At 64.4% G+C, this 55376-nt stretch carries 58 protein-coding genes (2 of these 58 cut by a window edge); 33 read left to right on the top strand and 25 right to left on the bottom strand.

What is annotated here, in order from left to right; translation table 11 throughout:
* Together ACEN42_RS08005 and ACEN42_RS08000 are read left to right on the top strand one after the other, a co-directional pair.
* Positions 1 to 1097: the 3' portion of a YeaH/YhbH family protein gene (locus ACEN42_RS08005; RefSeq protein WP_187604742.1), read on the top strand. 169 nt of this gene lie to the left of the window's left edge; only the last 1097 of its 1266 coding nucleotides appear in the window; the start codon falls outside the window, past its left edge; the stop codon is at positions 1095 to 1097.
* Complete coding sequence (locus ACEN42_RS08000) at positions 1094 to 2758, top strand: SpoVR family protein (RefSeq protein WP_035498631.1); 1665 nt, start codon at positions 1094 to 1096, stop codon at positions 2756 to 2758. The genes ACEN42_RS08005 and ACEN42_RS08000 overlap by 4 nt, the downstream gene beginning before the upstream one ends.
* A gap of 45 nt (positions 2759 to 2803) precedes the next feature.
* Here ACEN42_RS08000 and ACEN42_RS07995 read toward each other — a convergent pair whose 3' ends face one another.
* Entirely contained in the window at positions 2804 to 3859 is a 1056-nt protein-coding gene (locus ACEN42_RS07995; protein ID WP_029672478.1) for an AI-2E family transporter, read from the bottom strand.
* 281 nt (positions 3860 to 4140) lie between these two features.
* Here ACEN42_RS07995 and rarD point away from each other — a divergent pair, with 281 nt between their 5' ends.
* Complete coding sequence (gene rarD / locus ACEN42_RS07990; protein WP_029672479.1) at positions 4141 to 5016, top strand: EamA family transporter RarD; 876 nt, start codon at positions 4141 to 4143, stop codon at positions 5014 to 5016.
* Between the two features lie 7 nt (positions 5017 to 5023).
* Here the strand turns inward: rarD and ACEN42_RS07985 are convergent, their stop codons facing one another.
* Complete coding sequence (locus tag ACEN42_RS07985; RefSeq protein ID WP_371879656.1) at positions 5024 to 6019, bottom strand: aldo/keto reductase; 996 nt, start codon at positions 6017 to 6019, stop codon at positions 5024 to 5026.
* A 54-nt stretch (positions 6020 to 6073) separates the two neighbouring features.
* Positions 6074 to 7459 carry a DHA2 family efflux MFS transporter permease subunit gene (locus tag ACEN42_RS07980; RefSeq protein ID WP_029672481.1) on the bottom strand — a complete coding sequence of 462 codons (1386 nt, stop codon included), beginning with the start codon at positions 7457 to 7459 and terminating at the stop codon, positions 6074 to 6076.
* 152 nt (positions 7460 to 7611) lie between these two features.
* Between ACEN42_RS07980 and ACEN42_RS07975 the strand changes: the two genes are divergently transcribed.
* The gene (locus tag ACEN42_RS07975; RefSeq protein WP_371879655.1) at positions 7612 to 8472 is read left to right on the top strand and encodes a LysR family transcriptional regulator; all 861 of its coding nucleotides are present in this window, start codon (positions 7612 to 7614) and stop codon (positions 8470 to 8472) included.
* Between the two features lie 128 nt (positions 8473 to 8600).
* Positions 8601 to 10259 carry a tannase/feruloyl esterase family alpha/beta hydrolase gene (locus ACEN42_RS07970; protein WP_029672483.1) on the top strand — a complete coding sequence of 553 codons (1659 nt, stop codon included), beginning with the start codon at positions 8601 to 8603 and terminating at the stop codon, positions 10257 to 10259.
* 12 nt (positions 10260 to 10271) lie between these two features.
* Here the strand turns inward: ACEN42_RS07970 and ACEN42_RS07965 are convergent, their stop codons facing one another.
* The gene (locus ACEN42_RS07965) at positions 10272 to 10670 is read right to left on the bottom strand and encodes a DUF2917 domain-containing protein (RefSeq protein WP_371879654.1); all 399 of its coding nucleotides are present in this window, start codon (positions 10668 to 10670) and stop codon (positions 10272 to 10274) included.
* 334 nt (positions 10671 to 11004) lie between these two features.
* Here ACEN42_RS07965 and ACEN42_RS07960 point away from each other — a divergent pair, with 334 nt between their 5' ends.
* The 3 genes from ACEN42_RS07960 (at position 11005) to ACEN42_RS07950 (ending at position 13134) form a co-directional block, all read left to right on the top strand.
* Complete coding sequence (locus tag ACEN42_RS07960; RefSeq protein ID WP_035498620.1) at positions 11005 to 11358, top strand: YciI family protein; 354 nt, start codon at positions 11005 to 11007, stop codon at positions 11356 to 11358.
* Between the two features lie 76 nt (positions 11359 to 11434).
* Positions 11435 to 11833: a VOC family protein gene (locus ACEN42_RS07955; RefSeq protein ID WP_371879653.1), complete on the top strand. Its 399-nt coding sequence runs from the start codon at positions 11435 to 11437 to the stop codon at positions 11831 to 11833.
* The gene (locus ACEN42_RS07950; RefSeq protein WP_371879652.1) at positions 11830 to 13134 is read left to right on the top strand and encodes an RNA polymerase sigma factor; all 1305 of its coding nucleotides are present in this window, start codon (positions 11830 to 11832) and stop codon (positions 13132 to 13134) included. Before ACEN42_RS07955 ends, ACEN42_RS07950 begins: the two co-directional genes overlap by 4 nt.
* Before the next feature lie 182 nt (positions 13135 to 13316).
* Here ACEN42_RS07950 and ACEN42_RS07945 read toward each other — a convergent pair whose 3' ends face one another.
* A complete protein-coding gene (locus ACEN42_RS07945) occupies positions 13317 to 13709 on the bottom strand; it encodes a hypothetical protein (protein WP_371879651.1) in 393 nt (130 codons plus the stop codon).
* A 159-nt stretch (positions 13710 to 13868) separates the two neighbouring features.
* Positions 13869 to 14690 (bottom strand): SDR family oxidoreductase, encoded by an 822-nt coding sequence (locus ACEN42_RS07940; RefSeq protein WP_371879650.1) that lies wholly within the window; start codon positions 14688 to 14690, stop codon positions 13869 to 13871.
* An 881-nt stretch (positions 14691 to 15571) separates the two neighbouring features.
* On the opposite strand from ACEN42_RS07940, the gene ACEN42_RS07935 reads away from it, so the two are divergent.
* Entirely contained in the window at positions 15572 to 16957 is a 1386-nt protein-coding gene (locus ACEN42_RS07935; protein WP_371879649.1) for a glycosyltransferase family 9 protein, read from the top strand.
* 20 nt (positions 16958 to 16977) lie between these two features.
* Here the strand turns inward: ACEN42_RS07935 and ACEN42_RS07930 are convergent, their stop codons facing one another.
* Positions 16978 to 17484: a CBS domain-containing protein gene (locus ACEN42_RS07930; protein ID WP_049815742.1), complete on the bottom strand. Its 507-nt coding sequence runs from the start codon at positions 17482 to 17484 to the stop codon at positions 16978 to 16980.
* 68 nt (positions 17485 to 17552) lie between these two features.
* Positions 17553 to 17864, bottom strand: a complete 312-nt coding sequence (locus ACEN42_RS07925) for a zf-TFIIB domain-containing protein (protein ID WP_371879648.1) — start codon at positions 17862 to 17864, stop codon at positions 17553 to 17555.
* 287 nt (positions 17865 to 18151) lie between these two features.
* On the opposite strand from ACEN42_RS07925, the gene ACEN42_RS07920 reads away from it, so the two are divergent.
* Positions 18152 to 18832: a carbonic anhydrase gene (locus tag ACEN42_RS07920; RefSeq protein WP_238217790.1), complete on the top strand. Its 681-nt coding sequence runs from the start codon at positions 18152 to 18154 to the stop codon at positions 18830 to 18832.
* Between the two features lie 43 nt (positions 18833 to 18875).
* Here ACEN42_RS07920 and ACEN42_RS07915 read toward each other — a convergent pair whose 3' ends face one another.
* Positions 18876 to 19421, bottom strand: a complete 546-nt coding sequence (locus ACEN42_RS07915) for a DUF4142 domain-containing protein (RefSeq protein ID WP_371879647.1) — start codon at positions 19419 to 19421, stop codon at positions 18876 to 18878.
* 130 nt (positions 19422 to 19551) lie between these two features.
* Here ACEN42_RS07915 and ACEN42_RS07910 point away from each other — a divergent pair, with 130 nt between their 5' ends.
* Complete coding sequence (locus ACEN42_RS07910; RefSeq protein ID WP_371879646.1) at positions 19552 to 19776, top strand: zinc ribbon domain-containing protein; 225 nt, start codon at positions 19552 to 19554, stop codon at positions 19774 to 19776.
* A 208-nt stretch (positions 19777 to 19984) separates the two neighbouring features.
* Positions 19985 to 20260 (top strand): DUF1488 domain-containing protein, encoded by a 276-nt coding sequence (locus tag ACEN42_RS07905; protein WP_029672455.1) that lies wholly within the window; start codon positions 19985 to 19987, stop codon positions 20258 to 20260.
* A gap of 41 nt (positions 20261 to 20301) precedes the next feature.
* On the opposite strand, the gene ACEN42_RS07900 is transcribed toward ACEN42_RS07905, so the two are convergent.
* Both ACEN42_RS07900 and ACEN42_RS07895 read right to left on the bottom strand, forming a co-directional pair.
* Positions 20302 to 20757, bottom strand: a complete 456-nt coding sequence (locus ACEN42_RS07900; RefSeq protein ID WP_187604729.1) for a response regulator — start codon at positions 20755 to 20757, stop codon at positions 20302 to 20304.
* A gap of 102 nt (positions 20758 to 20859) precedes the next feature.
* Positions 20860 to 21324, bottom strand: a complete 465-nt coding sequence (locus ACEN42_RS07895; RefSeq protein ID WP_371879645.1) for a YqjD family protein — start codon at positions 21322 to 21324, stop codon at positions 20860 to 20862.
* Positions 21325 to 21679: 355 nt separating this feature from the next.
* Between ACEN42_RS07895 and ACEN42_RS07890 the strand changes: the two genes are divergently transcribed.
* Positions 21680 to 22630 (top strand): DMT family transporter, encoded by a 951-nt coding sequence (locus tag ACEN42_RS07890; protein ID WP_250483611.1) that lies wholly within the window; start codon positions 21680 to 21682, stop codon positions 22628 to 22630.
* 5 nt (positions 22631 to 22635) lie between these two features.
* On the opposite strand, the gene ACEN42_RS07885 is transcribed toward ACEN42_RS07890, so the two are convergent.
* From ACEN42_RS07885 to ACEN42_RS07875, 3 genes are all read right to left on the bottom strand, one after another.
* The gene (locus ACEN42_RS07885) at positions 22636 to 23169 is read right to left on the bottom strand and encodes a cupin (protein ID WP_371879644.1); all 534 of its coding nucleotides are present in this window, start codon (positions 23167 to 23169) and stop codon (positions 22636 to 22638) included.
* 70 nt (positions 23170 to 23239) lie between these two features.
* The gene (locus ACEN42_RS07880) at positions 23240 to 23476 is read right to left on the bottom strand and encodes a hypothetical protein (RefSeq protein WP_222946454.1); all 237 of its coding nucleotides are present in this window, start codon (positions 23474 to 23476) and stop codon (positions 23240 to 23242) included.
* Between the two features lie 30 nt (positions 23477 to 23506).
* Positions 23507 to 23842, bottom strand: a complete 336-nt coding sequence (locus tag ACEN42_RS07875; protein WP_187604725.1) for a hypothetical protein — start codon at positions 23840 to 23842, stop codon at positions 23507 to 23509.
* 233 nt (positions 23843 to 24075) lie between these two features.
* Here ACEN42_RS07875 and ACEN42_RS07870 point away from each other — a divergent pair, with 233 nt between their 5' ends.
* From ACEN42_RS07870 to ACEN42_RS07840, 7 genes are all read left to right on the top strand, one after another.
* Positions 24076 to 24993, top strand: a complete 918-nt coding sequence (locus ACEN42_RS07870) for a LysR family transcriptional regulator (protein WP_238217781.1) — start codon at positions 24076 to 24078, stop codon at positions 24991 to 24993.
* Between the two features lie 190 nt (positions 24994 to 25183).
* Positions 25184 to 27499, top strand: a complete 2316-nt coding sequence (locus tag ACEN42_RS07865) for a filamentous hemagglutinin N-terminal domain-containing protein (RefSeq protein WP_371879643.1) — start codon at positions 25184 to 25186, stop codon at positions 27497 to 27499.
* The gene (locus ACEN42_RS07860; protein ID WP_371879642.1) at positions 27472 to 29238 is read left to right on the top strand and encodes a ShlB/FhaC/HecB family hemolysin secretion/activation protein; all 1767 of its coding nucleotides are present in this window, start codon (positions 27472 to 27474) and stop codon (positions 29236 to 29238) included. Before ACEN42_RS07865 ends, ACEN42_RS07860 begins: the two co-directional genes overlap by 28 nt.
* An 8-nt stretch (positions 29239 to 29246) precedes the next feature.
* Positions 29247 to 29894 carry a FecR domain-containing protein gene (locus ACEN42_RS07855; protein WP_371879641.1) on the top strand — a complete coding sequence of 216 codons (648 nt, stop codon included), beginning with the start codon at positions 29247 to 29249 and terminating at the stop codon, positions 29892 to 29894.
* 11 nt (positions 29895 to 29905) lie between these two features.
* Positions 29906 to 32164, top strand: a complete 2259-nt coding sequence (locus tag ACEN42_RS07850) for an SLC26A/SulP transporter family protein (RefSeq protein WP_371879640.1) — start codon at positions 29906 to 29908, stop codon at positions 32162 to 32164.
* A complete protein-coding gene (locus tag ACEN42_RS07845; protein WP_371879639.1) occupies positions 32161 to 34389 on the top strand; it encodes a CHASE2 domain-containing protein in 2229 nt (742 codons plus the stop codon). The genes ACEN42_RS07850 and ACEN42_RS07845 overlap by 4 nt, the downstream gene beginning before the upstream one ends.
* Positions 34386 to 35195 carry a 3',5'-cyclic-nucleotide phosphodiesterase gene (locus ACEN42_RS07840; protein ID WP_371879638.1) on the top strand — a complete coding sequence of 270 codons (810 nt, stop codon included), beginning with the start codon at positions 34386 to 34388 and terminating at the stop codon, positions 35193 to 35195. The genes ACEN42_RS07845 and ACEN42_RS07840 overlap by 4 nt, the downstream gene beginning before the upstream one ends.
* 23 nt (positions 35196 to 35218) lie before the next feature.
* On the opposite strand, the gene tehA is transcribed toward ACEN42_RS07840, so the two are convergent.
* Positions 35219 to 36250, bottom strand: coding sequence for a dicarboxylate transporter/tellurite-resistance protein TehA (tehA, locus tag ACEN42_RS07835; RefSeq protein WP_371879637.1), 1032 nt, complete (start codon positions 36248 to 36250; stop codon positions 35219 to 35221).
* Between the two features lie 127 nt (positions 36251 to 36377).
* Positions 36378 to 36647 carry a hypothetical protein gene (locus ACEN42_RS07830; RefSeq protein ID WP_187604718.1) on the bottom strand — a complete coding sequence of 90 codons (270 nt, stop codon included), beginning with the start codon at positions 36645 to 36647 and terminating at the stop codon, positions 36378 to 36380.
* A 165-nt stretch (positions 36648 to 36812) separates the two neighbouring features.
* On the opposite strand from ACEN42_RS07830, the gene ACEN42_RS07825 reads away from it, so the two are divergent.
* A complete protein-coding gene (locus tag ACEN42_RS07825) occupies positions 36813 to 37244 on the top strand; it encodes a diacylglycerol kinase (RefSeq protein ID WP_371879636.1) in 432 nt (143 codons plus the stop codon).
* Between the two features lie 46 nt (positions 37245 to 37290).
* On the opposite strand, the gene ACEN42_RS07820 is transcribed toward ACEN42_RS07825, so the two are convergent.
* The 4 genes from ACEN42_RS07820 to ACEN42_RS07805 all read right to left on the bottom strand — a co-directional run bounded on the left by ACEN42_RS07820 (position 37291) and on the right by ACEN42_RS07805 (position 41689).
* On the bottom strand, positions 37291 to 38448 hold the full coding sequence (locus ACEN42_RS07820) for a galactosyl transferase GMA12/MNN10 domain protein (RefSeq protein ID WP_371879635.1): 1158 nt from the start codon (positions 38446 to 38448) through the stop codon (positions 37291 to 37293).
* Between the two features lie 111 nt (positions 38449 to 38559).
* Positions 38560 to 40302 carry an IS1634 family transposase gene (locus ACEN42_RS07815; protein WP_371879634.1) on the bottom strand — a complete coding sequence of 581 codons (1743 nt, stop codon included), beginning with the start codon at positions 40300 to 40302 and terminating at the stop codon, positions 38560 to 38562.
* Between the two features lie 71 nt (positions 40303 to 40373).
* Positions 40374 to 40598, bottom strand: coding sequence for a hypothetical protein (locus ACEN42_RS07810; RefSeq protein WP_371879633.1), 225 nt, complete (start codon positions 40596 to 40598; stop codon positions 40374 to 40376).
* A 110-nt stretch (positions 40599 to 40708) separates the two neighbouring features.
* Positions 40709 to 41689: an alpha/beta fold hydrolase gene (locus tag ACEN42_RS07805; RefSeq protein WP_371879632.1), complete on the bottom strand. Its 981-nt coding sequence runs from the start codon at positions 41687 to 41689 to the stop codon at positions 40709 to 40711.
* A gap of 110 nt (positions 41690 to 41799) precedes the next feature.
* Here ACEN42_RS07805 and ACEN42_RS07800 point away from each other — a divergent pair, with 110 nt between their 5' ends.
* Positions 41800 to 42123, top strand: coding sequence for a hypothetical protein (locus ACEN42_RS07800; protein ID WP_187604714.1), 324 nt, complete (start codon positions 41800 to 41802; stop codon positions 42121 to 42123).
* 7 nt (positions 42124 to 42130) lie between these two features.
* On the opposite strand, the gene ACEN42_RS07795 is transcribed toward ACEN42_RS07800, so the two are convergent.
* Positions 42131 to 43606, bottom strand: coding sequence for an NCS1 family nucleobase:cation symporter-1 (locus ACEN42_RS07795; protein ID WP_371879631.1), 1476 nt, complete (start codon positions 43604 to 43606; stop codon positions 42131 to 42133).
* A 165-nt stretch (positions 43607 to 43771) separates the two neighbouring features.
* Here ACEN42_RS07795 and ACEN42_RS07790 point away from each other — a divergent pair, with 165 nt between their 5' ends.
* The 5 genes from ACEN42_RS07790 to ACEN42_RS07770 all read left to right on the top strand — a co-directional run bounded on the left by ACEN42_RS07790 (position 43772) and on the right by ACEN42_RS07770 (position 48232).
* A complete protein-coding gene (locus ACEN42_RS07790; RefSeq protein ID WP_187604713.1) occupies positions 43772 to 43942 on the top strand; it encodes a hypothetical protein in 171 nt (56 codons plus the stop codon).
* A 94-nt stretch (positions 43943 to 44036) separates the two neighbouring features.
* Complete coding sequence (locus ACEN42_RS07785; RefSeq protein WP_187604712.1) at positions 44037 to 44948, top strand: YihY/virulence factor BrkB family protein; 912 nt, start codon at positions 44037 to 44039, stop codon at positions 44946 to 44948.
* Between the two features lie 44 nt (positions 44949 to 44992).
* Complete coding sequence (locus tag ACEN42_RS07780) at positions 44993 to 45883, top strand: DMT family transporter (protein ID WP_371879630.1); 891 nt, start codon at positions 44993 to 44995, stop codon at positions 45881 to 45883.
* Positions 45884 to 46377: 494 nt separating this feature from the next.
* Positions 46378 to 47127, top strand: coding sequence for a hypothetical protein (locus tag ACEN42_RS07775; RefSeq protein WP_371879629.1), 750 nt, complete (start codon positions 46378 to 46380; stop codon positions 47125 to 47127).
* Positions 47128 to 47167: 40 nt separating this feature from the next.
* Entirely contained in the window at positions 47168 to 48232 is a 1065-nt protein-coding gene (locus tag ACEN42_RS07770; RefSeq protein ID WP_371881090.1) for a diguanylate cyclase domain-containing protein, read from the top strand.
* 9 nt (positions 48233 to 48241) lie between these two features.
* On the opposite strand, the gene ACEN42_RS07765 is transcribed toward ACEN42_RS07770, so the two are convergent.
* Positions 48242 to 49153, bottom strand: a complete 912-nt coding sequence (locus ACEN42_RS07765) for a recombination-associated protein RdgC (RefSeq protein ID WP_371881089.1) — start codon at positions 49151 to 49153, stop codon at positions 48242 to 48244.
* A 118-nt stretch (positions 49154 to 49271) separates the two neighbouring features.
* Between ACEN42_RS07765 and ACEN42_RS07760 the strand changes: the two genes are divergently transcribed.
* Together ACEN42_RS07760 and ACEN42_RS07755 are read left to right on the top strand one after the other, a co-directional pair.
* Complete coding sequence (locus ACEN42_RS07760; RefSeq protein WP_371881088.1) at positions 49272 to 49586, top strand: transcriptional regulator; 315 nt, start codon at positions 49272 to 49274, stop codon at positions 49584 to 49586.
* A complete protein-coding gene (locus ACEN42_RS07755; protein ID WP_371879628.1) occupies positions 49579 to 49866 on the top strand; it encodes a helix-turn-helix domain-containing protein in 288 nt (95 codons plus the stop codon). Before ACEN42_RS07760 ends, ACEN42_RS07755 begins: the two co-directional genes overlap by 8 nt.
* Positions 49867 to 49878: 12 nt before the next feature.
* Here the strand turns inward: ACEN42_RS07755 and ACEN42_RS07750 are convergent, their stop codons facing one another.
* Entirely contained in the window at positions 49879 to 50811 is a 933-nt protein-coding gene (locus ACEN42_RS07750; RefSeq protein ID WP_371879627.1) for a DMT family transporter, read from the bottom strand.
* A gap of 111 nt (positions 50812 to 50922) precedes the next feature.
* Between ACEN42_RS07750 and ACEN42_RS07745 the strand changes: the two genes are divergently transcribed.
* Positions 50923 to 51393 (top strand): Lrp/AsnC family transcriptional regulator, encoded by a 471-nt coding sequence (locus tag ACEN42_RS07745; protein WP_371879626.1) that lies wholly within the window; start codon positions 50923 to 50925, stop codon positions 51391 to 51393.
* Positions 51394 to 51480: 87 nt separating this feature from the next.
* The gene (locus tag ACEN42_RS07740) at positions 51481 to 51801 is read left to right on the top strand and encodes a hypothetical protein (RefSeq protein WP_187604708.1); all 321 of its coding nucleotides are present in this window, start codon (positions 51481 to 51483) and stop codon (positions 51799 to 51801) included.
* Between the two features lie 76 nt (positions 51802 to 51877).
* Here ACEN42_RS07740 and ACEN42_RS07735 read toward each other — a convergent pair whose 3' ends face one another.
* Entirely contained in the window at positions 51878 to 52033 is a 156-nt protein-coding gene (locus ACEN42_RS07735) for a hypothetical protein (RefSeq protein WP_187604707.1), read from the bottom strand.
* Positions 52034 to 52225: 192 nt separating this feature from the next.
* On the opposite strand from ACEN42_RS07735, the gene ACEN42_RS07730 reads away from it, so the two are divergent.
* Positions 52226 to 53620: a selenium-binding family protein gene (locus tag ACEN42_RS07730; protein ID WP_250483625.1), complete on the top strand. Its 1395-nt coding sequence runs from the start codon at positions 52226 to 52228 to the stop codon at positions 53618 to 53620.
* A 20-nt stretch (positions 53621 to 53640) separates the two neighbouring features.
* On the top strand, positions 53641 to 54264 hold the full coding sequence (locus tag ACEN42_RS07725) for a hypothetical protein (RefSeq protein WP_187604705.1): 624 nt from the start codon (positions 53641 to 53643) through the stop codon (positions 54262 to 54264).
* Between the two features lie 94 nt (positions 54265 to 54358).
* On the opposite strand, the gene ACEN42_RS07720 is transcribed toward ACEN42_RS07725, so the two are convergent.
* Positions 54359 to 55376: the 3' portion of an efflux transporter outer membrane subunit gene (locus ACEN42_RS07720; protein WP_371881087.1), read on the bottom strand. Its footprint extends 494 nt past the window's final position; only the last 1018 of its 1512 coding nucleotides appear in the window; its start codon lies off the right edge, out of view; its stop codon occupies positions 54359 to 54361.

Below are 55376 nucleotides of genomic sequence, written 5' to 3'. Positions count from 1 at the left end.
AGAAGGACATCTCCGAGCCCTCGTTCCGTCACGGACCGGGCGGCAAGCGCGAGTACGTCCATCCGGGCAACGCCGATTACATTCGCGGCGACAAGATTCCGCGTCCGCCGGGCGGTTCGGGCGGCGGCGGCAAGAGCGCCAGCAACGAGGGCGAAGGGCAGGACGATTTCGTCTTCGAACTGTCCCGCGAAGAATTCATGCAGTACTTCTTCGACGACCTCGAACTGCCGCGCCTCGTCAAGACTCAGCTGCTCGCCGTACCGACCTGGAAGAATGTGCGCGCGGGCTGGGCGGCGGAAGGCACCCCGAATAACATCGATGTGGTCAGGTCGCTGCGCAGCGCACTCGGACGGCGCATCGCGCTCGGCTGGCCGCTCGCGTCGCAACTGCGCGAGATGGAGCGCCAGCTCGAGCAGTTGAAGGAAGAGAACGCCGACGAGGAAGAGATCGCGCGCCTCGAAGCGGATATCGTCGTCATGCAGGGCCGGATCACGCGCATCCCGTTCATCGATCCGTTCGATCTGCGCTATATCAACCGCGTGAAGCAGCCGACGCCATCGAGCAAGGCCGTGATGTTCTGCCTGATGGACGTCTCCGGCTCCATGGACGAGCAGCGCAAAGATTTGTCCAAGCGCTTCTTCATCCTGCTGTATCTGTTTCTGCAAAGGAACTACGAGAAGATCGAAGTCGTGTTCATCCGGCACCATACGCGCGCCGAGGAAGTGGATGAAGACACGTTCTTCCATTCGACCGAAAGCGGCGGCACTGTCGTGTCGAGCGCGCTCGAACTCATGAAGAAGATCATGGACGAGCGTTATTCGCCGACTGAATGGAACATTTACGGCGCGCAGGCATCGGACGGCGACAACTGGACCGACGATTCCCCGAAGTGCCGCAGGCTGCTGGCCGAAGACATCCTGCCGAAGGTCCGGTATTTTGCCTATATTCAAGTTGCGCCGGAGGAGCAGAACCTCTGGTTGGAGTATGCTCAGCTTGCGATGGGCGCGCCCGAACTGGCCATGAAAAAAGTCGATTCGGCTGCGGACATCTATCCGGTGTTCCGCGAGCTGTTCGAAAAACAGCAGGCGGCCGCATGACGACGCGGCATTGGCACAACGAGACGCGCGGGTATCAACTGGACAGCACGGACGATCGTGCGGCTTCCAGGCTGGGACCCGAGGCAGAGCAACGCAAGGCGTCCGCAGAGACAGACGAGGCGCACGAGGAAGGCAGAATGAATGTATCGGAGAAGCGGCGACCGCTGCCGTGCCCGTCGGACTGGAGCGTCGAGCTGATCGAAGAGTATGACGCCGAGATTTCGCGCGTCGCGAACGGTTACGGTCTCGACACTTATCCCATTCAGCTCGAGATCATCAGCTCCGAGCAGATGATGGATGCGTATGCGTCCGTCGGCATGCCCGTGAACTATCGGCACTGGTCGTTCGGCAAGCACTTTCTCGCAACGGAGAAGGGCTATCGGCGCGGGCAAATGGGTCTCGCGTACGAAATCGTCATCAATTCGAATCCCTGCATCGCGTATCTCATGGAAGAAAACACCATGACGATGCAGGCGCTCGTGATCGCTCACGCGGCATACGGGCACAACTCGTTTTTCAAGGGCAACTATCTCTTCCGTCTCTGGACGGACGCGCACGCGATCATCGATTACCTCGTCTACGCGAAGAATTACATCGCGGAATGCGAGGAGCGGCATGGACTGGATCGCGTCGAGGAACTGCTCGATTCGTGCCACGCGCTGATGAACTACGGCGTCGATCGCTACAAGCGGCCGCAGAAACTTTCGCTCGCGAAGGAAGCGGCGATGCGGCGCGAGCGTGAAGCGTATCTGCAATCGCAGGTCAACGAATTGTGGCGCACGCTGCCGAAGGGAAAGGACCCATCGCCGGAGGAAATCGAGAGCCGCTATCCGCCGGAGCCGCAGGAGAATCTGCTGTACTTCGCGGAGAAGAACGCGCCCTTGCTGGAGCCGTGGGAGCGGGAAGTCATTCGCATCGTGCGCAAGATCGGCCAGTATTTTTATCCGCAGCGGCAGACGCAGGTCATGAACGAAGGCTGGGCGACCTTCTGGCACTACACGCTGCTGAACACGCTCTACAACGAAGGCCGTCTCGAAGACAGCTTCATGATGGAGTTTCTGCATTCGCATTCGAACGTCGTATATCAGCCGCCGGTGACGAAGCCGTATTACAGCGGCATCAATCCGTACGCGCTCGGCTTTTCGATGATGAGCGATATCCGCCGCATCTGCGAGAACCCGACGGACGAAGATCGCGAGTGGTTCCCGGAACTCGCGGGCAGCAACTGGCTGGACTCCTTGCATTACGCGATGCGCAATTTCAAGGACGAAAGCTTTATCGCGCAGTATTTGTCGCCGCATCTGATTCGTGAGATGCGTCTGTTCTCGATTCTCGACGACGACATGCGCGATGCGCTCGAAGTGTCGGCAATCCATGACGACAGCGGATATCGCTATGTGCGTCAGGCGTTGTCGCGACAGTACGATATTCATCATCGCGAGCCGAACATTCAGGTGTATTCGGTGAATACGCGCGGCGATCGCAGTCTGACGCTGCGTCACTTCATGACCGACAACCGCCATCTCTCGAACGACAGCGATGAAGTGCTCAAGCACATGGCGCGCTTGTGGCAGTTCGATGTCTATCTGGAAAGCGTCGACGAGAACGGGACGGTGAGGAAGCGCTTCGACTGCCGGTACGTGCCGCCGAATACGCGTTGAACTCCGTGAAAACCGGCGCTCGATAGCGCCGGTTTTTCGTTGTGGTTACTGCTTGCTTGCCTCGTCCTGCGAAAACAGATCCCAGCTCGCCATGAACAGCGCCGCCACCAGCGGCCCGATCACGAATCCGTTGATGCCGAAGAGCGCCATCCCGCCGAGCGTCGAGATCAGCACGACCCAGTCGGGCATCTTCGTATCCTTGCCGACGAGAATCGGGCGCAGCACGTTATCCACGAGTCCGATCACCACGACGCAGAACACGACGAGAATCAGTCCCTTGATGATCTGCCCCGTCATGAAGAAATAGAGCGCGGCGGGCACCCAGATGATCGCAGCGCCTACCGCGGGCAGCAGGGAAAGGAAGGCCATCAGCACGCCCCACAGCAGCGAGCCGCCGATGCCCAGGATCCAGAAAATCAGCCCGCCGAGCAAGCCTTGCACGGCCGCGACCGCGATATTGCCCTTGACCGTCGCGCGCACGACCGTGGTGAACTTCGCGATCAGATGCTGCTTGGGCTCCGGGTCCAGCGGAATCGCGCGCCGGATGCGCCGGCCGATCTCGCCGCCGTCGCGCAGCAGAAAGAACACGAGATACAGCATCACGCCGAAGCTTACGACGAACTGGAACGTGTTCTGCCCGATCGACAGCGCCTGCGCCGCGGCGAACTGACTGATCTGCGACGCGCCTTCCATCAGCTTCTGCTGCACGCCGACGATATCGTCGAGCCCGAACCGCCCGAGCAGTTGCTGCGCCGATACCGGCAATGCATGCAGCACATGCTGGAAATACAGCCCGAAATTCAGATCGCCGCTCTTGATCCGCGCATAGACGAGGCCGACTTCCTGAACGAGCGTCACCGCGACGACCGCCAGCGGAATGATGACGATGAGAATCGCGGCGGCCAGCGTCGTCAGCGCAGCGAGATTGCGGCGCTTGCCGAAGCGCGCGGCGAGATAGCGCTGCATCGGCTGGAACAGGATCGCGAGAATCGCGCCCCAGAAGATCGCGCCGAAAAACGGCAGCAGCACCCACGCCAGCGCGAGCGTCACGGCGCACAGCAGGATATGGAAAAAATTTTGATGGACAGATTGGTTATTCATTAGCGACCAGTAGGGCAGGCGAGAGGGCGAACGCAATCGCGCGGGCGGCCATGCTAGCACGGCCCTTCCGACGGCTTTCGCGCTCAGGGTTCGAGCAGGAATCCGGCCAGGGGTTCGCCTTAAATCTGTCATCGTTTGATTGCCGCTGGAGCCAAACCCCGTGCGTCGACTAAAATCCGGCTTCCAATCCTTGCGGATCGCTTTCCTGCCGGACGGCCAGGCGAACGCGGGCGAACGAGCCGATCGTTCGTGCGCGGCCACTCCGCTCTACGCATCGAACAATGAATCCAGGCGTCATCTACGCATTCTCGGCCTTCGCCATCTGGGGCCTTTTCCCGATCTACTTCAAGGCCTTGCACTCGATCGGCGCGGTCGAGATGCTCGCGCACCGCATGGCGTGGTCGATGCTCTTCCTGTTGATCGTCATGACCGTGCGCCGCCAGTGGAAGTGGCTCGGCCCCGTTTTGAGCGACCGGCGCCTGCTTGCGCGCTTCGCCGCGAGCGCGGTGCTGCTGTCGGCGAACTGGGGCATCTATATCTGGGCGGTGAACGATGGCCGCATCGTCGAGGCGAGCCTCGGCTACTTCATCAATCCGCTCGTCAACGTGCTGTTCGGGATGGCGTTCCTGCACGAGCGGCTGCGGCCGGTGCAATGGATCGCGGTGACGATCGCCGCGCTCGGCGTGCTGTGGCTGACGTGGGTGAACGGCGCGCCGCCGTGGATCAGCTTAGCGCTCGCGCTGACGTTCGGCGGCTACGGGCTCCTGCGCAAGACCGCGTCGCTCGGCGCGCTCGAAGGGCTCACGCTCGAAACGATGCTGCTGTGTCCCGTCGCGCTGCTCTATCTCTTCTTCCTGAGTTCGCACGGCGGCAGCGGCTTCGCGCACGCGTCGCCCGGCGTGAAGCTGCTGCTCGCGGCGGCCGGGCCAGTGACCGCGGTGCCGCTCTTGCTGTTCGCGGCGGGCGCGCGGCGCATTCCGCTATCGATGCTCGGGCTCATTCAGTACATTACGCCGACGCTGCAATTGCTGATCGGCGTCGTGATCTATCAGGAATTCTTCGGGCACGATCAACTGCTCGGCTACGGCGCGATCTGGGCCGCGCTCGCGATTTACTCGCTCGAAGGCGTGTATCGCGCGCGCGCGGCCCGCGTCTGAACGAGGATCAGCGCAACGCGTCGCCGAAACGATATTCGACCGTCGCTTCGTCGAGCTTCGCTTTGACTTCCGGATCGATCGGCTGATCGACAGCGGCGAGCGTCTCGTTCAGTTGATCGGGCCGGCTCGCGCCGATGATCGCCGAAGTCACCGCCGGATTCGCCAGCACCCACGCGAGCGCCGTGCTCGCGAGCGAACGTCCCGTCGGCGCGACGATCTCGTTGATCCGCTCGATCGTATGAAACTCGCGCTCGTGCCAGTAACGCTCGGTGTACGTCGCGCCCGCCTTGCCGACCGCGCCGGTGAAGCGGCCTTCGCTCGGGCCGGCACTGAAGCTGTGCTTGCCCGTCAGCAAGCCGCCCGCGAGCGGGTTGTACGGGATCGCGGCGAGATTTTCCTCGGTCGCGAGCGGCAGCAATTCGCGCTCGATCTGGCGGAACAGCAGGTTGTAGCGCGGCTGCACGGAAACGAAACGCGCCGCGCGCAACACGTCCGAGCGGCCGAGCGCGCGCGCGAGCCGGTACGCAAGAAAATTCGATACGCCGATATAGCGCGCCTTGCCTTGCCGCACGATGGTGTCGAGCGCTTCGAGCATCTCGTCGAGCGGCGTGTCGTGATCGTCGGTATGGAGCTGGTACAGGTCGACATAATCCGTGTCGAGCCGCTCGAGCGACGCGTCGATCGCATCGAGCAGATGCTTGCGCGAAAAACCCTTGTGCCACGCGAGCGGCCCCATTTCATGCGCGGCCTTGGTCGCGAGAATGAAGTTGTCGCGACGGCCCTTCAGCCAGCGGCCGACGATCTCCTCGGTGCGGCCCGCGAGATCGTGTCCGCTGCCGAGCGGATAGACGTTCGCCGTGTCGATGAAATTGACGCCCGCGTCCGCCGCGCGGTCCATGATGCTGCGCGACACGTCTTCCTCGGTCTGCAGGCCGAACGTCATCGTGCCGAGCGTGAGACGCGAAACGGTGAGACCGGTATTGCCGAATTTGCGGTATTGCACGGTTGCGCTCCATAAGAGAACGAGTCGATCGGACCGACAGAATAGCCGCAACGATCAGGACGTGCCGGCGCGGGCGGGCGCGGCGCCCTGCGGCGCGGAATCGAGATAGCGGAACACGACGCCCGACAGCAGCGTGACCACGCCCATGCACACGAAGCTCAGCTTGAAGCCGGCCGCGGTCGAGAACGGCCCCTGGAACAACTGCACGAGCGAGCCGCCGATCGATACGCCTAGGCCGATCGCGAGCATCTGCACCATCGAAAAGAGGCTGTTGCCGCTGCCGGCGTCCTTGCTCGACAAGCCTTTGAGCGTGACGCTGTTCATCGCGGCGAACTGCATGGAGTTGCACGCGCCGAACACGACGAGAATCGCGATTTCGACGGCGAGCGGCAAGGTCGGCGAGAACAGCGCGAACGCGACGATCGACGCGCCCACGAGCGCCGTGTTCACGAGCAGGAACATGTCGTAGCCGTAATGCTTCACGAGCTGCGCGATCCAGCGCTTGCTGACCGTTCCGGCGATCGCGATCGGCAGCATCATCAGACCCGAATGCAGCGGGCTGTAGCCGAGTTCGAGCTGCATCAGAAGCGGCAGCAGAAAGGGCACCGCGCTCGAACCGATGCGGCACAGCAGGTTGCCGATCAGCCCGACGCTGAAGTTCGGTTCGTGAAAGAGCGCGAGATGAAAGATCGGATTGCGCTTGTGCCGCGCGTAAGGGACATACGCGAACGCCGACACCGCCGCGAGCGCGAAGAGCGCCGCCGAGACCGCGCCGCGATGCGTTTCCACCGGGCTATCCAGCGCGAGCGAAAACGACACCATGCACATCGACAGCAATCCGCAGCCGATGAAATCGAAGGGCGGCGCATCATGCAGCGTGTCGTTCGGCAGGAAGCGCTGCACCGCGTAGAGCCCGACCGCGCCGATCGGCACGTTGATCAGGAAAATCCAGTGCCACGTAAACGACTCGACGAACCAGCCACCGAGCGTCGGGCCGAGAATCGGGCCGACCTGGCCGGCGACGGAAATCATCGCGAGCGCGGAGACGTAGGCTTCGCCCGAGACGGCGCGCAGCACGGCGAGGCGTCCGATCGGCAGCAGCATCGAACCGCCGACGCCTTGCAGCACGCGCGCGAGCACGAGCTGATTCAACGAATGCGCGCCCGCGCAGGCAAGCGAGCCGATGACGAAGAGCGAGATCGCGACGAGATAGACGCGGCGCGTGCCGAAGCGGTCGGCGAGCCAGCCGGAGGCGGGCGTGAGCAGCGCCATCGTGAGCGTGTAGGCGACGACGATCGACTGCATCGCGAGCGGCGCGGCGCCGAGGCTGCGCGCGATGGAAGGCAGCGCCGTGTTCACGATGGTCGTGTCGAGCGCCTGCATGAAGAAGCCCACGGCGACGATCCAGAGCAGTGCCGTGTGCGAAGAACTTTTGGTCATGTGGGAAGCGGGGTTGCGGTCGCCGCGCAACGAAGAAAGCCTTTTGAAAACAAGCCCATCGCGCGATATGTGAAATGTTAATGACTTGCGGCGTCATCGGGAAGACCGCTAACCGCATTGACTGTCATCGTTTTATCCGATCACAATGACGCATGCTCAATCCAGTCTGGCTGAACACGTTCGCGACCGTGGCCGCGTCGCACAGTTTCACCGATGCCGGGCGGCAGCTGGGCCTGCGGCAATCCAGCGTCTCCGAGCACATCCGGCGTCTGGAGGAGAGCGTCGGCCGGCGCCTCTTCGTGCGCGACACGCATTCGCTCGCGCTCACCGCCGACGGCGAAGCGATGCTCGTCCACGCCCGCGTGATCCTCGAAGCGATGGCGCACGCGCAATCGCAATTCAGCTCGCCGCGCCTGCGCGGACGCGTACGGCTCGGCTCATCGGACGATATCGCGCTCGGGCCGCTGCCGAGCGTGCTCGCGGCGTTTCGCGACACGCATCCGGACGTCGAACTGGAAATCACGATCGGCATGACGGGGCGGCTCTATCAGATGGTCGATGCGGGCGAGCTCGATCTCGCGGTCGGCAAAAGGCGTTTCGGCGATGCGCGCGGCACGCGGCTTTTCTCCGGACGGCTCGAATGGCTGGCGAAACCGGGCACCATCGTCGATACGAGCGAGCCGCTGCCGCTCATCCTCGTTTCCGAACCGAGCGTCACGCGCGGCGTCGTGCTCGATTCGCTCGCGCAGACCGGCGCAAGCTGGCAGATGGTCTGCACGAGCAGCAGTCACGCGGGCTGCATCGCCGCGGCGCGTGGCGGACTCGGCCTGACCGTGCGTTCGCATTTTCTGGCGGCGCGGGGACTGGCTCCGCCCGTCAATCGCGCGGAGTTGCCGGAATTGCCCGAAGTGGAGTTCATCGCGTTCGGCGCGAAACATCTGAGCCGTCCGGCCGAAACCTTGCTACAGCTTCTCGAAAACAGTGATTTGCGCGGCGAATGGGACGGCGAATGAAACCGAAAGCGAGCGCGGGCGAGGGCAGGGGCACTGGTTGCGTCGCAGCAACGACCGGCAGACCCGAATGGCTATCGTAAATCCGTTCTTATATATTGTGCGGCGATTGAAGTAGCCACTTCCAAGACGTGTTTCGCCTCTTCCGCCCACTTTTCTCCGATGTATCCCGATTCCGTGCGTTTGTCGCGGTGATCGCGCTCGCGGCGTTTTCGAGCGCCCACGCGGCCTCGTACGTGGCGAAGCACTGCGACGACCTCGAAGGCAAAAACGTGCCCGCATCGATCATCGGCTTGCCGACGCGCGGCGCGACGATCGTCTCCGCGTGGGTCGTCAAGGCGGCCGCGCCCGGCAACCGCAACGGCGAGTATTGCCGCATCACGGGCTTCATCAAGGCGCTGCAGGACTCGACGCCCGACATCCGTTTCGAAGTGAATCTGCCGAGCCGCTGGAACGGTCGCGCGCTACAGATGGGCGGCGGCGGCTACAACGGCACGATCGTCTCGGGCACCGAACCGATGCCTTTCGCGCCCGACTCGACGCCGCTCGCGCGCGGCTACGCGACCTTCGGCTCGGACTCGGGCCACGTCGGCAACGCGGGCCGCGCGGACTTCGCGGGAAACGACGAAGCCATCGTCAATTTCGGCTTCGGGCATCTCAAGAAAACCCGCGACGTCGCGCTCGCGCTGATCCAGATGGGCTACGGGCGCACGCCCGAGAAAACCTACTTCGCGGGCGGCTCGACGGGCGGGCGCGAAGGTTTTACCGTGATCGAGCGCTTTCCGAACGACTACGACGGCGTGATCGCCAACGCGCCCGCGATCAACTTCTCGGGCGTGCGTCTGATGGGCGTGAAAGTCGGGCAGGCGTCGTATGCGAAGCCTGGCGGTTTCGTGGGCGTCGCGCAGCAGCGGCGCGTGTTCGAAACCGTCGTGCACGAATGCGACCGGCTCGACGGTGCGGCGGACGGCATCGTCGGCAACGTGGAGGCGTGCAGGAAGCTGGAGCCGCAGATCATCGCGTCGCTGCGCTGCGCGAACGGGCAACGTCCTTCCTTGCGCGACAGTTGTCTTTCCGATGCGCAGATCGATACGCTCGAGACGCTGCGCGACGGCGTCACGCTGCCGTATCCGCTCGCGTATGGCGTGGATACCTATCCGGGCTACAACGTGTTTCAGGGCGTCGATTTCTCCGGAACGCTCGGGCTCGGCGACTCGCCGACGCTACTGACTCCGCCGACTTTCGGCGCGAACGGCTATCTCTTCGCGCAAGGCGACGCGTATGTCCGTCACTTCGTCACGCGCGACCTCGGCTTCAGCGGGCTCACGTTCGATCTCGACAACCCCGGCCGCTTCAGGCAACGCCTCGTGACGCTCGCGTACACCGTCGGCGCGATGAACCCGGATTTCTCCGCGTTCATCGCGCACGGCGGCAAGCTCATCGCGATGCACGGCCTCGCCGATGAAGTCATCAGCCCGAATCAGACGATCGCGTTCTATCGCGGGCTCATCGATCGATATGGAAAGGACACCGTCGAATCGTTCATGCGGCTCTACATGGTGCCGGGTTTTCAGCATGGCAACGGCGTGTTCATTCCCGCGTGGGACGAACTCGGCGCGCTCGACGAATGGGTAAGCCGCGGCGTCGCGCCGGAAACGCTCGTCGGCAGCGATATCGCGCCCGCCACCAACGGACGCACACGACCGATCTGCCGTTATCCGGACTATCCGCGTTATCTCGGCAAGGGCAGCATCAACGTCGCCGCGAACTTTCGCTGCGTGGAGCCTTGAGCGGTCGCATCATCAAAGCGCGTTCACGTCCCGATCCGCGATGCGCGGCCAGCGCTTCGCGAGCCAGCGCGACAGGAACCCGCGCGCAGCCACGCGATACGACGTGAGCGATACCTCGAAAGCCTGATCGCTCTCCGACATGAGCCATACGCGCTCGCCGCGCGACAGGCGCACGACATCGCCGGGCTTCATCCAGTAGTCGTACGGATCGCGATGACGCGTGAGCCAGAGCGAACACGCGGATGCGCCGCTGATGCGCAACTCGGCATCGCGCGTGAGCCGCCACGACACCACCTGATGCGGATGCACTTCGACATGGACCACGACGCGCGCGCCCGATGCAGCGAGGCGACCCGACGCTACGCCGTGACCGACGCCATGACACGCGAAAACCTGCGATACCTCTTCCATCTCTGCTCTCCATGATGTGAGCCGAAGACGGAACCTTGCACGCAAAAACAAGAAGGCCCCGTCTTGCGGCGGGGCCTTCGGAATCTGTTTGCTTGCTGTCTCGCTAGCGCACACGCTGTCCCGATGACCCGCCACGGATGGCGTTCACTCGGTTTTTAATCGCGGCGATGGAGAGCATGAGGGCTGCGTGCATGTGTCGCAGTATCGTGTGGCGCGATGGGGCTTGTCAATATCGAGATAAGCACGCGATGCGAAGACGCTGTCCGACAGACCCTTGCCGACGCGCCCGCGACGGTTTAACTTGAACGCCATCAAAACCTTTCGGAGGCTCGTCGTGGCTTATCTGCTACTCGTGATGGAACCCGTCGAACAGCGCGGCCAGCGCACGGAGGAAGAGGGGCGTGAGGCGTACCGGCAGATGGCTGAATTCGCCGATACGCTGAAGACGCGCGGCGTGCTGCGCGCGGTGGAATCGCTGACATCGATGAAGGATGCGGCGCGCGTGACGAGCGCTCAAGGCGATACGCGCGTGATCGACGGACCGTTCGCCGAAGCCAAGGAAATGATCGGCGGTTTTTTCCTGATCGATTGCGAAACACACGCGCAAGCCGTGGCGATTGCTGCCGAATGCCCCGCGGCGAAGTGGTGCACCATCGAAGTCCGCAAGGTCGGACCTTGCTATGCGTGAGGTTCGTGTCGATTTTCACGCGCGCGGATCGTCGTGCATGTATCACGCGTAACGATTCACCCTGGAGACCACCGCCATGCACAAGCAGATCTTCGTGAACCTTCCGGTTCGCGATCTCAAGCGCTCGATGACCTTCTTCAAGGCACTGGGCCTGAATTTCGACCCGGCATTCACGAACGACGACGCCGCGTGCCTCGTCATCGGCGAAAACATCTACGCGATGCTGCTCGTCGAAAAATTCTTCCAGACCTTCACGGAGAAGCCGATCGCCGACGCCCACGCGAGCACCGAGACGCTCGTGTGCCTGTCGTGCGAGAGCAGGGCGGAAGTCGATGAACTGGTCGCGAAGGCCGTCGCGGCGGGCGGACGCGCGCCGCGCGAGCCGCAGGATCACGGCTTCATGTACGGCCACGGCTTCGAGGATCTCGACGGCCATATCTGGGAACTCGTGCACATGAATCCGGAAGCGGCGTGAGCGGGCGCGGGAACGCGCAGGGCGCGGCGAACGATGCGGCCCGGCGCGCCATCGACGCGGTGTGGCGCATCGAGTCCGCGAAGGTGATTGCGAGCGTGGCGCGCGTGGTGCGCGATGTCGCGCTCGCCGAGGAACTGGCGCAGGACGCGTTCGTCGCCGCGCTGGAGCACTGGAGCCAACCGGGCGTGGGCGTGCCCGAAAAGCCGGGAGCGTGGCTCATGACAACAGCGAAGAACAAGGCGCTCGACCGTCTGCGGCAGCACGCGCTGCACGCGCGCAAGCACGAGGAGTACGGACGCGATCTCGACGCGCAGGAAGCGCACATCACGCCCGATTTCGTCGATGCGCTCGACGCCGCGCGCGAAGACGACATCGGCGACGATCTGCTGCGGCTCATTTTCACGGCGTGTCATCCGGTGTTGTCCGTCGATGCGCGCGCCGCGCTGACGCTGCGCCTGATCGGCGGACTCACGACCGACGAGATCGCGCGCGCGTTTCTCGTGCCGGAGCCGACGATCGCGCAGCGCATCGTGCGGGCGAAGCGCACGTTATCGGCGGCCCGCGTGCCCTTCGAGGTGCCCAAGGCCGACGCGCGCGTCGCGCGGCTCGGCTCTGTGCTCCAGGTCATCTATCTGATTTTCAACGAAGGCTATTCGGCGACCGCCGGCGACGACTGGATGCGTCCGGGACTGTGCGAAGACGCGCTCAGGCTCGGGCGCATCCTCGCCGAACTGACGCCCGATGAGAGCGAGGTCCACGGGCTCGTCGCGCTGATGGAGATTCAGGCGTCGAGAACGAAGGCGCGTGTCGATCGCGAAGGCCGGCCGGTGCTCTTGCCGGATCAGGATCGCAGCCGCTGGGATCCGCTTCTGATCCGGCGCGGGCTCACGGCGCTGAAACGCTCGGAAGCGCTCGGTGGTGCGCGCGGCGTCTACGCGCTGCAGGCGGCGCTCGCGGCATGTCACGCGCGCGCGCCGACCGCCGCGGACACCGACTGGCCGATGATCGTCGCGCTCTACGATGCGCTGATGCAGACCGCGCCGACGCCGGTGGTCGAACTGAATCGCGCGGTCGCGGTGAGCATGGCGTATGGGCCGGACGCGGCGCTGCCGATCGTCGATGCGCTTTCCGGGATGGCCGCGCTGAAGAACTATCACTGGCTGCCGAGTGTGCGCGCGGATTTGCTGGCGAAGCTCGGGCGCAAGGACGAGGCACGCGCGGAGTTCGAGCGCGCCGCGGCGCTGACGAAGAATGCGCGGGAGCGGGAGTTTTTGTTGGAGCGGGCTGGTGAGATGGGGTGATGGGTGGGTCGGTTGGAGGATCGGATTGGCTGCATGGTCGATTTAACATAAGATAAATTATCAACTTTTTGGTTTCTAGCGGCTAAGTTGTAATGTCCGCTTTTAGCCAAGTTGAAAGTGTCCGCTCGTAAGCTGACCGGTCGCGGGTTCTGCGGCGGCGGAGGTTTCGATAGCGAGCGAGGTCATTCTCGCTGTACCAGCCCGTCGGGTTCGACAGTGAGCGTGTCGAATTCCACTGCGATCTCGAAACCAGCTGTCGGATAAAGGATGACCGTATTGTCGGCAACCCGTGGGCCCTTCAGAGAGTTCTTGAACAATTTCGCGGCCAGGCGTTCTGTCTCGGTATCAGGTTGCACAGGCTCGAGCGACAGCACGATGTTGACGGTGCCACCCCCATCGATGCCCAAGCGCGTCATGCCGTGGAACGTGACGATCACGCGACGATTGACGAGCCTCAGTTTCAGAACCAGCGTATCAGGACAGTCCGCATCTTCATCGCTGTGCAGCGCGATGGCGTCTACATGCCAATCGTGGAAGAAATCGAACGATTCAAGCGTTTTGCGAATGTTGGTCAAATGATGCCTCACCGGGGAAAGCCCGAACCCTCGCTCGTCAGCCAACCGTTGCATAGCAACGAATAAATTAACGCCTTTGGCAACGGTGCCACACACTCGGGGCTGCAGGAAGCCACATTTCGGCCCAGAAGCAGACTTTCGTGCCGCCCCTCCGGCTGACTAATTTTCGCCATCACCCATCACCGCAGGTGTCGCCGCCGAACCTGCCAGGAGCCCACCATCGATGTTTAATTCGCTGCCGGTGATGTACTTCGCCTCATCCGAAGCCAGCAACAATGCCAGGGCGGCAACTTCCTCAGGCATACCGAACCGCCGAAGCGGAGTATCACGGACCAGCGCAGCCTTTCGTTCCTCGCGGCCTGCGTCAGTGCCCAACATGGGTTCCCAGATGGGCGTGAGAATGGCAGCCGGGTGAATCGAATTGCACCGAACCTTGAGGTTTTGCTCTGCGCAGTAGAGTGCAACAGTCTTTGTGTGGTTACGAACAGCTGCCTTCGACGATGCATATGCTGCAGCGCCTGGAATACCGACCAGGCCAGAGCGCGACGAGATGTTAATGATCGAACCCTGTCCGTGACGTCGCATGGCCCGAATGGCGTACTTGCAACCGAGGAACACGCCATCGAGATTCGTTCGATGCACAGCGTGCCAGTCCTCCAGGCTCGCGTGCTCTGGGTCGTGCGGCACGGCCCGGGCCTCAAAGCCGGTAATTCCGGCGTTGTTGACCAATACGTCCAATCGGCCGCGCTCGTCCAGGACCTGCGTCGTTACGCGCTGCCAATCGCTTTCCACGCGAACGTCAAGCGGCAAATACGCAGCGAAATCGCCAATCGATGTCGCAGTAATTCTGCCGAGCTCGTCGTTGATGTCAGTGACATAGACGAAGCAACCGTTCTGCGCGAATGATCGTGCAATCGCCGCGCCTATTCCTTGGGCTGCCCCAGTGATGACCGCGACCTTGGAAGCAAGTCTCTCATTCATACGGTATGTGACGCCGCACTTTCGTTTGGCGCGTGATGTGAGCAATAAGACCGTAGTCTACGCCGAGGTTTCGCCCGAATGCAGACGTTCGGAATGGCGACTCCTAGGAGCGTCGAATGTCGCTGCGCTTAACTGAGTTCACTGTTCCATTGATCCCCAGACCCCAAAATCGCCGGCCCATCTTCGGCCGATAGCTTCGCCCCCGATGGAGCAGCCCGCTCGAAATAGCTCCTCGCTGCCGCCTGACGAACCCTGCCGACAAGCTGCGATGGAGTCACCGTCGCATAGCGGGGCCGGACAGTCTGCGCTGAACTGCCTCCGCCGCCTGATTGCTGTCGTGAAGTCGACACGACCACAATGTCGCCGCGGGCCACCGCGTCCTTCAGTTGACTCAGAACCGCTGAAGGAGCCGCGTCGTAAGACACGTATCTGCCGCCTACCCGGTTCAAGAGCTGACGCACATCATCGGCGTCCCGGCTGGAAAGGTCATTCGATGATGCATCTTCAATCGCGCGACGCCCTTCGATATCGCTGACAGTCCGAGCCCCGTTACGGGAATACAAGATGCACTCAGCGAATCCGATCGATATTCGAAATACCATCACGTGTCTCGCCCGCTCTCCAAAATACTTAGGAGAAGAGAATATCGGAGGTCAGCGCTCTTCCGGACGAACTGGCGCTTCTTTCACACTTCCTTTTGACAAATGCCCTTCTTTCCGACGCCTATAATCGAATCAAACTCGCCGCGATAATTTCGAATATTGTCGATTTACTAAAACATTGATCAATATTCTGAAATTTTTGTGAGAACAGCAGGATCCCCACGCGACCGCACATTCGAGCGCGCAATAATCCGGCACCTTTGAATCGACGCTTTTCCCATGATCGACCAATACGACGCGCAGCTTTCCGCCAGACTCTACGCGGGCGAGATCGACGAATGCTTTCGCTTCCTCGACGAACGCGCCACGGAGGATCAACACCTCGCGGAATACTGGCATTGGCGAGCGGTCACGCATTTGCGGGGCGGCGAGTTCAAAGAGGCGCTCGAGATCTGCTGCCGGCTCACGCGCGAATCGGACCGCTTCGCATATCAGATGCATTGTCTGAGCGACGTATGCGCCCATCTCGGCCTCAAGGAAGTCGCGCTCGCCATGATCGAGTACTACGCGCACAAGGCTTCCACAGTGCCGATCGGCGCGTTCTTGTGGCGCGTCTACGGCTGGCACTATCTCGGCGAAGACGAGCGCGTCCTCCAGTTGAGCGCGGAAGGCGTCGCCGAGCATTCGGCATACGTGCTCGGCCATCATCAGGGGCGCAGCGCGATGCGCCTGAACGGCATCGCCAGCGGCGTCGAATTGATGCACCGATACTGGTCGTCGCGGGAGTCGCGGCGCGTGCTGTTTCCGCATGTCGACGTCGAGCACTATTGGTGCGGGGAGCGCGTGTTGCCCGCGCATATGACGCTGACATCGATCGCATCGGGCCACGGAGACCAGGTCAACTGGGTGCGCTATGCCGCGGCGCTTCAGGCGCTGGGCGTGCAGATCGCGTACGCCGACGGCTCCGATCTCAACTATCGCCTCGCGATGCCCGCGGACGAACAGCAAAGAGACGCCGAGGCCATGCGCGCCGCGGACTTCGTCGTGGCGCCCGATGGCGCGCTCTGGACCGATCCCTTCGCCCTCTTCACTTCGCTCTTTCCGGTGCTCGGCTACGCGCCCTCGACACGCTACATCGAACCGGCCGAGGCCGATATCGCCGATGCCTTCGTCGATGAAATTCGCCGGCGCGCGGGCGGACGACGCTGCGTCGGCATCTTCTGGTCGTCGTGCGAATCGTCGAACAATTTCGCCAATCGCAGTCTCACCCTGCCCCATCTCGCGCCGCTCTTCGACGGCACGAACGACATTCACTGGGTCATCATGCAGCGCGGCTTCGAGCGCAAGCGCTGGCTGAACGACCCGCGCGCGAACGATCCCGAACGCTTCACGACGCTGCCCGACATGACGCTCGCGCAGAGCGTCGCCATCATCGACAGACTCGACGCGTTCGTCGGCAACGACGGCGGCTTGTCTCACATCGCGGGTGCGCTCGGCAAGCGCTGCTATCTGTTCCTCAATCAGGTGGCCGAATGGCGCTACGAACGCGATCCGCATCGCACGCCGTGGTATCCGACGATGCAGCTGGTACGCGCTCGCCGACTCGGCGATTGGAACGATGTCGTGCGCAAGCTGCAACAGCACCTTGCTTCGGACATGCCCTGAAGATCCGACACACAGAGGCGCTATGCAAAGCGCGCCGCGAGCGTCTGCGGAATCGCGCTGCGCCGCGTGAGCGCGCAAGTCGGCATGTCGTGACCGGGTCCGCGCACGTAACTTTCCAGTTGATCGATGGCGAACTGCTGTTCTTCGATCAGATGCCGCACCATATCGCCGATCGAAATCATGCCGACGAGCCTTCCGCCCTCAATCACCGGCAGATGACGGATGCGTTGCTGCGTCATCAGGGTCATGCATTCGTCGGCGCTCGTTCTGAGGCTCACGGCCATCACGGGCGCGGTCATGATTTCGCATACCGTCGTCGTCCGTGAGGCCTTGTCCTGCATGATCACCTTGCGCGCATAGTCGCGCTCGGTGACGATGCCGCACACCGCGTCTCCCACCATGACGACGAGCGCGCCCACTTCCGCCTTCGACATCAGCGCGACCGCTTCGTACACGCTCGCTTCCGCGTCGATGGTATGAATCGTCGCGTCGCTCTTCGCCTTCAGCACTTGCTTGACCGTTGCCATTTGCTGTTCTCCGTTGCTGTTGTCCGTCGCGTTTGAAAAGCTTGCCGATGCGCCCGCCTCTTTCACCTTCAATCGAAATCGAAGAGATCGCCGAGAAACGATTTCTTGCGACGCGCGTGTTCGCGCCTGCCGCGCTGATCGCCGTAGTGGTAACCGTCGTGGCGAGGCGTGCGGTGCTCGCGATCGTGGCCGCGCTCGTGCCATTCGTCGCGTCCGCCCGCCTGTGCTTCGGCATGCGACACTTGCGACGCGCGCCGGATGATCTGATCGAGTTCGCCGCGATCGAGCCACACGCCGCGGCATTGCGGGCAATAGTCGATCTCGATGCCCTCGCGCACGGTCATCAGCAGTTCTGTGTCGGGACAAACGGGGCATTTCATGTCGATTCCTTTCTGATTGCTTTCAATGAGAGACAATCTAGCGGAAGGATGTCGATGGAAAAATGCGAGATTTTGAGCGCTTCGGTTCGGGAAAACCGAAGTAAGCGGCGGCATCAGTGCGTAAAAACGAACGAGCGTTTGCGCGGCAGCGCGGCAAACGCTCAGGCGGGATCCGGCGACACACACTTGCGATCCATCTCAAAACCCCGCAAGCTCTCGGTTTGAGGCGGCGCGCGTGGCGTGCGCCGCAACCGCACACCAAAGGCCCCACGATGCCCGATAAATCGATGAGCGAAGAACGCGGCGGCGCCGAAACGCCCGATCTCCTGTACCTGCTTCAAGGCGCCGACGATTTCAACCGTCACGTATTTCCCGACAGCGAAGCGCTCTTCAAGAGCCTCGCGCGCCAGCAGGCGCCGCACACGCTATTCATCACCTGCGCCGATTCCCGCGTTTCGCCGGAAATGATTACGCAGACGCGCCCCGGCGAGCTCTTCGTGTGCCGCAACATCGGCAATATCGTGCCGGCTTACGGCGAGATGCTCGGCGGCGTGTCGGCGGTCGTCGAATATGCGGTGCTCGCGCTCAACGTGCGGCAGATCGTGATTTGCGGGCACTCGGACTGCGGCGCGATGAAGGGGCTCGCGTCGGGTGCGACCATCGCCGATGAAATGCCTACCGTGCATGCATGGCTGCGTAATGCCGAAGCGGCGCGCAGCGTCGTGATGGCGCGAAAGCTGGAAGAAGAGCGCATCGTCCAGGCGATGGTCGAGGAAAACATCCGCCTGCAACTGACGCATCTGCGCACGCATCCGGCGGTCGCCGGCAGGCTCGCGCTCAACAAGCTACAAGTGCAGGGCTGGGTGTACGACATCGGACGCGGCAAGGTGTCGATCTACGACGAAGCCGACAGCAAGTTCGAATCGCTCGAAGAAGCGCGCCTGCGCATGCTGCGCAAGGCGCGCTGATTTCACGACGCCGCGCGCATGACACGCGCGGCACGTCGTCGTCTTACTGCACGCCCTTTTTCGCGGCGAGTTCCTGCGCCATCTTCAGGTGCTGCTGAATCGTCGGCAGCGCCTTTTGCGCAGCCTGCTTGAGCTTGGCGTTCTGGCCTTCCGTCGCTTCTTTCTGGAATACCTGCACAGCCTCTTCATGCCCCTGCACGCCCAGCTTCTGGATGTACGCGGCATCGAAGTCCTTGCCGTGCAGCGCCTTGAGCGAATCGAGCGCCGACGTGTCCGAGTTGCTCATCGGCACCGTGACGCCGTGCGGCGCGGCCATCTTCAATTGCATCGCGAGTTTGGTGTGATCGACCATCATGTGATGCGCGAAGCTTTTCACGTCCTTGTCCTGCGATTGTTTCGTGGCGAGCTTGGCGGCGTCGATTTCCGTCGATCCCGCCGACGATGCCGCCTGCACGAAAGCCTTGTCGACGGGCGGCAGATCGTTGGCCATGGTCGAGCTGGCCGCCTCGGTTTGTGCGAGCGCGCCGAGCGGCAGCGTCGCGATGAGCGCCGCGGCGAGCGCCGTGCGCAGCTTTGCATTGCGATTCATGAGAATTGACCTCCTGAGCGATTGATCCCGCTTCCATTGCAGCAATGGCGGTGCCACGGCGCATCGCGGCGCGGACCGAAACCCTTGCTAAACTGAGCGCATCAGCGATTTTTCTTCGAGTGGAAACGTCATGCCTGTCTACGATTACGATTGCGCGGATTGCGGCGCATTCGAAGCCGTCCGCCGCATCGCCGAACGTGACGAACCCGCGGCGTGTCCGCAATGCGGCGCGACGGCCGCGCGCGTGACGATCGGCGCACCGAGCGTGGGCAGCGCGAGCTCATCCGGCGACGGCGCGGCCGAAGCCGGCAGCTACGGCATGACTCATCGGGGCGGCTGCCTCTGCTGCCGCTAGCCTCTTTTACGGCACGCGCCCGGGCACGGCCATTGCAAAGTCACCGTCTCGAACGTCTCGCGCATCGCGGGCGTATCATGCAAGACGACGGTGCGCGGCGCGCAAGGCCGCGCGCAGTCGAGGGCATCGCCATCGCGGGCCGCGCAGTTTCGCTTCCCGCGATGATCGCGCTTAACGTGTTCCGATCGGATAACAGGAGGTGATAAGGATGACGATAGAGTTCAGCGGGCGGCGTCATGTCGTGGCGGCAGCGCGTGTCGCTTTCGAGGCCAGGGTGGATGGCCGCGAAGTGTGGTGCAGCGTCTCCCTCGATGCGCTCAACGATCACTTCGGCAACAGCGGGACGTCGTCGCACGATCTCCTCTCCGCGTTCGAAGGAGGACGCGTGCAAATAGAAGATGCGGCCCGGCGCACGCTGGAGCGCAACCACGGCCAGTCGGTCGAGCTGGAAACCAGCGATTTCAAGGCTTCCCGGGCGGTCTGAGACAGCGCGGCGGGCGGCGGCTCATCGGCTGGCCGCCTGCGTCACTGTGCATAGAAGCATTTCAATACATCGAACATCCACCACACCGGACACGGCGTTCTGCAAAAGCCGTCATAGCCGGCTGCGTGGAGCGTGTCGCGCGGGTCGCGTCCTGCATCGGCGGCGAGCGCGATGAACATCTCCACTTCGCCTTCCAGCCGATCCAGCATCAGCGTATCGCGCAGCGTGCGCGCGAGCGCATGATCGTGAAGTTCGCCGATGAGCGTATCGACGAACAGCACTTGCGGCCGCCATTTACGCAGAAACTGCAGGACGCCGAGCGCATCGCCGATCTGCACGGCCTCGAAGCCCCGCATCGCGAGCAGAAGCGCGAAAGAATCGCCGACGTTCGATTCCGAATGCACGATCAACACGCGTCGTGGACCCGCGAGCGCCATGGTCAGCGGATTGAATATTTCGCACCGCTCGTTGCAAAGATCGTACGATCGTTCTTCCATGTCGGCCCGGCACGGCAAGGAGCCGTGTCGGTACCTTTGATACAGCAAGGTTGAGGCCCGCCTGCCGCCTGCTTACACGCCGTTACGTCGGCCGCCGGTTCTTCAGCGCGCGGCCAGCAGTCCGACGATCAGGCCGCCGACCGCCGCCAGCGCGATCGACTTCCAGGGGTTGTCGTGCACGTAGTCATCGGTGCCTTCCCTCGCCTGCCGATATCGCGTCGCGACGACATCCTGCGCTCCCGTCAGCATGTCGCGCGCGCGCCGCGGCGCTGGCCGCGACGGATGGTATTGGCTGCCCTGCCCCGCGGAAGTGGTGGCGGCCGGTTGCGCGAGCACCGACGGACTGTCGCCGCCTTCGAGCACGCTGCCGTGCACGTGATACGGCGCATACATCGCCGGCCTGTGCGCCGCGCCAGGCGTGAGCGGCGTCACGCTCGCGGCCTGCCCGTGCGCCATGCCCGGCGCGAGCGCCGCTTCCATCGCGCTCGTCACCGTGCGGCGCGCGAGCGGCGGATCGTCCGTTTGCATCGATTGAATCGTGGATGCGCTGCCGTTTGCATTGTCCATGGCTTTTCTCCAGTTGACCGCGTCCATCGCGCTGCAAAACCTTCATCCATCTTCCAATGATGCAAGAGTCGCACCGAATCCACGCGCCGGCAACCCGCGCGCCGGCGGCCCGGCACGCCCCGCCGCTCATGACAATTTTTCTCACATAGCGGTGAGAATTGCTCGTTTGTCCGCGCGTGCGCACGCGCTTACGATCCTTGGCGTAGAGCGAAGCCGGGCGAGCGTCCCGAACGAAGCGGCGAGCACGAGCCGCGCCGATAACGCTGCATCTTTCGTTTCACGCCGGGCCGAAACGTCGGCCTGCCGCACGCCGATACGATGGCTTCGCCCTCCTACTCCTTATGCGAAGCCCGCCATGAATCCCGTCAATCTCGCTCAACTGTTCATCCTCGCCGCGTTGTGGGGCGGCTCGTTCCTGTTCATCCGCGTCGGCGTGACCGATCTCGGCGTCGCGCCGCTGATGGCGTTGCGCGTGGGCATCGGCGCGCTGTTTCTGCTGCTGATGCTCGCATTGCGCGGCAAGGCGCGACAGGCGTTCTCGACGATGCGCGAGCGTGCGTGGCCGCTCATCGTCGTGGGCGTGCTCAACTCCGCCGCGCCGTTCTGTCTTTTCGCGTATGCGGAGCTGACGTTGTCGGCGGGCGTCACGTCCGTCATCAACGCGACGACGCCGCTCTGGGGCGCGCTCGTCGCGTACCTGTGGCTCAGCGACCGGTTGACCGGCATGCGCGTTGCCGGACTCGCGATCGGGTTCGCCGGCGTGCTCGCGCTCGTCTGGAACCAGATGTTCATGCACGATGCGAGCGCTGTTCCCGTCTCGCCGATGACCACTGCACTCGCCGCGCTGGCCGCGCTCGCCGCGTCCGCCAGTTACGGCGTCGCCGCGAGCTATACGAAGAAACATCTGATGGGCGTCGATTCGCTGACGGTCGCCGCCGGCACGATGAGCGCCGCGACGCTCGTGCTCCTGCCGTTCGCGCTCTTCTTCTGGCCCTCGGGCGTAGTATCGCCGCACGCATGGGGCGCGGTGCTCGGACTGGGCGTCGCGTGCACCGGCGTGGCCTACATGATGTTCTTCCATCTCATCGCGGTGGTCGGCCCTGCCCGCGCGATCACGGTGACCTTTCTGATTCCGATCTTCGGGATTCTGTGGGGTGCGCTGTTTCTCGCGGAACGTGTGTCGGTGGGGATGGCGGTGGCGTGCGCGATCGTGCTCGTCGGCACCGCGCTCGCGACGGGCGTAGTCAAGCGCGTGCCGTTGTTCAGCGCGCGCCGGACGCAGTGCGCGAAGGAAAGCAAAGCCTGAGCGGTTCAGCGCCAGTGACGCGCGAGCGGGCCGTCTTCTCCGGCGACCGGATCGCTTGTCGGGAACGGAAGCGCTTCCATCGCGATGCGGTCTGCCTCGCTGATCGCGTCGCGGCGGATGTCCCATTGCTGACCGGGCGGATACGCGCCGATCACTTGAAACCGGCGGCCCGCCGTCAGCAGGCAATGGCCGGTGCCGGCGGGCAGAATGAGGGCGTCGCCGGCGCTGACCGCGATCACACGGCCGTGCGGGCCGCCGAGAATCAGCTCGGCATCGCCGGAAGCGATACCGAGCGCCTCATGCGCGGTCGAATGGAAATGGTGATAGTCGAAGACGCCGTCGCGCCATTGCGGCGGCCAGCCGTTTTGCACGAACAGCGCTTCGAAACGCGCGGCGCAGTCGGAGACTTTGGGATCGATCGCGCCGCGCCACACGAGCACCGGCAGGCGTGAATTGTTCGGCACCCAGCCATTCGACGGCAGCATGAAGTGCTCGCAGCGCGCGCCCTGCGCCTGAAGCATTACGGTTTGCTCAGCCATGTTGCGCTTATCTCCTGAAGAGTCAGCGAAAAGCGCAGCAACGGCCGTTCCACTTCGATTCAGGCTGGCCTCAACGTCCGTGCCAGTGCCCGCCGCCTCCGCCGGAAAAGCCGATACCGAGCGACACCGACGGCGCCGCGTAATACCCCGGCCCATACGCGTACCCATAGGCAGGTGCGTAGCCGTATGCAGGCGCGGGCGCGTAGCCATAAGGCGGCGCATACACGCAGCCGCCGAGACCGGCCGCCAGCACCAGCGCAACGGGCACGATCAGCGCCCTGATTCGAGTTCGAGATGAAGTTTTCATGATGATGCCCCGCTCCCTTTCGTTCTCCGCTTACCAGTGGCGATAGCCGTAGCCGCCGTGATGCGCGTACCAGTCGCGGCGTCCCCAGTAGCGGTAACCGTCCCAGTACCGGTCGCCATGCCAGCCGACGACGATGGCGGGCGCGGGCGCGACGACGACCGGCGCCGGCTGATACACGACCGGCGGAGGCGGCGGAGGCGGCGGAGCCTCATAGACGGGCGCAGGCGCGACATAAACGGGCGCGGCATAAACCGGCGCCACCGGCACGCCGAGATTGACGCCGACGCTCACGCCCGCCATCGCGGCTTCGCAAGCGAGGCCCGCCGACAACGCAATTCCGATCCCGACCAAGCCCTTGATGTTCATTTCGTCCTCTTCAGATAAGGCCATCACCGAGACTGCGATGCGCTCCTGAACTCGCATGCAGCCATGAATCCATCGTAGCCGCGCCGCTTGCCCACTGAGTTACAAGCGCTGTAACAGATGTGAATCCTGAAACGGATGTGCTTATATCGAGCCGGCACCCATCGTCCGCGCCGGTTGCGCGCCCTTGCGCCGTCGTGGGATAGTTCCGGCTTCGTCAAACGGATGCCGGGCCGATGGACTTACTGCGGAGCATGAGAATCTTTGCGCGCGTGGCGGAAGCGGCGAGCTTCACTGTCGCGGCGCAGCAAATGGACATTACGACCGCGCAGGCATCGCGCGCGGTCACCGAACTCGAAACGCATCTGCGCACGCGTCTTCTGAATCGCACGACGCGGCGCGTGGCGCTCACCGACGCCGGCAACCGCTATCTCACCCGCTGCAAGGAAGTGCTCGAACTCGTCGATCTCTCCGAGGCCGAAGCGGGTGACGCGCAAGTGTCGCCGAGCGGCGTGCTGCGCATGCACGCGCCGATCACCTTCGGCCAGCACTACGTCGTGCCCGCGCTCACGCGTTATCTGGAGGAACATCCGCAGGTGCGCGTCGAGCTGACGCTCTCGCAACATGTGCCCGACATGCTCGACGAAGGCTTCGATGTCTTTCTGCAAGTCACCACGTCCACGTTGCCCGACTCCGCGCTCGTCTCCACGAAAATCTGCTCGATGCCGAGCGTGCTCTGCGCATCGCCCGGCTATCTGAAGCGCGCGGGCGCGCCGCAGCGCATCGAAGACCTGACGAATCACGCGTGCCTGCAACTCGTGACGACCTTCTTCCCGGTCGACCGATGGGTCTTCGAAGGCCCGCGCGGCAAGCACGAAGTGGAGCTGGAACCCGGCCGCCTGCGCGTCAATTCCGCCGATGCGCTCGCCGTCGCCTTGTCGAACGGTCTCGGCATCGCTCCGTTGCCGATGCTCGCGGCGCTCCCGTGGCTGCAAAACGGCGCGCTCGTGCGCGTGTTGCCCGACTGGGAACTACAGAGCATGACGATCTACGCGATGTATGCGTCCCGTCAGTATCTCGATGCGAAGATCCGTACCTGGGTCGCGTTTCTGCGGGAATTCGTCGAAGGCACGCTCGCGAACGAGCCGGTCTGAACGTCATATAAATACATCGCATTCCTAAGACAAATGAAGTGATCACGTGCGTAATCGAACGCACATAACCAACGCCCGCGTACATTCTCTAAACGCGTAGTTGCATGCATGATTCGGAACACTAAACTGCTTGATGGTGCGCCTGCATTTCGTCGCGACGATGCAGCGCAACAGAAAGGAGTCTGCCGACATGATCAAGGCTCTGCGCGCAAGCACCGCGTCCCCCGCGCTGCGTTTTTGCTCCGCCACGCTTCTGAGCGCGGCCTTCGCGTATGCGCACGCGGAGCCGACCGGCGCGCGTGTCGTCGGGGGTTCCGGCTCCGTGACGAGCGCGGGTCCGAACACAACGATTCAGCAGAACAGCGGCCGCCTCGCGATCGACTGGAACTCGTTCAGCACGCGCCCCGGCGAATCGGTCACGTTCAATCAGCCGGGCGCGAATGCGATCGCGCTCAACCGCGTCGTCGGGCCGCGTCCTTCGGCGCTGTTCGGCAGGCTCGACGCAAACGGGCAGGTGTTCATCGTCAATCCGAACGGCGTGATCTTCGGGCCGGGCGCACAGGTGAACGTCGGAGGATTGCTCGCTTCGTCGCTCGATCTGTCGACCAACGACTTCATGAGCGGCCATTACACGTTCGCCGGCGGCGAGCGCCATCATCACCATCGCGGCGGCGGCGCGGTCGTCAATCTCGGCACGATCGAGAGCGCGCCCGGCGGCTACGTCGCGTTGATCGGCACGCGCGCGATCAACGCGGGCACGATCGATTCGCCCGGCGGCTTCGCGGCGCTCGCGGCGGGCGAACGCATCGCCGTCACGCTCGGCGACCACAGCATGATCGGCTTGTCGGTGGAGCGCGGCGCGCTCAATGCGCTCGCGGCCAATCACGGGCTGATTCAGGCCGATGGCGGTCAGGCGTGGCTCGCCGCGAGCGCCGAGGACGCGCTTTTCAACAACGTCGTGAACAACACGGGCATCATCCGCGCGCGCAGCGCCGTGAACCAGAACGGCGTGATCCGGCTCGTCGCGGACACGGGCGTCGTGCAGGTCGGCGGCACGCTCGATGCCTCGGCGCCCAATGGCGGCAACGGCGGCATCATCGAGACGGCGGGCACGCAGGTGCGTGTCGCGCCCGACGCGCAGGTCACGACGGCGGCGGCCTCGGGGCAGACCGGGACGTGGCGTATCGCGAGCGATTTCGCGGCGCTCGTCGGCGCGGACGATGACATCGGACGGCGCTTCGGCACGATCCAGAGCGCGACGCTTTCGCGCGTGCTCGAATCGACGAATGTGTCGATCAGCGCCGCGTCGCCGCCCGGCTTCGCGCCGTTCGGCTTCGTGCTGATCGACGGCCCGGTCGCGTGGCGCGGGTCGAACATGCTTTCGCTCGCGGCGCAAAGCGGCATCCGGCTCGATGCGTCCATCAGCGCGCCGCTCGGCACGCTCTCGATGACGACGGGCGGCACCGCCACGCAGCGGGCGCCGATCGAAGCCGCCAATGTCGCGCTGCAAGGCGGTGCGGGCGTCTATCAACTGACGAACGCCGGGAATCGCATCGGCACGTTCGCCGCCAATGCCGGTTCGATCGCCCTCGCCGATAGCGCGCCGCTCACCATCGGCAACGTCGCGGGTTTGACGGGCATCTCGGCGAGCGGCGCAGTGACGCTCACCGCGCCGTCGCTCACGCTCGCCGCACCGGTCGCGAGCCGCGCGAGCGGCACGGCCATCACGCTCGCGGCCGCGACCTTCGTGAACCGCGCGGGCGCGCAGGCGCTTGCGACGCCCAACGGACGCTGGCTCGTGTACTCGGACGCGCCCGATTCGGACGCATTCGGCGGCCTGCAAAGCGCCAATCTCGCGCTCTGGGGCGACGCATACACAGGTGCCGCCGATGCGCGCGCCGCATCGGCATCGGGCAACCGCTTCGCGTTCAATGCGCTGCAACAGGTCACGCTGAGGGCGATCAACCTCGACGTGCCGTTCGATACGCCGCGCACGCTCGGACCGAACGACGTCACGATCGCGCTGCGCTACAACGGCGCGAACTACGGCGGCGCATTCGCCGACAGTCCGTCGATCCACGAGCCTTTCGTCTTCACCGTGACGAGCACGGGCGCGGCGCCCGGAGCGACGATCGGCACCTACGCGATCACCATCACCGCGACGGGCGGCCCCACGGGTTACAAGATCACGACGCAAGGCGGCACGTTGAGGATCGCGGGCGCGCCCGCTCAGCCGGTGACACCGCCCTCGCCACCCGTGCAGCCGGTAACGCCGGTAACGCCGGTAACGCCAGAAACGCCCGGGACCGTCGTCACGACGGCGGCGACGGTGCCCGGCATTCTCGATTCGGTGCGCACCGACGCCGCCAATCCCGCGCCGCTTTACAATGCGACGCCCGGACTTCAGCCGGAGTCGGCGCCGCTCGTGCAGCAGCGCACCGATTCGACGAGCGACGGCAGCCGCCTGCCGGACGACGCATGGCCCGGTCACGTATGCCGCATGTGAAGCCCGGGCGCGTGCAACGCTTCGGGCCCCGCGAACGACGCCGCAGCGGCGCTTCCCGCCGGCTCGCCGTGCTTTTCGCGACGCTCGTCGCGGCGAGCGCGCGCGACATCCGCGATGCGCACGCCCAGGCGCTGCCGAATGCGGGCAGCATCCTGCGCGAACAGCAGCAGCAATCGCCCGCGCCGTTACCGCCCTCCGACCTGCGTCTGAACGTGACGCCCACGCCCGGGCCGCCGCCCGTATCCGGCGCGCCCGGCGGCATCCGCTTCGAGGTGAAGGGCTTCGAATTCACCGGCAACACGCTCTTCCCCGCCGAGGCGTTGCTCGACGCCGTGCGTCCGCTCATCGGCCCGGACCGTTCGCTCGACGATCTCGAAAGCGCCGCCGATCGCGTGAGCGCGTTCTATCGCCGGCACGGCTATCTGGTGGCGCGGGCCTACGTGCCGCCGCAGCAGATCGACAACGGCATCGTGCGCATCGCGGTGAGCGAGGGGCATTACGGGCGCATCGACATCGATAACCAGTCGCGCACGCGCGATGCGGTCATCGCGCGCTTCTTCGGCGGCCTCAAACCGGGCGACGTGATCGACGAGCACGCGCTGACCCGCGCCACGCTGCTCGCGCAGGACGCGGCCGGCACGACAGGCGCGAACGCGACGATCTCGCCGGGGCTTCTGCCCGGCACGTCGAACATGACGCTGCAGGTGCCGAAGGCGCGGCCCCTCTTGGGCAGCGTGCAGGCCGACAACTACGGCCAGGCGACGACCGGCACCGCGCGTCTCATCGGCGCGCTGCAATGGAACAATCCGCTCGGCATCGGCGATCAGCTCGGCGCGCGGCTGCTCGGCTCGATCACCGGGCAGTTCTACGGCAACATCGGCTATACGGTGCCGGTCGGCGGCAGCGGGCTCGCGTGGGGCATCGGCTACACACGCTCGACGTATTCCGTCGGCGGCCAGTTCGACGATCTCGACGCCTACGGCAGCGCAAACGTCTTCTCGACGTTCGTAAGCTATCCGCTGCTGCGCTCGCCAGCGGCCAACGTGTACACGACGCTCGGCTTCGACCACAAGCTGCTGTCGGATCATCTGGGCGCATTCGATTCCGTCAGCGACAAGAACAGCGACGTCGGACGGCTCGGCGTATCGGGCAATCTCACGCTCGAAAAGAGCATCACGACCTTCGACACGGGCATCCAGCAAGGCAACCTGCGCTTCAAGTCGCCGCAGCCGGCGCAGGTCGCGTCGCAGATCGCCGGCTCGTTCACGAAGTTCGTCTTCGCCGCGACGCACACGCAGGTGATCGGCAATCAGGCCAACGGCACGCAGCTCTATTTCTCGCTCAACGGCCAGACGACTTCGCGCAATCTCGACTCGTCCGAACAGATTTCGCTCGGCGGGCCCTATGCGGTGCGCGCCTATGCGACCGGCGATGCGCCCGTCGACGAAGCGTATATCGCGACCTTCGAAGTGCGGCAGACGATAAGGCAATCGCTCGTGCCGGTGCTCGTCACGCTGGCGGGTTTCATCGATACCGCCGATGGCAGGATCGTCGCGCATCCGGTCGTGCCCGGCAGCAATCACGTGAGGCTTTCGGGACTCGGCGTCGGTGCGACCTTCACCGCGCCGCACGAGTTTCTGCTGTCGATGTCGTACGCGCACACCCTCGGCTACGTCCCGCCGACGCTCGGCACGGGCCACGCGAACCGCTTCTGGGTCGCGCTCACGAAGTCCTTTTGAGACCGACCATGATGCGCGTCCGACACTTCCTCCTCTTTCTCCTTCTGGCGATGACCGCGCGCGTGGCGTCGGCCGAGCCGGTCGCGACGATCACCGCGCTCGTCGGCAATGTCGCGATTCAAGCTGCGAACGGCGCGCAGCGCGTCGCGGCGATGGGCGGCAACATCGAAAACGGCGACACCGTGCAGACCGGCGTCTCATCCGAGATCGTGATGATCTTCACCGACAAGCAGCGCGTGTATCTGAAACCCGGCTCGGTCTTCCGCGTCGACGATTTTCGCTACGCGGCGAACGCGCCGCAGGAAGACCGCAGTTTCCTGTCGCTCGTGAAAGGCGGATTGCGCGCCGTCGATGGACTCGTCGCGAAGGAAGGCAAGCCGGAGAACTATCGCGTGAAGACGCCGACTTCGACCATCGGCATACGCGGCACCGAATATTCCGTCACCGATTGCGCGAATCTCGAACCCGGCGCCAATGCGGATTGCAAGGGCGATCAGATCGTCGTCTACGACGGGCAGATCGTCGTGATCAATCAGGTCGACAGGCAGATCGTGCGCGCGGGCGAAGGCACGATCGTCATCAATGCGCGCTCGCCGTTCGGCGTGCTCCGGGCGTCGCGCGTCACGCCGGTGGTGCCGTCGGCGGCGTGCCGCTAGCGGGACCGGCGATGAGCGAGAACACGAGCCGCGACGCGAAACTCATGCGCGCATCGCCGGGCGCGGGCGCATCGAGCGTTCACGCGGCCATCGCGGCGTTCGGCGTCGATGCCCTCGCGGGCGTGCTGACCGCGCTGCTCGCGCTCGCCTACGCCGCCGGTTACGGCGCGACGATCTTCTCGGCCGGCCTCACGCCGTGGCTTTCCGCCGGCATGCCGACCGCGCTCTTGAGCTGCGTGATCGTCGCGTTCGTGGTCGCGCTGACGAGCTCGGTGCCCTTCATGATCGCGGGCCCCGATTCGAACGCGACCGCGCTGCTCGCGGGCATGGCCTCGTCCGTCGCGCTGTCCGTGCATGCCGCGGGCGGCGACGATGACGCCGTGCTCGCCACCGTGCTGCTGCTGATCGCGGTGTCGTCGCTGACGACGGGCACGCTGCTCTTCGCGCTCGCGCACTGGAAACGCGGCAACGCGATCCAGTACATCCCGTTTCCGGTGATCGGCGGCTTTCTCGCGGGCACCGGCCTCCTGCTGCTCGAAGGCGCGCTGCGCGTACTCACCGACACGCCCGTCGGCGCCGCGACGCCGCGGCTCGTCATGGCGCTGCCGTGGCTCGCGAGCGTGCCCGCGCTCGTCGTGGGCGTCGGGCTGCTGGTGCTCACGCGCATCACGCCGCTGTCGCGCTACGTGATCGTGTTGCCGTCGATGATCGCGCTCGGCATCGCCATCTTCTACGGCGGGCTGCACGGCTCCGGCAAGACGCTGGAAGACGCGCGCCGCATGGGCCTGCTGTTTCATTACGAGTCGATCACCGGCATGCGCCTGCCGTTCGCGCTGCTGCACGACGCCTGGCTGCCGACGCTCGTCTCGCGCGCGCCCGAGATTCTCGCCGTCGCCGCGGTCTCCTCGATGACGGTGCTGCTCAACACGACGAGCATCGGCGTGACGGCCTCGCGCGATGTCGACTTCAATCGCGAGATGCGTGTGGCGGGCATCGCGAACGTGCTGACCGGGCTCGCGGGCGGACTCGTCGGCGCGCAGTCGATGACGCGCACGGTCACCAACTGGCGTCTCGGCGTCCGAGGCCGGCGCGCCGGCGTGCTCGCGGCGTTGTTCTGCCTTGTCGTGGTCGCGCGCTTTCCGAGTCTGATGGCGCTGTTGCCGAAGCCCGTGCTCGTCGGGCTGCAGATTTTCATCGGCGCGGCGATGCTCAACGAATGGCTCATCAACTCGTTTCGGCGCCTGCCGTGGCACGACTATCTGCTGATTCCCGCGATCATGGTGATCATCGAGGCGTACGGGATCGTCGCGGGCGTGCTACTCGGCGTGATCGCCGCGTGTCTGCTGTTCGTCGTGCGCTATGGCCGCGTGAACTGCTTTCGCCTGGAGTTCGACGGACGCGGGCGGCGCTCGAACGTCGAGCGCACCGTCGATGAAAGCCGCGCGCTCGATGGCGAGGCCCGCGCGCTCTACGGCGTCGCGTTGCAGGGCTTTCTGTTCTTCGGCACCGCGTATTCGATACTCACGCATATCCGCGCGCGCCTCGAAGCGAGCGCCGATGCCCCCGATGCGCGCCCCGGCGTGCGCTTCGTGCTCGTCGATTTCGCCCGCGTGCATGGCGTCGATGCGTCGAGCACGGCGAGCTTCGTCCGGCTGCGCCAGGCGTGCGCGCGCGCCAACGCGCAACTCGTGCTGACCGGCCTTTCGCCGGCGTTGAAGGCGTGGTTCGCCAAAGGCATCACCGATACGAAAGGCGCGAGCGGCCCGCATGAATTCGCCGACCTCGACAACGGTCTCGAATGGATCGAAACGCAGATGCTGCGCGCGCTGAAGCCGTCGCAGGCGACGCGCGCGGGCGGGTTCGCATCGACCTTGCCCGACACGCTCGACGCGCTGCGCCCGCATCTCGACACGCTCGCGCTCGCGCCCGGCGAGTACGTGTTCCGGCAGGCCGATCCGGGCGATTCGATCTACTTTGTCGAAACCGGACGCGTGACGGTGGCGCTCTCCGTCGGCGAAGGGCGCACGTTGCGGCTGCGCAGCTTCGGCGCGGGCACGATCGTCGGCGAGATGGCCGTGTACACCGGCGCGCGGCGCAGCGCGGATGTCGTCGCCGATGAGCCGACCGTCGTGCTGCGCCTCGCGCTCTCAACGCTTAAGCGGCTGGAAAGCGACGATCCCGCGCTCGCCGCGCGCATGCACAAGTTCGTCGCGCGCGTGCTGGCCGCGCGGCTCGTCGCCGCGAACGAGCAGATCCGGGCCGCGCAATGAGCGCGCGCGAGCCGATCGCGTTCGTGCTGAGACGCTCGGGCGCGCGCTGGGCGCTGGGGCTCGCCGTCGTCGCCGCGCTCGCGGGGCACGCGCTCGCGCGCTACGACATCCGCTTCATCGACTCCCTGTCCGCGATGATCTACGACGCCAAAGTGCGCCTCTTCATGCCGCGCACGACCGACGCGCGCATCGCGATCCTCGACATCGACGAGAAAAGTCTCGCGGAGCTCGGCCGCTGGCCGTGGGATCGCGCGCGCATGGCGACGCTCGTCGATACGCTGTTTTCGCGCGAGCGCATCGCCGTGCTCGGCTTCGACATGGTGTTCGCGGAACCCGACGCGAGCTCGGGCCTCGCCGTGCTCGACCAGCTCGCGCACGGCGCGCTCGCCGATAACGCCGCTTACCGGCAGGCGCTCGACCAGCTCGCGCCGCGCCTGAACTACGACCAGCGCTTCGCCGATGCCCTTGCGGGCCATCCCGTCGTGCTCGGGTATTACTTCTCGAATCAGGATGCGTCGAGCGGCGCGATTCCGGCGCCGCTGATGAGCGAGCGCGCGTTCGGCACGCACCCGCTCACGCTCTTCGACTGGACGAGTTATGGCGGCAACCTTCCCGCGCTGCAAAACGCGGCGCGGCGCGCGGGCTATTTCAATCCGGTGATCGACTTCGATGGCTCCGTGCGCCGCGTGCCGCTCATCACCGCGTTTCGCGACGGCGTGTACGGCGCGCTCTCGCTCGAAGTGTTCCGCGCGCTGTTCGGCGACGCGTCGGTCACGCCCGTTTTCGACGATCCGACCGATCCTGCCGCGCCGCTTTCGGGCCTTGCGCTCGCGACGCCGCGCGGCACCCGCGTCATTCCCGTCGATGAGAACGGCGCGGCGCTCGTCCCCTATCGCGGCACGACCGGCAGCTTTCCGTACTACTCCATCGCCGACGTGCTGGCGCAGCGCATTCCGGCAGGCGCGCTCGCGGGCAAGATCGCGCTCATCGGCACCACGGCGCCGGGGCTGATGGATCAGCGCACGACGCCCGTCGGCGAGGTGTATCCGGGCGTCGAGGTGAACGCGAACCTGATCGGCGGCATGCTCGACGGCACGATCCGCTTCGAGCCGCCGTTCGCGGCCGCGTTGCAGGCGTCGCTGCTCGTGCTCGCCGGTCTCGCGATGATCTTTCTGTGGCCGTGGCACATCCCCGCGCGCGCGACGCTCTTCAGCGCGATGCTGTTCGCGGCGATCGTCGCGGCGGATCTCGTCGCGTTCGCGCGGCTCGGCCGGTCGATTCCGGTGGCGTCGCTGCTGCTCACGGTGCTCGCGCTCTACGTGCTCAACATGTCCTACGGCTATTTCGTCGAGGCGCGCGCGAAGCGTTATTTCGCCGCGCTCTTCGGGCAATACGTGCCGCCGGAACTCGTCGAGGAGATGAGCCGCCATCCCGAGGACTACAGCATGGCGGGCCGTCGCGCGGAGCTGACCGTGCTCTTCTGCGACGTGCTCGGCTTCACCGCGATCGCCGAGACGCTGGAGCCGGAAGCGCTCGCGCAACTGATGAACGAGTATCTCGGCACGATGACCGAAGTGATCCGCGCGCATCGCGGCACGCTCGACAAGTACATGGGCGATGCGATCATGGGCTTCTGGGGCGCGCCCGTCGACGATCCGGATCATGCGCGTCATGCGGTCGCCGCGGCGCTCGGCATGCGCGAGGCGCTCATCGAACTGAATCGCACGCTCACGACGCGCGGCTGGCCGACATTGTGGATCGGCATCGGCATCAATACGGGGCCGATGACGGTCGGCGACATGGGCTCGTCCGTGCGCAAGGCGTACACGGTGATGGGCGATGCGGTCAACGTCGCGGCGCGGCTCGAAGGACTCACGCGACGCTTCGACATCGACATCATCGTCGGCGAGGCGACGCGTGAACGCGTGCCGGATGTCGTGTTCCGCGAGATCGATCGCGTGCGCGTGAAGGGACGTGTCGCGCCGATCGCGGTGTTCGAGCCGCGGCCGCCGCACGAACACGCCGATGCGCTTGCGCGCTGGCACGCGGCGCTCGGGCACTATCGCGCACGCGAGTGGGATGAGGCGGAAACCCTACTCGCGACGCTCGCGGCGCAGTATCCTGAGCGGCAGGTGTATGCGATCTATCGCAAGCGCATCGATGCGCTGCGCGGCGTCGCGTTGCCCGAGGACTGGGATTGCGTAAGCGCATTCGATACGAAATGAACCATCAGGCGGGGCGCATCATGAATGTTCGGGTACTCGGCTGTAGCGGCGCGATCAGCACTGGCCCGGACGCGGCGGACGATCCCGGCGGCACGACCGCACTGCTCGTCGATGACGACATTCTGATCGACGCAGGCACGGGTGTCGCCGTGCTGACCGACGATGAACTCGCGCGCATCGATCATGTGTTTCTCACGCACTCGCATCTGGATCACATCGCGTATCTGCCGCTCATGATCGACGCCGTGGGCGAAGCGCGCCGCGGGCCGCTGACCGTGCACGCGAGCCGCGCGACGCTCGACATCCTGCAGGCGCATATCTTCAACAATCTGATCTGGCCGGACTTCACGCGCATTCCTTCGCCGGATGCGCCGGGGGTGCGCTTCGAAGCGCTGGAGACTGGCGAGCGCGTGACGTTGAATGGGCGCACCGTGATGGCATTGCCTGCGCGGCATACGGTGCCGGCAGTGGGTTTTGCCGTGTGCGGCGAGACGGCGTGCCTCGCCTTCAGCGGGGATACGACGACCAATCCCGAGTTCTGGGCGGCGGTCTGCGCGTTGCCCGGATTGCGTCATGTGATCGTCGAGACCGCGTTTCCCGATGCGCAGATCGCGCTGGCGCATGCGGCGCATCATTATTGTCCGAGGCTTATCGCGGATGACGTGCGCGGCGTCGAACTGAAGGCGGAGTTGCTGATTTCACATCTGAAACCGCCGCACGGCGCGCAGATTCTGGATGAACTGCGCGCCGCGTTGCCGGGCGTTTCGCTGCGTGCGTTGCGTTCGGGCGAGGTGTTGATCTTGTGATGTACCGCCGATGGCTCATGACTTCAGCGTGAGCCCGCTGCCGCACGGCGTTCGATGGAGAGCACGTTGTCCTTTGGGGCTGTCACGTTCACGGCCGGCAGCAGCTTGCCTCGCACTATCGCTCGCACGGTTCCCGCGACCATCAAACCGATCACCACGTTCGCCAGGACGAACGCCACCGGCGCGATCCACGCCATCGGTCCCGTGGTGCCGCGTTCGAGCATCCGGATCGCCATCGTCGGCAACGCCGCCGCGCCGAAGCTGAATGCCCAGTACGAAGGCGTGAAGGTGCTTTGACGAATCCACGGGATGAGACGCGCCAGCATCAGCGCCTGATAGAGGCCATAGCCGAGCATCATGTAGGCGAACATGTCCGGCACGCCATGCGTGATCGCGAGATACGACACACCTCCGACGACCGGCGGCGCGAGCTGAATGCCGAGGCTCGGCCGCAACGCTTCGGGCAGCGGCTCATGCACGGCCGCGCGATGCAGCACGATCGATTCGATAGCGAGCCACGAGAACACCCCCGCGCCGAAGAACAACATGCCGAGTTGCGTGAAGCCGAGACCAGCCGCCGCCGTTGCCGCGACGAAGCTCGGCGCGACCGTCGGCAGGTAGATTGCGGGCGTGGTGAATTCGGGCTTGCGTCCGCCTTGCCAGAATCGCCCTTGCAGATACACGCCGAGCGCGAGCGAACTCACTACGCCGATCACGAAGAGCGCGATGGCAAGCTCGCGCGAATAGGCCTGCACGGCTTGCGCGGCGAGCATCATCGATACCGGGACGAGCGCCGCAAACGAAGACTGCACCGGATGACGCATCTCTGCGATAGCCGCGTCGCGTTCGACGAGCCACTTGCGCCCATAGGCGACGAGGACCGCGAGCCACACGACGAGCGCACTCGCCGTCAGCAGCACGGGGACCGCTTCGGGAATCGTCCATACGCGGGCCGCCGCGCGCCATGCGCCCGCGAGCGCAAGCGCACCGACGCCGATGCCGAAGAACGCCACCGGCATCGGTGCATATTTGTTCTTACCATTACCATTATCCATTGCCCTTCTCCGTGAATTCCGTCGAAAGCGCGGCTGCGCTCTCGTTGTGTCGTTGGAGAAAGGTTAATGGCGACGGCCTTCCGCGCGAATGTCGCAGCGTCTCGTTGCGCTGCTCGCGCGTCTCAAATCATTCGCCGCCGCGCAGCTTCACCGCGATGTCGTGCCAGTCCTGCACCGCGTGTTTCAGCTCGCGGCACAGTCTCGGGTCGAGCGCATCGAGACGTGACCACAGGTTATCGAGCGACTTTTCGCGGGCCTCGAATACGGCCGCCGCCGCGAGCTTGCTCGCACCGGACAGACGCGCTTCGGCATCGACACATTCCATGTACAGATGCGCGAGATGCGGATCAGCGAGTTCGACAGAACGCAGATGAACAGCGGTAAAGCGTGACTTCATGATGTATCCCCGGCTCTCTTCTAGTTATCGACGCGAGTGCTTGCGCCTCACGACTGCGGGAAGTATGAAGGTCCGTCGAATCTCCTGACAAGCCAATTCATCGCCGCTTCGTGCGGTATGAATCGGCAAACGTTTTCGAGTCGGCAGCGCGGTAATATTGCCGTCATGAACCGCTCGACAAGTTCCTCATCCACATCCGCGCAAGGTCCGCACGTCAAGCGTCGCGGCCTCATGCGCGCCGTGTTCGCGCTGCGTCATTCATGGGCGGGCATCGTCGCGACATGGCGCGGGGAAAGCGCGTTTCGCCAGGAAGTATGCATCGCGATCGTGCTGCTGCCGATCGCCGCGGTGGTCGTTGTGAGCGCCGCCGAGCGCGTGTTGCTCGCGGGATCGGTACTGCTCGTGTTGCTCGTCGAACTGCTCAATTCGAGCATCGAAGCGGCGATCGATCGCATATCGCTCGAACGTCACGAACTTTCCGGACGGGCAAAGGATTGCGGCAGCGCGGCCGTCATGATCGCGCTCGTGATCGCCGCGATGACCTGGGGCATGATCTGCGGCCCGCTCGCGTGGCACTGGCTGCGCGGATGGATTTGATGCGGGCGCGGCTTCGACCGGTGCGCCCGCGCGTTGCGCAAACGGGTCAGGCCGCCTCTGCCAGTTCCCGCTCGCGCAACGCGATGTCGTAGCGCATCAGCAAGACGCGCATGCCTTCGGACATGCCGTGGTAATGCACGAGAAAGCTCGACGGCATGCGAAAACCCCACGGCGTGTTGATCTCGACGAAGCTATAGACGTCGTCGTTGGTCAGGCCGGAATGTTCGAGGACCGCGCGGTTGAAGTGATATTGATCCCCGGGGGCCGTCACGACATTCTCTTTGTCTTCGATGTTCTCGATGCCTTCGACGCTGCTCGCGAGCAGCGTGCTGTTGGTGTGCGTGCGGCGAAAGCCCATCACGCCCGAATTGAAGAACCAGTTGCCGATATCGCGCGCCAGCACGATATCGCGCCCGTCGCACAGGGGTTCGAGCGGCGTGCTGACATCGTTGACGAGGATATCGGCGTCGAGCCAGAAGACCCACTGGTGATGCGGCAGATTGTCCAGCAGCAGATACGGCTTGACCCAGTTGCCACGAATTGGCAGGCGTGCGCCGAGGTGTGCCGGAACATCACGATGCACGTAAAGGGTATAGCCGTGACGATCGCAATAGGCGCGCATGCGCTCTTCCGCGATGTAGCCATATTGCGCAACGTTCGGCGTATAGAGCGTGCAAATCGCGATACTCTTGCCCGGATTGAAGACGTCGAGCGCCTGCGTCCGCGGGGGCGGCGCGCCGTGGAACGGCACGAGCGAGCGCGCCTGCGGGTCCTCGCGCGTTGCGTTCAGATGGCTGAGCAAAGCCTCGCGCAGCCTGGGGTGCGCGGCCTTGCGCGACAGATCGTTGTGACCCTCGGCGATGCTGAGCGCAAACACCCGCCGGCTTTGCCATACGGGATAGTGTGCCCCCGATGCCGGAAGGACGGCGTGGAACTCGCCCGCTTCGTCTCGGGAGGTCTCGGTCCAGTGGACCCAGTCGAATTCACGCAGCAGTTCGGTTTCGACGGCGGGCAGCTCGGTCCCGAAGCGGCAATGATGCACGACGTTCAGCAACATCGAGCGAACGCGCGCCGTGTTGCGCCAGATTTGCACGTCGGACTGCGGATATTCGCTGTTCTCCAGCCGTGTGAGCCGCCAGTCGGACTCCCCGAGCGCGGCCTCCAGGTTAATCGGCTCGACGATCGCGGCGTTTTCGCTGAGCAACAGCACGATCTCGTCGTCTTGCGCGCGGCACGCTTCGCTAAGCCGAACTTTGAGTGTGCGCCGCGCATAGACCATTGATTTCTCACGGTTATGCGTGCGTGAACGAGACGATTACTGGGTACAGATTGCGGGGCTGACGTTGAGCAGGCGGAAGGCCTTTGTTTGTACCGGCGTCGGCCGTGTGATCATGACGATCTTCGCTTGCGGATTGAGAGGGGTGTGACAGACGTTGTAGGCAAGCGTAGCCAGATCATCGAGCAACGTGCGAAAGCTATGGAGCGGCAAGCCGTCCTCGCTAAGCCGGGTGGCATCCTTGGCTTTCGCGTGATCCGAGCGCCGTGCTTTAGCCACTGGTGAGACCCGCGTTGCACGCGCGAATTCGATATATTCGTCATCGAACAGCATCGGCTTTAAGGTCTCGCGCATGTGCCACTCGACGTAATAGGCAAGCATGCATAGAAAGACGTGCGCGCGCACTCGTTGGGCGTTCCAGTGGAATACTGGGCGCACCTGCAAATCGACCGTCTTAAGCGAACGGAAAGCGCGCTCCACGACCGCGAGTCCTTTGTAGGCCGTCACGGCCGCCTCGGCGGGCAGTTCCGTTGCCGATAGACTCGTGCGCACCACATACAGGCCATCAAGCGCGGCCTCTTGCTGGATCTGTTCGGACTTACGCAGCCACGTAAAGCTCGAGTCGGTGATGTTCAACTCGAAATGCTTGGCCATCTTGAAATGATCGATGATGCGGCCCACGCGCAAAGCAATCGCTTCGATGCCCTTGAGTCGATTACGCATGCGCTGGGTCGCCTCGGCGATCTTCATCAATTCGGCTTCAGTGGCCTGCAGCAGCGCCTCGCGTTTGCGACTACGCTCCTCGGCTAATAGCGGATTGCGGCATACGATGAGTCGCTCACCGGGAAACGCCTCACTGGTCACCTCCAGCAGATTGCGCTCATCGAATAGCGAGGGCTGGAAGGGTCCCTTGTCCTGAGCGAGTGCGGCCATTTGCGGGGCGCGCAGGCTGCTCACCCAGTCAAGGCCCGCCGGGCGCAAGACCGTGTCGATGCGCGCCTGCGTGAGCATGCCCCGATCGCCCACCCAGGCGAGCTTCTCGATGCCATAGCGGTGCTTGAGCTTGTCCACCTGCGAGGCCACGGTAGCGGGATCAGCAGTATTGCCCGCGAAGACTTCGACGGCCACCGGACAACCGTCGCTCGTGCAGATCAAGCCGAACACGATTTGCGGATCGTCGCGCTTGCCATCGCGGCTATAACCGTGGGCGGCGAGCTCGCAGCAGCGCCCGGTCAGCCACGTGGAGGTGAGGTCATAGAGCACCAGCATGCTGCCGCTCAGATGGCGCTGCGCAAGTCGCTTCTCGATGCCTTCCTGCGCTTCGCCGAGCCAATCGAGCGCGGCATAAAGCTGCTCGAGTTCGATATCGTCCAACTTCAGCAGTCGCGACAGCGAGTGAGTCGCGGTCTGTTCGCACAACATGCGATGGGTGGCGAGCTTGGAGGCAGGCGAAACCACCCGCGCCACCAGAAGTGCCATCACCACCGAGCGTAGCGCAGCAGGCGCGGCCGCAAACCACTGCTCGGCGCCGCAGGCGCGCGCCGCGCCGAGCACGGCGGCCACGTGTCCGTGTGGCAGGCTGCGCTCGATCACGAAAGCCTCCTCGGCGGAGGCCACCGCGACGCCGCCGCGTAACAGAACCTTCAAGCCTTCGATAACTTCGGCGGGCAGCGCTGAGATGTTGGCGAGGGTGCGCTTCTTAACCGTGTTGCCTTCGCGATAAGACTCGCGCAATAGCACGGCCGGAGGGGAGTTACGGTTGGGGACGTGTTCGATATACATGAACACTCATTCAAGCATATATGCACAGAAAAGCAATACAAAAATACTCATTTACATGGGTACATGATAGCTTAAAAAATAGCCGAAACCCAGCGCTGACGCGGATCTCGGCTACTTGAGAAGCCAAAGCTCGGGCTAAGCAACGTCTCGTATCTGAAAAGCCACTGCGCGGACGGCGACTCATAGATGTCCGCCGCTTCGACGTAGACGTGGCGATAGCCGTGCAGCGCTGCGTAATGCCGATGATTGTCCAGCGCCGCGGGGGAACGTCGAAAAAAGAGGCTGATGATGAGCATGAGTCAGAATTTCGAGATGGACTGCATATCGCTGCGAGTCCAAATACTGGGACTCGCAACTATGACGCAAATCTCAAAATAAAAAACTCAGAAATTTCAGAATTAAGCGCCTACCTAATATATCTGACAAATGCCTGAATATGTCCTGCCAGTTCGATCGGGTACTGGAACATCAGCGCATGCCCCGCGTCCGCGACCACATCGAGCGTCGCGCGCGGAATCATCTGTTCGAGATGGCGCGCGTTGGCATCGGCGAGAACATCGTCGTTCGCGCCCGCGATGATCAACGTGCGCACCGGCGAGCGGCGCAGCCGATCGGCGGCGGCGGAATCCGCGAACCACTGCGTCATCGCCCGATTCTGCTGATCCGCGACCGCATCGGGCACGGGCGGGCCCTTGTAGCCGCGCGGCGCGAACATGTCGCCGACGAAACACTTCGACGCATCCGCGACGGCATCGGCGGGAAAGAGCACGGCCATGATTCTGGGAAACGCGTCCGCGCCCGAACTCGACAGCACCTGCTGCACTTCGGGCGTCAAGGGCACCGCTTCCGGACCCGGCGGCGCGGTCGCGATCAGCGTGAGCGATTCGACCTTCTCGCGCGCATCGAGCGCGAGCTGCTGCGCGATCATGCCGCCCATCGACCAGCCGACCACGTCCACGCGCGCGAGCTTCAGACCCGCGATGACATCGGCGGCATCGGCGGCCATGTCGCGGATGCCGTAGTCGGGGCCGTAATGCCCCGCCATCGGCGTCGAGCGTCCGATGCCGCGATTGTCGAACACGATGACCTCATGATGCTTCGCGAGCGCGCCGAGAAAATACGCGTTCCATTCGCCGAGCGTCGCGCGATAGCCCGTGATGAGCAGAAGCGGCGTGCCGTGGCCGAAGCGCGCATAGCCGATCGGCCCGTTCCTGCCCTGCACGGTTTTCACCTGCACGGCGGCGTTCCGGTCGGGGCGCGCGCTCTGCAAGCCGCAAAGCTGGCTCGCGCCGAACGAGACATCGTCGGCGAACGCGGGCGATGCGATCGATAACACTGCGACGGCGAAGCACGACGACACGACGCGGGCGAGCGGCATGAGTTTCATCGGGGCTCCAGGCGGAATAAAAAAACGCGACGCGCGTCACGACAGCGGGGAATAATAGGCGGCCGATCGTGCGCCTTCAACAAGAGCTTAAGAAAAAGGAGTTCAAGCAGATGAATCGACTTTTCCGCTCGTGCTTTCTTCCCGCCGCCGCACTGATGCTCGCCGCGTGCAGCACGCCCGTCGAATTCTCGGCGAGCGCGAACCCGCCCTCATGGAACGATGCCGGTCCCGATGCCGATTTCAGCGGCATGGACAACTCGATGTCCGCATGCAAGGCCGCCGCGAAGAAAGCGGGCGCGGGCCGCTGCACGCAGGTGCGCGCCTACGAGGCGTGCATGAAGGACAAGGGCTACATCACCGTGCTCGGCCCGGAGAATCCGCCGAACTGCGGCCAGCCCGAATGGGAGCAGGACGTGCGCAAGTGGCTCAAATAAAGCCGCGTTATTTTCGATTCGCCATGCGCATCAGCACGACATAGAGCAGCGCGCCCGCGGCCGCGCCGATCAGCCAGCCGAGATTGTTCGGCGGCAGGAGCTTGAGCATTTGCGTCGACAGCTCCCAGCCGACCGAGATCGCGCCCGACACGAGGAGCGCCGCGAGCCCGACCTTGTTCCAGCCGCCATCGTAGTAGAAGCGTCCGCCGGGCTGCATCGTGTAGAGGTCGGCGGTCTTCACCTGCTGACGCTTCACGAGGTAGTAATCGGCCATCATCACGCCGTACATCGGCGCGAGCACGGCGCCGAACACGGACACGAAAATCGTGATCGCCTTCGGGCTGTCGACGAAGATCCACGGGCACACGAGCACGGCGAGAATCGACGCGATCAGGCCGCCCTTCTTGAAGTCCACATGCTTCGGAAAAAGATTGGCGATGTCATACGCGGGCGACACGAAGTTCGCGACGATATTGATGCCCATCGTCGCGATGACGAACGTGATGCTGCCGATCGCCACCCACACCTTGTTCTCGATACGCGAGACGATCTCGACCGGGTCCATGATCATCGTGCCGAACACCTTCTCGCTGCCCGCCGTGACGATCACCGTGATGATCGCAAACGCGACGAAGTTGAACGGCAAGCCGAGAAAATTGCCGATCTTCATTTGCCGCTCGCTCTTCGCGAAGCGCGAGAAGTCGCCGAAGTTCAAGAGCAGCGCGGCGAAGTAGCTCACGACGAGCAGGGTCGCGTTGACCATCGCGTGCAGTTGCTCGTCGCCTGACAGCACCTTGCCCGACAGCGTGAGATTCAAGCTGCCGAGACCCGCGCGATACAGGATCCAGCCCATCAGCACGAACATCACGACATACACCGCCGGCCCGCAGAAATCGATGAACTTGCGGATGATCTCCATGCCGCGCTGAAAGATGATGAGCTGCAGCAGCCACATGAAAAGAAAGCTCACCCAGCCGAGCATGTCGAGCCGCAGGAAGCTCGTATCGCGCCACGCCACGACCGACGGCACGAACAGAAGCAGGAGCGTCGCAACGGCCTTCGACGCGAAATACGTCTGCACCCCGTACCACACGATGCCGACCACGCCGCGGATCAGCGCGGCGAGATTCGCGCCCATCACGCCCATCGAAACGCGCGCCATCACGGGAAACGGAATGCCGTGCCTGAGACTCGGCTTGCCGACCCAGTTCATCAGCACATACACGATGAGAATGCCGATGGTCAGCGCGAGCAGCACCTGCCAGCCGGAGATGCCGAGCAGAAAGAGGCTCGCCGCGAAGGTATAGCCGCCGACGCTGTGCACATCCGACATCCACATCGCGAAGATGCTGTAGCCGTTCCAGGTTCGCTTTGCGCGCGGCACGGGCGCGAGATCGTGGTTGTAGAGGCGTTCGTCGGCGTTGACGATTTCGGCGTCGGCGCCGAGCGGGTCGGCGGCGGAGGTTGCGTGGGATGCGGCCATGATGTCCTCCTGTGCCTTCGACGGGCGCGTGTTATGAACCTAGGTTAATCCATCCAGAAGCGGAAGGTGAAAGTGGAATGCGCGCTGCGCCGCCGCACATTAAAGTCCGGCCGTGCGGCTGCCGTTATGTGAACCATGAGAAAACGACGCCTTAATTCCCGCGATATGAACGACGCCTTCGCCGCCGCAGCCGAGGCGCTCGCGCTTTTCTGCCGACTGCGCAACGTCGACGCGACCGAGTTGCCCGCGTGCGAAGTGGATATCCTGCTCGATCTCGCGTTCGAGGAAGCCGCGCAGCAGGCCGCCGCGCGCAGCGAGGCGCGTCGCCCCGGCTGACCTTCCGCTTCGGACTTCCGCCAGGCGCGTGCGCGCACGGGAGCGATCCTTGCTCGTCGGAACAGGATGGGCAGCATCGCGCCGCGGAGGTTCCATGTCGAAGATTCTCGGTCCTGTGCTGGGCCCTCAGGTGAGAAGCGTCGCGCGCCATCCGTTCGGCTTCGCGATGCGGACCATGCGAGCGTTCCGTGCGAACCAGGGCCTGCTGCTCGCGGGCGCGGTGGCGTATTACGCGCTCCTGTCGATCGTTCCGTTGCTGATCCTGATCGTGATCGTGCTGTCCAAATTCATCGGTCAGCAAGAACTGCTCGAAACCCTCGCGCATCTGCTCGAATGGCTCGTGCCCGGCCAGGCGCGCGCCGTCGTGCGCGAACTCGCCAACTTCCTCGCGCATCGCGCGGTGCTCGGCTGGCTGCTGCTCGTCACGATGATCTTCTTCAGCTCGCTCGCGTTCACCGTGCTGGAGAACGCGATGTCGGTGATCTTCGTGCATCGCGTCGCGATCCGGCGGCGGCACTTTCTGCTCTCGGCGCTCCTGCCTTACTGCTACATCCTGTTTCTCGGCGTCGGCATGCTGATCGTGACGCTCGTGTCGAACGGCCTGCAGGCGATGGGCAGCAACAGCGTCGATCTGCTCGGCGTCGAGGTGTCGCTCAAGGGCGTGTCGCGGCTCCTGCTCTATCTGCTCGGCGTGGCGGGCGAGATATTCGTGCTTACGTCGATCTATCTCGTGATGCCGGTCGGCAGGCCGTCGCTGCGGCTCGCGCTGCTCGGCAGCGTGACGGCGGCCGTGCTGTGGGAAATCACGCGCCATGTGCTCGTGTGGTACTTCGCGACGCTCTCGCAGGTGAGCGTCGTGTATGGCTCGCTGACGACGTCGATCGTCGTGCTGTTCAGCCTGGAGGCGCTTGCCACGCTGCTGCTCTTCGGCGCGCAGGTGATCTCCGAATTCGAGCGCTTCGGCACCGAAGGCGATGCGCCGCCGCAGCCTTTCACCACGGGCTGACGCGACTGCGCTAGAGTGAGGCGCCCTCGTCCATCGCGCTGCCGATGTCCAAGTCCGATTTCGATGCTTCATCCGCGAGCGCGTCGCATGGCGCGCGCATCGCGATGCTTACCGTCGTCGCGATGCTCGCCTTCGCCGGCAACTCGCTGTTGTGCCGTCTCGCGCTCAAAGGCACGCAGATCGACGCGGCGAGCTTCACGCTCGTGCGCATCGCGTCGGCGGCGCTCGTGCTGTGGGTTATGCTGCGCGCGCGCATCAGCCATGCTCGCGCCGATACGCGCCGCGCCGGGAACTGGGTATCGGCGCTCGCGCTGACCGTCTACGCCGCGCCGTTCTCCTATGCCTACGTGCGGCTCGCGGCGGGCACCGGCGCGCTGCTGCTGTTCGGCGCGGTGCAGGCGACGATGATCGGCTACGGCATCGCGATCGGCGAACGTCTCGCCGCGATGCAATGGCTCGGCTTGCTGCTCGCGCTCGCCGGACTCGTGTGGCTCGTGCTGCCGGGCCTCGCCGCGCCCGATCCGTTTTCGTCGGCGCTGATGATCGCGGCGGGCGTCGGCTGGGGCGTCTACTCGCTGCGCGGACGCGGCCGGTCCGACCCCGTCGCCGAAACGGCCGGCAACTTCGTGCGTGCGCTGCCCTTCGCGCTCGCCGTGTCGGCGCTCGCGTGGCCGTTCGCGAGCTTCGACGGCCCGGGCTTGACCTACGCCGCCGCATCGGGCGCGCTGACCTCGGCGCTCGGCTACGTCATCTGGTACGCGGCGTTGAAAGGTCAGAAGCCCGCGACGGCTGCCACGGTGCAACTGAGCGTGCCCGTGATCGCGGCGGCGGGCGGCGTGCTTTTGCTGGGCGAGCCGCTGACCGCGCGGCTCGCTGCGAGCGCGGTCGCGATACTCGGCGGCATCGCGCTCGTCGTGTCGGCGAAACGGCGCTGACGGAGTGTGGCGCGCGCTCCACACTCGAAATCTCGCCGCGCGCGTATGTGCGCGACCTCACATACGCGCGGGAACTTCCTCTGAAGAATGATGCATGCACCGTTCATCAAATCGGGGCTGGAATGAAGAATGCTGCAATAGTGGCCGAACTTGCTTCGCCGTCGCGTCGTGCGATGCGGTGAAATCACCGCGCACTGGTCCGTCCGGCCCCGCCAGCGCCCATTTCGCCGAGCATCGAACGCGCTAATCCGCGTCTTCGTTCCCGCGCCTCATCGCCGCCCCTAATTGTGGCGGTATGTGGCGCGAGTTACATTGTTTGGCAAAAATTGGCCCGGCAGTGCAGGCTGAACCGGCATTCGGCTGTCACGTTCGACGTCGCCGCGGCGCGTTCATCGTCCAAATGACGGGACGCGCGGGGCAAGTGCCGGACCGAGCGCGCGCCCTGCGTCCGCGCCGGTCCGCTGTCTGACGAATACGTTCTGGAGAGCGCTGTCATGCCTCAGCACGCAAAGCTACCCGAAGAGAGCATCGCGGATCGTGCAAGTCCCGCGAATGATCCCACTGTCATTCAACCGCCCGAGCCTGCAATCGATTACGACGACGATCCCGGCCCCCTGCGCACACCGCTGCGTTTCGGGCGACTCGCGCTGTGGATGGCATCGGCGACCGCGCTCGGCATCGGCGTGCTCGGCACCGTCGCGTACGGCATGTGGTTCAACCACGACCAGCGCGTGTATGCCGAAGCGATGGCGAGCGCGCGCCGGACGCTCGGCATCGACCAGCCCGCCATTGCCGCGCAAACGCAGTCAGCGGGGGCCGTCGAGACGCCTTTGACCGGCGCGCTCCCCTATGCGTCGAACGAAGCGCCTGCGCCCATCGACACGGCATCGCTCGCGGACAACGCACCGGCCGCCGACGCCTCCGATGAGCCGACAGTCGCAGATAACGGCGCCGACACGGCCCTCGCGACGGCCGCCGTATCCGCTCAGGCACAGCAAGCCGACGCATCTTCCGCCGCGCCCGTACAGAGCGCCGCCGTGCAACGCCGCGGCACGCCATCGGCGACGCAGCGGGCCGCCGTCAATCGCGGCAACGCCGATCCGTACGCGCAGGCGCGCAAGCGTCAGCAGCCGCACGCGAAGCCCGAGGGCGGGCTGTTCGCGCGCATGGGCGCGTTTTTCCATCGAGTGAGCTATCGACACAATGTCCCGAACCGTCAGCGAGAGGAGTATTCACGCCCCTGAGGACACGCTGGCGGGCCGTGTGCGGCATGCGCTCGTGCGCATGCGCGTGCCCGGCCCCGCGCCGCTCGCGGGCGCCGCATTGCTGTGCCTGCTGATCGGCCTGCTGTTCCTCGCGATGCAGATCCGCGCGATTTTTTCCGCGCAACTGCAGCAGGAGTATGTCGGGCTCGTGCTCGAAGCGGTCGAACGCGCCGATACCGCGCGTGCCGCCGCGCTGTCCCTGCAGAACGCCCCCGCCGGCGACGCCCAGCGTCAGGCCGCCTATCGCGAGTCGCGCATCGAACTGGCGGCACGGCTCGCGTCGCTGCACGCGCTGGTGTCGGCGAGCCCGATGTCGGCGCCTTCCGTGCCGCTGGCCGTGCTATCGCCGGCCATCGCGCTCGGCGAGGCAAGCTCCGCGCTCGATTCGACTTACGCCTGGTGGCGCACCGAGCGCGATCGCGCGAGCGCGGACGTGCGCGAGCGCATTCTGAGCGTGTCGCACACGTTGATCGCGCTATCGGCGATCGTTTTCGGCGTGCTCATCACCGCGCTCGGCATGTATGCGAAGCGCAACCGGCAACTGCTCGGCCTGTCGAACGAGTTCGAGCAGGCGTCGCTGCACGATCCGATGACGGGCCTGCCCAATCGCCGCAAGCTCTTCGCGGCGCTGGAGGAAGCGGCGAATGCGCTGGCGAGCGGCGCGCGCGGCTCGGCGCGCATCGCGGTGCTGTATATCGATCTCGATGGCTTCAAGCGCGTCAACGATACGCACGGACACCGCATCGGCGATGAATTCCTGATCGCGGTATCGCGTCGATTTCGTCAGGCGGTGCGCGGCGGCGATCTGGTCGCGCGTATCGGCGGCGATGAATTCGCGCTGCTCGTGAGCGAGTTTTCGAACGACGGCGAACTGGCCGTGATCGCGCAACGAATCATCGCGTGCGTCGGCGAGACCGATGCGCACATGGGGCTGTCGATCGTGCGGGCGAGCATCGGGATCGCGAGCTTCCCGGACCGCGTCAACGATTACTGGCGGCTGGTGGCCGCCGCCGACGAAACGATGTACACCGTCAAGCGCAACGGCAAGAACGGCTACGCGTTCTCGCCGTCGCCGTCCGCGTGACGCCGGTTCCTATGCGGCCGCGCGCAGGTCTTCTTCGCCGCCGAGCGCGTCGGTCAGCGCCGACAGCATGCGCGCGAGCTCGCCCGTCATCAGGATGAAATCGGATTCGAAGCGCTCGTCGTCGTTCGCCGCGGTGGGATCGGCGGCTTCCTTGATGACATCGAGCGCGCTTACACGTTTCAACGTGAGCGATGGCGTCAGCACGAAGGAAACGCGGTCGTTCCAAGTCATCGCGAGACGCATGCACTGCTTGCCCGCTTCGATATGGCGGCGCATGTCTGCGGTTTCGAGCGCGTGGCCGACGTAGCGGACGGTCGCGTTGCCTTCGCCGGTCGAGCGCAGTTCGGTGTCGCGATCGAGCGTGAAGCCAGCGGGACCTTCGCCTGAGAGCAGCCACTCGGTCATCGCGGATACGGGCGAGCGCGCGGTGCGCACGCTGGCGAGCGGCAGATCGGTGACGGACTTCACCAGCAAGCCGATGATGTCGTCGCACACCGTCGCCGACGATGAATCGATCGCGAGCCAGCCGTTCACCGGATCGATCCAGACGCGCGTGTCGCGGCGAATGCTGAATGCACGCGGCAGGAGTTCGTCGGTGACCTGCTCTTTCAGCTCGCGCAACTGCTTTCTGCCCGGTTTGAAGCCCTGCTGCTCTTCAATCTCGGCCGCGCGTTCCTTCACGAACTGCGTGACGACCGACGCGGGCAAGAGCTTCTTCTCCGCGCGATAGACGATGAGCATCTGACGATTCGCCGTGTAGACGAGTTCATCGTCGCCGCGCGGCGAGACCCAGCCGCGCCGCTCGTTCTCGATGCTCGACGCCGCGCTGAACGCGAGCGGCGCGAGCCATTGCTGCATGTGCTGCGGCGTGACGGACCAGTGTGCGGGGAGACGGTGAAGCTGAAGGTTCTTGAACCACATGGCGCGAATTTCGATGTAGTCGGAAAGGGGCGCCATTCTATACGACATGGCATTTCACGTTGAACCGACTCGCGTCGCGTTCACACGCCGCTATACGGCAATGCCGTATAATGCCGCGATGTACTCGATCATCGAAACAGCAATTTTTCAGCGCTATGCCGCCGAGATCTGGCAAGACGCTGAACGTGAGGCGTTCATCGTATGGCTTGCGAACAACCCGCTCGCGGGCGCTGTCATTCCAGGTTCGGGAGGATTACGCAAAGTCCGCTGGACCACGCCGGGCAAAGGAAAACGCGGTGGCGCGCGCGTCATCTACTACAACATCCTTGAAGACGGCGAAATTTGGCTGCTGATCGCGTACTCGAAAGCCAAATTCGACAATCTGCCAACGGCTTTCCTCAACCAGCTTCGAGAGGCGATTCAACATGGATAAGGAACTCGAGAAATTCCAGGCCGACCTTCTTCAATCGGTGCGGGACATGAAGAAGGGCCGCGCGGCACATACCACACGCATCGAGCCGACCTTCGCGGCATTGGCGCGCGCGAAGGTCGGCGTGTCTCAGTCGGAATTCGCTGCCCTGCTGGGCGTCTCCGTGCGCACGATTCAGGACTGGGAACAAGGCCGCCGCAATGCAACGGGTGCAGCTCAAACGCTCCTGCGCGTGGCCGTCGCGCATCCCGAGGCGCTGCGCGATCTGCCGCGCGCGGCGTAGTCGCCGTGCGGCTTACGGGTTCGGTCTGCGCGGCACGATCCGCCACTGCAGATTCACCCCCGCCGCGGCGAGCAGAATGAGCACCGCGCCCGCCACCTGCAGCCACGCGAGCCTTTGCCCGAACGCGAGCCAGTCGACGACGATCGCCACCACCGGATAGATGAACGACAGCGCGCCTGTGGTCGCGGTCGGCAGCTTCTGGATCGCGCCGTAGAGCAGCACGTACATGAGCCCCGTGTTGACGACGCCGAGCACGACGAGATCGGACCAGCCGCCGATCGACGCGGGCGTCTCTGCGAAGCGCGCGAACGGCGCGAGCATGACGATGCCGAACAGCACATGCAGCATCGCGATCAGATGCGGCGGCGTGCCCTTCAGGCGCTTCGTGACGATCGACGATATCGCGTACAGAAAGGCCGCTCCGAGCGCATACGCGATGCCTTCCAAGTATTGCCCCGGCATCGCCAGCACGGCGGGCTCGACGCGCACCACCATCACGAGGCCGATGAATGCAACGCCGAGCCACGCGATCGTCGATGCCGACACGCGCTCGCGCAGCACGATAACGCCCAGCGCGACGAGCATGAACGGCTGCGTGTTGTAGACGGTCGTCGCCATCGAGATCGACGCGCGCGAATACGCGGCGAACAGCAGAAGCCAGTTGCCGACGATCGCCACGCTGCCGAGCGCGACGAGCCCGATCATGCGCCACGAAAAATAGCGCATCTTCAGAAAGCCGAGCGCCGCGCACACCGCGATGAGCGTCGCCGCGCCGAACACGCAGCGGAAAAACACCACGTTCCAGGGCGTCTGCCCCGACGACACGACGAGCCAGCCGATCGTGCCCGACATCAGCATCGCGAGCGACATCTCGATCGCGCCGCGACGCAGTTCATGCGCGTTCGATGCGCCGGCGAAGCGCGCGTTGATTCTTTCCGTGTTCATCTCGTTCCCGTCATGCAATTCCGATGGTTTCAAGTCTATCGATGCGCTCTGCCCAAAACCATGCCTAAAATTAGGCATCGACATCTTTCGACCTTTGAATCGAAGGCCATCATGGGAAAAAACCTGGGCAGCACGCCGCAGATGGGGATCGACGCCATCGATCGCGAACTCATCGCCGTGCTCGCGAGCGACGGGCGCATCGCGGTGAGCGAACTGGCGAAACGCGTCGGGCTATCGGCGCCGAGCACGGCCGAGCGCATGCGCCGGCTCGAAACGCAAGGCGTGATTCGCGGCTTCACGGTCGATATCGATCCGCGCGCGCTCGGCTACACGCTGCAGGCGATCGTGCGTGTGCAGCCGCTGCCCGGGCAATTGCATCTCGTCGAGGAAGCGATCCGGCGCATTCCCGAGTTCGTCGAGTGCGACAAGGTGACGGGCGACGACTGCTTCGTGTGCCGCCTCTATTTGCGCTCGATCGAGCATCTCGACGACATCCTCGGGAAAGTGACCGAGCGCGCCGCGACGAGCACGGCCATCGTGAAAGCGACGCCGATCGAAAGACGCCTGCCGCCGCTCGGCTGAATATCGCCCGTTTTTACCTGCGCACGAACGGCGTTACACTTGAGGCGCTTGCCAACGCATCACAGGTTATGCGCGAGAGGAACGAACATGAGTGACTTAGACGCCAACCGCACCTTCCGCGGGCTTCCGCTGACATCCGAGCAGGATGCCGAAATCCGGCACTACATCAAGAAGAAAAAGCAGCGCGGCGAGCCGTGGGATACGCCCGAACTGGAGGCAATGCTGCAGGACATGCTGGAGCCGCCCGCCGACGAGGACAGCGTCATCGACGACGAAACCGACGAGGAAACACGCTCGGTGGCGGAGCGCGCGTCCGCGTTCATCGATGAAGGCATGGACCCGATCGAGAACAGCGAGGAATGGCACGCCGCGATGGAAGCCGAGGCGATGAAAGGGCCACGCCGCTGATGCGTTTTGCGCCGCGCAAAAAATAGCGCCGGTCGATGCCGGCGCCCTAACCGTTTAATTCACGTCCCGCTGCAGGTCAATGCCTGTGCCGCCAGTCGCGCGGCGGATGCGTATCCAGCCAGCGCGCCTTCGGAACGGGAATATGCGGGTGCCGGTGATGCATCACGAGAACCACCGCGACGCATAGCACCAGAACGACTCCCGCCATCAGGCTGATCATCGGCTCGGCCATCGTTACCTCCTCTTTCGGTCCAGGGGCGATGCCTATAGTTTAGGCGCTGTTTTCCCCGGCGAATCACGCGTCGTGCGAAAGCAAAGCAGAAAAGCAGCTTTGCGCCGTGAGTGCATCGGAAGCGTGTCGCGTGCTTGTGTCCTATAGTGCTTTTGCAAGCGAATCGACGACCACACAATCGGGAGACGCAGCATGGCGACATGGAAACCGGATCCGAGCTTCTACCCTTCCCCGCGGCTCGCGGCGAAAGCGCCGCGCGAAACGCTGGCCTACGTCGCGACGTTCGATCCCGAGCGCCAGACGCCCGACAAGATCGCCGTCGTCGATGTCGATCCGGATTCGCCGGACTACACGAAAATCGTCGGCGAAATCGCGATGCCCGATACCGGCGACGAACTGCATCACTTCGGCTGGAACGCGTGCTCGTCGTGCCTGTGCCCGAACGCGCCGCATCCGCATATGGAGCGGCGCTATCTCGTCGTGCCGGGGCTGCGCTCGTCGCGCATTCATATCATCGATACGAAGCCCGATCCGAAGAAGCCCGTCATCGTGAAAACGATCGAGCCCGAAGAGCTCGCGGAAAAGACCGGCTATACGCGGCCGCACACGGTGCACTGCGGGCCGGGCGGCATCTATATCACCGCGCTCGGCAATGCCGAAGGCAAGGCGCCCGGCGGCGTGCTGATGCTCGATCAGCAAAGCTTCGATCCGCTCGGTCGCTGGGAAGTCGATCGCGGTCCGCAGCAACTCGCGTATGACGGATGGTGGCATCTCGGCTACGACACGATGGTCACGAGCGAATGGGGCACGCCCGATACCTTCGAGAACGGCCTCGTGCCCGACCTGCTGCTCGGCGCGAAGTACGGGCGCAAGCTGCATTTCTGGGACTTCACGAAGCGCAGGCACATTCAGGAGATCGATTTCGGCGACGAATATCAGCTCGTGTTCGAACTGCGCCCGGCGCACGATCCGACCAAGGCATACGGCTTCGTCAACTGCGTGATCAGCCTGAAGGATCTGTCGTCGTCGATCTGGACCTGGTATCGCGACGGGGACAAATGGGCGGTGAAGAAGATCATCGACATTCCCGCCGAGCCCGCCGATGCCGACGCGCTGCCGCCGCTGCTCAAGGGCTTCGGCGCGGTGCCGCCGCTCGTCTCGGACATCGATCTCTCGATGGACGACCGCTTTCTCTACGTGTCGTGCTGGGGCACGGGCGACATGCTGCAATACGACGTCTCCGATCCCTTCGCACCGAAGCTGACGGGCAAGGTGCGCATCGGCGGCGTGGTCGCGCGGGCGACGCATCCGGGCGCCGCGAACGGCGCGTTGAACGGCGGACCGCAGATGGTCGAAGTGAGCCGCGACGGGCGCCGCGTCTACTTCACCAACTCGCTGTACGGCGCGGTGGATGCGCAGTTCTATCCCGAAGGCATCGACGGATGGATGGTGAAGCTCGACGCCGATCCCAACGGCGGCCTCACCGTCGACGAGAAATTCTTCATCGACTGGCCGAAGGGACATCGGCCGCATCAGATCCGGTTGCAGGGCGGCGATTGCTCGTCGGATTCGTACTGCTATCCCTGAGACGCGACGAGACGTTTCGCATGGACGCCGCGTCGCCCGCGCTCATCGTCACGGCCGCGGGCCTCGGCGCGTTTCACGGCCTGAATCCCGCGATGGGATGGCTTTTCGCGGTCGCGCTCGGTCTTTATGCGCGAAGCCGCCGCGTTGCGCTCGTGTCGCTCGTGCCGATCGCGCTGGGTCACGCGGCATCGGTCGCGCTCGTGCTCGCGGGCGCGCTCACGCTCGGCATGGCGATCGGCCATGACATGCTCGCGCGTGCGTGCGGAGCGCTGCTGATCGGCTGGGGCGTGTGGAGCGCCTGGCGCGGGCATCGCGGACGTCCGACCGTGGGCATGCGTACCGGGCTTGCGGGCCTCGCGTTGTGGTCCTTCGTGATGTCGAGTGCGCACGGCGCGGGACTGATGCTCGTGCCGGCGCTTTTGCCGTTATGTACTGGTCAGGTCGCGAACACGGCGCTCGAAGCCACCGCGCTCGCGCTGACCGTCCATACGGGCGCGATGCTCGCCGTGATCGCCGCGATTTCCATGTTCGCGATGTCCGTGCAGGAACGCGGCGGACTCGGCTTTCTGCGAAGCGGCTGGATCAATGTCGATTGGGTCTGGAGTGCTGCGTTGATTGCGTGCGGTGTGTTTTTGCTCGTCTAGCTTCGACGTTGCTTTCTGGCATGTCTCGCGCGCCGGGAAAAGCGCATTTTGCATGCGCAATGCCCAATGGCATTTTGCACGCATCGCGCAAAATTCAATCACGCCGCGAAACCGCTTCCGCGCTCGGCAACTCAACCGTGGTCCATCCCCCGCCCAGCGCTTTCACGAGCGCGACGCTCGCGGCCATACGCCGCCGTTCGATACCCACCGCCGTGCGCTGATCCGACAGCACGATCGCCTGCGTCACCACAACGCTCAAATACGTGATCGCGCCGTTCTCATAGCGGTTGCTTACCTTGCCGAGCGCGCGCTGGGCGGCATCGACCGCATCGCGCTGTGCTTCGCTTTCGCGGCGCAGCACTTCCAGCGCGTTCAGGTTGTCTTCCACTTGCCCGAACGCAATCAGCACCGTCTGCCGGTAATCAGCGACGTTCTCGTCGTAGGCGGCGCGTGCCGCATCTCGGGCCGCCGCCCGTCCGCCGAAGTCGAGCACCGTGAACGCGAGCTGGGGACCGAGCGACCAGAAGCGGCTCGGCGCTTCGAGCCACGACGAAAAGCGCGTCGCTTCTAGACCGCCCGTCGCGGCGAGCAAGAGGTTCGGAAAGAAAGCCGCCGTCGCCACGCCGACGCGCGCATTGGCCTCGGCAACGCGCCGTTCCGCTGCCGCGATATCCGGCCGCCGTTCGAGCAGCGCGGACGGCACGCTGAGCGGCAACACCGCGAGCGCCGCCGACGGATGCGGCGAATGCGCTTCGTTGAGCGGCGCGACATCGAGCGTAAAGTTCGACGGATTCTCGCCGACAAGAATCGCGATCGCGTTGACGAGGCTCGTGCGTGTAGTCTCCAGATCGATGCGTTGCGCCTGCGTCGCGCGCAACTGCTCCTCCGCCTGCGCCACGTCCGATTCCGCCGCGACACCGCCCGCGAACCGATCGCGCGTGAGTGCGAGCGCTCTCTCATAGGCTTGCAGCGTGGCGTCCAGCAGCCGCTCTTCTTCGACGGTGCCGCGCAAATCGAAGTAGTTGGTCGCGAGCTCGGCCTGCATCGACAGAATCGCGCTTTGCAGGTCCGCGGCGCTCGCCTGCGCTTCCGCCCGGCCGCCTTCGACCGCA

Origin of the sequence: Caballeronia sp. S22 (genome assembly GCF_964261745.1) — a bacterium.
In the GTDB taxonomy this organism is placed as follows: Bacteria; Pseudomonadota; Gammaproteobacteria; order Burkholderiales; family Burkholderiaceae; genus Caballeronia; species Caballeronia jiangsuensis.
This window is presented reverse-complemented; position numbering and strand designations above follow the sequence as displayed.

Coding starts and splice junctions, on each gene's coding strand:
- ACEN42_RS07755 (WP_371879628.1), top strand. CDS start 49,579: ATGGATAAGGAACTCGAGAAATTCCAGGCCGACCTTCTTCAATCGGTG.
- ACEN42_RS07925 (WP_371879648.1), bottom strand. CDS start 17,864: ATGAAATGCCCCGTTTGTCCCGACACAGAACTGCTGATGACCGTGCGC.
- ACEN42_RS07955 (WP_371879653.1), top strand. CDS start 11,435: ATGCACAAGCAGATCTTCGTGAACCTTCCGGTTCGCGATCTCAAGCGC.
- ACEN42_RS07735 (WP_187604707.1), bottom strand. CDS start 52,033: ATGGCCGAGCCGATGATCAGCCTGATGGCGGGAGTCGTTCTGGTGCTA.
- ACEN42_RS07915 (WP_371879647.1), bottom strand. CDS start 19,421: ATGAATCGCAATGCAAAGCTGCGCACGGCGCTCGCCGCGGCGCTCATC.
- ACEN42_RS07940 (WP_371879650.1), bottom strand. CDS start 14,690: ATGAATGAGAGACTTGCTTCCAAGGTCGCGGTCATCACTGGGGCAGCC.
- ACEN42_RS07860 (WP_371879642.1), top strand. CDS start 27,472: ATGGCCCGGTCACGTATGCCGCATGTGAAGCCCGGGCGCGTGCAACGC.
- ACEN42_RS07905 (WP_029672455.1), top strand. CDS start 19,985: ATGACGATAGAGTTCAGCGGGCGGCGTCATGTCGTGGCGGCAGCGCGT.
- ACEN42_RS07850 (WP_371879640.1), top strand. CDS start 29,906: ATGAGCGAGAACACGAGCCGCGACGCGAAACTCATGCGCGCATCGCCG.
- ACEN42_RS07935 (WP_371879649.1), top strand. CDS start 15,572: ATGATCGACCAATACGACGCGCAGCTTTCCGCCAGACTCTACGCGGGC.
- ACEN42_RS07785 (WP_187604712.1), top strand. CDS start 44,037: ATGTCGAAGATTCTCGGTCCTGTGCTGGGCCCTCAGGTGAGAAGCGTC.
- ACEN42_RS07975 (WP_371879655.1), top strand. CDS start 7,612: ATGCTCAATCCAGTCTGGCTGAACACGTTCGCGACCGTGGCCGCGTCG.
- ACEN42_RS07880 (WP_222946454.1), bottom strand. CDS start 23,476: ATGAAAACTTCATCTCGAACTCGAATCAGGGCGCTGATCGTGCCCGTT.
- ACEN42_RS07790 (WP_187604713.1), top strand. CDS start 43,772: ATGAACGACGCCTTCGCCGCCGCAGCCGAGGCGCTCGCGCTTTTCTGC.
- ACEN42_RS07840 (WP_371879638.1), top strand. CDS start 34,386: ATGAACCATCAGGCGGGGCGCATCATGAATGTTCGGGTACTCGGCTGT.
- ACEN42_RS07770 (WP_371881090.1), top strand. CDS start 47,168: ATGCGCGTGCCCGGCCCCGCGCCGCTCGCGGGCGCCGCATTGCTGTGC.
- ACEN42_RS07995 (WP_029672478.1), bottom strand. CDS start 3,859: ATGAATAACCAATCTGTCCATCAAAATTTTTTCCATATCCTGCTGTGC.
- ACEN42_RS07725 (WP_187604705.1), top strand. CDS start 53,641: ATGGACGCCGCGTCGCCCGCGCTCATCGTCACGGCCGCGGGCCTCGGC.
- ACEN42_RS07885 (WP_371879644.1), bottom strand. CDS start 23,169: ATGGCTGAGCAAACCGTAATGCTTCAGGCGCAGGGCGCGCGCTGCGAG.
- ACEN42_RS07750 (WP_371879627.1), bottom strand. CDS start 50,811: ATGAACACGGAAAGAATCAACGCGCGCTTCGCCGGCGCATCGAACGCG.
- ACEN42_RS08000 (WP_035498631.1), top strand. CDS start 1,094: ATGACGACGCGGCATTGGCACAACGAGACGCGCGGGTATCAACTGGAC.
- ACEN42_RS07740 (WP_187604708.1), top strand. CDS start 51,481: ATGAGTGACTTAGACGCCAACCGCACCTTCCGCGGGCTTCCGCTGACA.
- ACEN42_RS07730 (WP_250483625.1), top strand. CDS start 52,226: ATGGCGACATGGAAACCGGATCCGAGCTTCTACCCTTCCCCGCGGCTC.
- ACEN42_RS07920 (WP_238217790.1), top strand. CDS start 18,152: ATGAGCGAAGAACGCGGCGGCGCCGAAACGCCCGATCTCCTGTACCTG.
- rarD (WP_029672479.1), top strand. CDS start 4,141: ATGAATCCAGGCGTCATCTACGCATTCTCGGCCTTCGCCATCTGGGGC.
- ACEN42_RS07895 (WP_371879645.1), bottom strand. CDS start 21,324: ATGGACAATGCAAACGGCAGCGCATCCACGATTCAATCGATGCAAACG.
- ACEN42_RS07930 (WP_049815742.1), bottom strand. CDS start 17,484: ATGGCAACGGTCAAGCAAGTGCTGAAGGCGAAGAGCGACGCGACGATT.
- ACEN42_RS07775 (WP_371879629.1), top strand. CDS start 46,378: ATGCCTCAGCACGCAAAGCTACCCGAAGAGAGCATCGCGGATCGTGCA.
- ACEN42_RS07980 (WP_029672481.1), bottom strand. CDS start 7,459: ATGACCAAAAGTTCTTCGCACACGGCACTGCTCTGGATCGTCGCCGTG.
- ACEN42_RS07805 (WP_371879632.1), bottom strand. CDS start 41,689: ATGAAACTCATGCCGCTCGCCCGCGTCGTGTCGTCGTGCTTCGCCGTC.
- ACEN42_RS07815 (WP_371879634.1), bottom strand. CDS start 40,302: ATGTATATCGAACACGTCCCCAACCGTAACTCCCCTCCGGCCGTGCTA.
- ACEN42_RS07760 (WP_371881088.1), top strand. CDS start 49,272: ATGTACTCGATCATCGAAACAGCAATTTTTCAGCGCTATGCCGCCGAG.
- ACEN42_RS07865 (WP_371879643.1), top strand. CDS start 25,184: ATGATCAAGGCTCTGCGCGCAAGCACCGCGTCCCCCGCGCTGCGTTTT.
- ACEN42_RS07765 (WP_371881089.1), bottom strand. CDS start 49,153: ATGTGGTTCAAGAACCTTCAGCTTCACCGTCTCCCCGCACACTGGTCC.
- ACEN42_RS07745 (WP_371879626.1), top strand. CDS start 50,923: ATGGGAAAAAACCTGGGCAGCACGCCGCAGATGGGGATCGACGCCATC.
- ACEN42_RS07825 (WP_371879636.1), top strand. CDS start 36,813: ATGAACCGCTCGACAAGTTCCTCATCCACATCCGCGCAAGGTCCGCAC.
- ACEN42_RS07870 (WP_238217781.1), top strand. CDS start 24,076: ATGGACTTACTGCGGAGCATGAGAATCTTTGCGCGCGTGGCGGAAGCG.
- ACEN42_RS07855 (WP_371879641.1), top strand. CDS start 29,247: ATGATGCGCGTCCGACACTTCCTCCTCTTTCTCCTTCTGGCGATGACC.
- ACEN42_RS07965 (WP_371879654.1), bottom strand. CDS start 10,670: ATGGAAGAGGTATCGCAGGTTTTCGCGTGTCATGGCGTCGGTCACGGC.
- ACEN42_RS07800 (WP_187604714.1), top strand. CDS start 41,800: ATGAATCGACTTTTCCGCTCGTGCTTTCTTCCCGCCGCCGCACTGATG.
- ACEN42_RS07780 (WP_371879630.1), top strand. CDS start 44,993: ATGTCCAAGTCCGATTTCGATGCTTCATCCGCGAGCGCGTCGCATGGC.
- ACEN42_RS07910 (WP_371879646.1), top strand. CDS start 19,552: ATGCCTGTCTACGATTACGATTGCGCGGATTGCGGCGCATTCGAAGCC.
- ACEN42_RS07830 (WP_187604718.1), bottom strand. CDS start 36,647: ATGAAGTCACGCTTTACCGCTGTTCATCTGCGTTCTGTCGAACTCGCT.
- ACEN42_RS07795 (WP_371879631.1), bottom strand. CDS start 43,606: ATGGCCGCATCCCACGCAACCTCCGCCGCCGACCCGCTCGGCGCCGAC.
- tehA (WP_371879637.1), bottom strand. CDS start 36,250: ATGGATAATGGTAATGGTAAGAACAAATATGCACCGATGCCGGTGGCG.
- ACEN42_RS07890 (WP_250483611.1), top strand. CDS start 21,680: ATGAATCCCGTCAATCTCGCTCAACTGTTCATCCTCGCCGCGTTGTGG.
- ACEN42_RS07875 (WP_187604725.1), bottom strand. CDS start 23,842: ATGAACATCAAGGGCTTGGTCGGGATCGGAATTGCGTTGTCGGCGGGC.
- ACEN42_RS07810 (WP_371879633.1), bottom strand. CDS start 40,598: ATGCTCATCATCAGCCTCTTTTTTCGACGTTCCCCCGCGGCGCTGGAC.
- ACEN42_RS07845 (WP_371879639.1), top strand. CDS start 32,161: ATGAGCGCGCGCGAGCCGATCGCGTTCGTGCTGAGACGCTCGGGCGCG.
- ACEN42_RS07900 (WP_187604729.1), bottom strand. CDS start 20,757: ATGGAAGAACGATCGTACGATCTTTGCAACGAGCGGTGCGAAATATTC.